Annotated in this window: 55 protein-coding genes (1 of these 55 cut by a window edge); 19 read left to right on the forward strand and 36 right to left on the reverse strand. The window is 64.1% G+C overall.

Features of this window, described 5'->3' with window-relative positions:
- Nucleotides 1-113: 113 nt before the first annotated feature.
- Nucleotides 114-1,652, reverse strand: coding sequence for an N-acetylmuramoyl-L-alanine amidase (locus RCH10_RS20110; RefSeq protein WP_323501892.1), 1,539 nt, complete (start codon nt 1,650-1,652; stop codon nt 114-116).
- Nucleotides 1,649-2,218 (reverse strand): tRNA (adenosine(37)-N6)-threonylcarbamoyltransferase complex ATPase subunit type 1 TsaE, encoded by a 570-nt coding sequence (tsaE, locus tag RCH10_RS20115; protein WP_409053759.1) that lies wholly within the window; start codon nt 2,216-2,218, stop codon nt 1,649-1,651. The genes RCH10_RS20110 and tsaE overlap by 4 nt, the downstream gene beginning before the upstream one ends.
- Before the next feature lie 42 nt (nt 2,219-2,260).
- Between tsaE and queG the strand changes: the two genes are divergently transcribed.
- From queG to RCH10_RS20135, 4 genes are all read left to right on the forward strand, one after another.
- Nucleotides 2,261-3,307: a tRNA epoxyqueuosine(34) reductase QueG gene (gene queG / locus RCH10_RS20120; RefSeq protein WP_323496285.1), complete on the forward strand. Its 1,047-nt coding sequence runs from the start codon at nt 2,261-2,263 to the stop codon at nt 3,305-3,307.
- A 110-nt stretch (nt 3,308-3,417) separates the two neighbouring features.
- Entirely contained in the window at nt 3,418-4,413 is a 996-nt protein-coding gene (locus RCH10_RS20125) for a tripartite tricarboxylate transporter substrate binding protein BugE (protein ID WP_409053760.1), read from the forward strand.
- 35 nt (nt 4,414-4,448) lie between these two features.
- On the forward strand, nt 4,449-5,366 hold the full coding sequence (gene xerD, locus RCH10_RS20130; protein WP_409053761.1) for a site-specific tyrosine recombinase XerD: 918 nt from the start codon (nt 4,449-4,451) through the stop codon (nt 5,364-5,366).
- 33 nt (nt 5,367-5,399) lie between these two features.
- A complete protein-coding gene (locus RCH10_RS20135; protein ID WP_409053762.1) occupies nt 5,400-6,413 on the forward strand; it encodes a Bug family tripartite tricarboxylate transporter substrate binding protein in 1,014 nt (337 codons plus the stop codon).
- 30 nt (nt 6,414-6,443) lie between these two features.
- Here the strand turns inward: RCH10_RS20135 and RCH10_RS20140 are convergent, their stop codons facing one another.
- Entirely contained in the window at nt 6,444-7,274 is an 831-nt protein-coding gene (locus RCH10_RS20140; RefSeq protein ID WP_409053763.1) for a ferritin-like domain-containing protein, read from the reverse strand.
- A 37-nt stretch (nt 7,275-7,311) separates the two neighbouring features.
- Here RCH10_RS20140 and RCH10_RS20145 point away from each other — a divergent pair, with 37 nt between their 5' ends.
- Together RCH10_RS20145 and RCH10_RS20150 are read left to right on the forward strand one after the other, a co-directional pair.
- Entirely contained in the window at nt 7,312-7,836 is a 525-nt protein-coding gene (locus tag RCH10_RS20145; protein WP_323496166.1) for a gamma carbonic anhydrase family protein, read from the forward strand.
- Nucleotides 7,837-7,858: 22 nt separating this feature from the next.
- Nucleotides 7,859-8,857, forward strand: coding sequence for an Hsp33 family molecular chaperone HslO (locus tag RCH10_RS20150; protein ID WP_409053764.1), 999 nt, complete (start codon nt 7,859-7,861; stop codon nt 8,855-8,857).
- A gap of 31 nt (nt 8,858-8,888) precedes the next feature.
- Here the strand turns inward: RCH10_RS20150 and RCH10_RS20155 are convergent, their stop codons facing one another.
- The 9 genes from RCH10_RS20155 to RCH10_RS20195 are packed head-to-tail and all read right to left on the reverse strand — an operon-like array spanning nt 8,889 to nt 16,659.
- A complete protein-coding gene (locus RCH10_RS20155; RefSeq protein ID WP_409053765.1) occupies nt 8,889-9,896 on the reverse strand; it encodes a hypothetical protein in 1,008 nt (335 codons plus the stop codon).
- Entirely contained in the window at nt 9,893-10,642 is a 750-nt protein-coding gene (locus tag RCH10_RS20160) for an AAA family ATPase (RefSeq protein WP_409053766.1), read from the reverse strand. The genes RCH10_RS20155 and RCH10_RS20160 overlap by 4 nt, the downstream gene beginning before the upstream one ends.
- Nucleotides 10,639-11,280, reverse strand: a complete 642-nt coding sequence (gene pnuC, locus RCH10_RS20165; RefSeq protein WP_409053767.1) for a nicotinamide riboside transporter PnuC — start codon at nt 11,278-11,280, stop codon at nt 10,639-10,641. The genes RCH10_RS20160 and pnuC overlap by 4 nt, the downstream gene beginning before the upstream one ends.
- Nucleotides 11,281-11,315: 35 nt before the next feature.
- Nucleotides 11,316-11,591 (reverse strand): cell division protein FtsB, encoded by a 276-nt coding sequence (gene ftsB / locus RCH10_RS20170; protein ID WP_323496161.1) that lies wholly within the window; start codon nt 11,589-11,591, stop codon nt 11,316-11,318.
- A 27-nt stretch (nt 11,592-11,618) separates the two neighbouring features.
- Nucleotides 11,619-12,902: a phosphopyruvate hydratase gene (gene eno / locus RCH10_RS20175; protein ID WP_187051394.1), complete on the reverse strand. Its 1,284-nt coding sequence runs from the start codon at nt 12,900-12,902 to the stop codon at nt 11,619-11,621.
- 39 nt (nt 12,903-12,941) lie between these two features.
- Nucleotides 12,942-13,808: an FkbM family methyltransferase gene (locus RCH10_RS20180; protein WP_409053768.1), complete on the reverse strand. Its 867-nt coding sequence runs from the start codon at nt 13,806-13,808 to the stop codon at nt 12,942-12,944.
- Between the two features lie 19 nt (nt 13,809-13,827).
- Nucleotides 13,828-14,115, reverse strand: coding sequence for a DUF1330 domain-containing protein (locus tag RCH10_RS20185; RefSeq protein WP_409053769.1), 288 nt, complete (start codon nt 14,113-14,115; stop codon nt 13,828-13,830).
- Nucleotides 14,112-14,969: a 3-deoxy-8-phosphooctulonate synthase gene (gene kdsA, locus RCH10_RS20190; protein ID WP_323496159.1), complete on the reverse strand. Its 858-nt coding sequence runs from the start codon at nt 14,967-14,969 to the stop codon at nt 14,112-14,114. Before kdsA ends, RCH10_RS20185 begins: the two co-directional genes overlap by 4 nt.
- A 10-nt stretch (nt 14,970-14,979) precedes the next feature.
- Complete coding sequence (locus tag RCH10_RS20195; RefSeq protein WP_187051397.1) at nt 14,980-16,659, reverse strand: CTP synthase; 1,680 nt, start codon at nt 16,657-16,659, stop codon at nt 14,980-14,982.
- A gap of 91 nt (nt 16,660-16,750) precedes the next feature.
- Between RCH10_RS20195 and coaBC the strand changes: the two genes are divergently transcribed.
- The 4 genes from coaBC to RCH10_RS20215 all read left to right on the forward strand — a co-directional run bounded on the left by coaBC (nt 16,751) and on the right by RCH10_RS20215 (nt 19,635).
- Nucleotides 16,751-17,989, forward strand: a complete 1,239-nt coding sequence (coaBC, locus tag RCH10_RS20200; protein ID WP_409053770.1) for a bifunctional phosphopantothenoylcysteine decarboxylase/phosphopantothenate--cysteine ligase CoaBC — start codon at nt 16,751-16,753, stop codon at nt 17,987-17,989.
- Nucleotides 17,986-18,480, forward strand: a complete 495-nt coding sequence (locus RCH10_RS20205; protein ID WP_409053771.1) for a hypothetical protein — start codon at nt 17,986-17,988, stop codon at nt 18,478-18,480. Before coaBC ends, RCH10_RS20205 begins: the two co-directional genes overlap by 4 nt.
- On the forward strand, nt 18,477-18,923 hold the full coding sequence (dut, locus tag RCH10_RS20210; RefSeq protein WP_323496156.1) for a dUTP diphosphatase: 447 nt from the start codon (nt 18,477-18,479) through the stop codon (nt 18,921-18,923). The genes RCH10_RS20205 and dut overlap by 4 nt, the downstream gene beginning before the upstream one ends.
- 211 nt (nt 18,924-19,134) lie before the next feature.
- Entirely contained in the window at nt 19,135-19,635 is a 501-nt protein-coding gene (locus RCH10_RS20215) for a glycine zipper 2TM domain-containing protein (RefSeq protein ID WP_409053772.1), read from the forward strand.
- A 72-nt stretch (nt 19,636-19,707) separates the two neighbouring features.
- Here RCH10_RS20215 and RCH10_RS20220 read toward each other — a convergent pair whose 3' ends face one another.
- Complete coding sequence (locus tag RCH10_RS20220; protein ID WP_409053773.1) at nt 19,708-20,232, reverse strand: peptidylprolyl isomerase; 525 nt, start codon at nt 20,230-20,232, stop codon at nt 19,708-19,710.
- A 14-nt stretch (nt 20,233-20,246) separates the two neighbouring features.
- Here RCH10_RS20220 and RCH10_RS20225 point away from each other — a divergent pair, with 14 nt between their 5' ends.
- The 3 genes from RCH10_RS20225 to RCH10_RS20235 all read left to right on the forward strand — a co-directional run bounded on the left by RCH10_RS20225 (nt 20,247) and on the right by RCH10_RS20235 (nt 22,256).
- Nucleotides 20,247-21,386 carry a JmjC domain-containing protein gene (locus RCH10_RS20225; RefSeq protein WP_409053774.1) on the forward strand — a complete coding sequence of 380 codons (1,140 nt, stop codon included), beginning with the start codon at nt 20,247-20,249 and terminating at the stop codon, nt 21,384-21,386.
- Nucleotides 21,376-21,891, forward strand: coding sequence for a hypothetical protein (locus tag RCH10_RS20230; protein WP_409053775.1), 516 nt, complete (start codon nt 21,376-21,378; stop codon nt 21,889-21,891). Before RCH10_RS20225 ends, RCH10_RS20230 begins: the two co-directional genes overlap by 11 nt.
- Before the next feature lie 104 nt (nt 21,892-21,995).
- Complete coding sequence (locus RCH10_RS20235) at nt 21,996-22,256, forward strand: hypothetical protein (RefSeq protein WP_409053776.1); 261 nt, start codon at nt 21,996-21,998, stop codon at nt 22,254-22,256.
- A 90-nt stretch (nt 22,257-22,346) separates the two neighbouring features.
- Here RCH10_RS20235 and RCH10_RS20240 read toward each other — a convergent pair whose 3' ends face one another.
- The 6 genes from RCH10_RS20240 to RCH10_RS20265 all read right to left on the reverse strand — a co-directional run bounded on the left by RCH10_RS20240 (nt 22,347) and on the right by RCH10_RS20265 (nt 27,206).
- The gene (locus RCH10_RS20240) at nt 22,347-23,123 is read right to left on the reverse strand and encodes an MBL fold metallo-hydrolase (protein ID WP_409053777.1); all 777 of its coding nucleotides are present in this window, start codon (nt 23,121-23,123) and stop codon (nt 22,347-22,349) included.
- A gap of 11 nt (nt 23,124-23,134) precedes the next feature.
- Entirely contained in the window at nt 23,135-24,220 is a 1,086-nt protein-coding gene (gene bamC, locus RCH10_RS20245; RefSeq protein ID WP_323496150.1) for an outer membrane protein assembly factor BamC, read from the reverse strand.
- A gap of 119 nt (nt 24,221-24,339) precedes the next feature.
- Nucleotides 24,340-25,230, reverse strand: coding sequence for a 4-hydroxy-tetrahydrodipicolinate synthase (gene dapA / locus RCH10_RS20250; protein WP_323496149.1), 891 nt, complete (start codon nt 25,228-25,230; stop codon nt 24,340-24,342).
- 40 nt (nt 25,231-25,270) lie between these two features.
- Entirely contained in the window at nt 25,271-25,816 is a 546-nt protein-coding gene (locus RCH10_RS20255; protein WP_409053778.1) for a class I SAM-dependent methyltransferase, read from the reverse strand.
- 29 nt (nt 25,817-25,845) lie between these two features.
- On the reverse strand, nt 25,846-25,986 hold the full coding sequence (locus tag RCH10_RS20260; protein ID WP_323496147.1) for a hypothetical protein: 141 nt from the start codon (nt 25,984-25,986) through the stop codon (nt 25,846-25,848).
- Nucleotides 25,987-25,991: 5 nt separating this feature from the next.
- Complete coding sequence (locus tag RCH10_RS20265) at nt 25,992-27,206, reverse strand: MFS transporter (protein ID WP_409053779.1); 1,215 nt, start codon at nt 27,204-27,206, stop codon at nt 25,992-25,994.
- Between the two features lie 83 nt (nt 27,207-27,289).
- Here RCH10_RS20265 and RCH10_RS20270 point away from each other — a divergent pair, with 83 nt between their 5' ends.
- Genes RCH10_RS20270 through RCH10_RS20285 form a run of 4 tightly spaced genes read left to right on the forward strand, consistent with a single transcriptional unit; the run spans nt 27,290 to nt 32,890 of the window.
- Nucleotides 27,290-29,287, forward strand: a complete 1,998-nt coding sequence (locus RCH10_RS20270) for a DNA topoisomerase IV subunit B (RefSeq protein WP_409053780.1) — start codon at nt 27,290-27,292, stop codon at nt 29,285-29,287.
- On the forward strand, nt 29,265-30,251 hold the full coding sequence (locus RCH10_RS20275; RefSeq protein WP_409053781.1) for a lytic transglycosylase domain-containing protein: 987 nt from the start codon (nt 29,265-29,267) through the stop codon (nt 30,249-30,251). The genes RCH10_RS20270 and RCH10_RS20275 overlap by 23 nt, the downstream gene beginning before the upstream one ends.
- Nucleotides 30,252-30,279: 28 nt before the next feature.
- Nucleotides 30,280-32,691 carry a DNA topoisomerase IV subunit A gene (gene parC / locus RCH10_RS20280; protein ID WP_409053782.1) on the forward strand — a complete coding sequence of 804 codons (2,412 nt, stop codon included), beginning with the start codon at nt 30,280-30,282 and terminating at the stop codon, nt 32,689-32,691.
- A gap of 22 nt (nt 32,692-32,713) precedes the next feature.
- Nucleotides 32,714-32,890, forward strand: a complete 177-nt coding sequence (locus RCH10_RS20285) for a hypothetical protein (RefSeq protein ID WP_323496142.1) — start codon at nt 32,714-32,716, stop codon at nt 32,888-32,890.
- Between the two features lie 68 nt (nt 32,891-32,958).
- Here the strand turns inward: RCH10_RS20285 and RCH10_RS20290 are convergent, their stop codons facing one another.
- Genes RCH10_RS20290 through RCH10_RS20305 form a run of 4 tightly spaced genes read right to left on the reverse strand, consistent with a single transcriptional unit; the run spans nt 32,959 to nt 36,117 of the window.
- Complete coding sequence (locus tag RCH10_RS20290; protein WP_409053783.1) at nt 32,959-33,690, reverse strand: glycosyltransferase; 732 nt, start codon at nt 33,688-33,690, stop codon at nt 32,959-32,961.
- On the reverse strand, nt 33,687-34,289 hold the full coding sequence (locus RCH10_RS20295; RefSeq protein ID WP_323501872.1) for a class I SAM-dependent methyltransferase: 603 nt from the start codon (nt 34,287-34,289) through the stop codon (nt 33,687-33,689). The genes RCH10_RS20290 and RCH10_RS20295 overlap by 4 nt, the downstream gene beginning before the upstream one ends.
- A gap of 14 nt (nt 34,290-34,303) precedes the next feature.
- Nucleotides 34,304-35,074 carry a PIG-L deacetylase family protein gene (locus RCH10_RS20300; RefSeq protein WP_409053784.1) on the reverse strand — a complete coding sequence of 257 codons (771 nt, stop codon included), beginning with the start codon at nt 35,072-35,074 and terminating at the stop codon, nt 34,304-34,306.
- On the reverse strand, nt 35,062-36,117 hold the full coding sequence (locus RCH10_RS20305; RefSeq protein ID WP_409053785.1) for an acyl-CoA dehydrogenase: 1,056 nt from the start codon (nt 36,115-36,117) through the stop codon (nt 35,062-35,064). The genes RCH10_RS20300 and RCH10_RS20305 overlap by 13 nt, the downstream gene beginning before the upstream one ends.
- A 301-nt stretch (nt 36,118-36,418) precedes the next feature.
- On the opposite strand from RCH10_RS20305, the gene RCH10_RS20310 reads away from it, so the two are divergent.
- Complete coding sequence (locus tag RCH10_RS20310) at nt 36,419-40,045, forward strand: patatin-like phospholipase family protein (RefSeq protein WP_409053786.1); 3,627 nt, start codon at nt 36,419-36,421, stop codon at nt 40,043-40,045.
- 139 nt (nt 40,046-40,184) lie between these two features.
- On the opposite strand, the gene arsH is transcribed toward RCH10_RS20310, so the two are convergent.
- The 13 genes from arsH to RCH10_RS20375 form a co-directional block, all read right to left on the reverse strand.
- Complete coding sequence (gene arsH / locus RCH10_RS20315) at nt 40,185-40,904, reverse strand: arsenical resistance protein ArsH (RefSeq protein WP_409053787.1); 720 nt, start codon at nt 40,902-40,904, stop codon at nt 40,185-40,187.
- Entirely contained in the window at nt 40,888-41,319 is a 432-nt protein-coding gene (arsC, locus tag RCH10_RS20320; RefSeq protein ID WP_409053788.1) for an arsenate reductase (glutaredoxin), read from the reverse strand. Before arsC ends, arsH begins: the two co-directional genes overlap by 17 nt.
- Before the next feature lie 30 nt (nt 41,320-41,349).
- Nucleotides 41,350-42,630 carry an arsenic transporter gene (locus RCH10_RS20325; RefSeq protein ID WP_409053789.1) on the reverse strand — a complete coding sequence of 427 codons (1,281 nt, stop codon included), beginning with the start codon at nt 42,628-42,630 and terminating at the stop codon, nt 41,350-41,352.
- Nucleotides 42,624-42,947, reverse strand: a complete 324-nt coding sequence (locus RCH10_RS20330; RefSeq protein WP_409053790.1) for an ArsR/SmtB family transcription factor — start codon at nt 42,945-42,947, stop codon at nt 42,624-42,626. The genes RCH10_RS20325 and RCH10_RS20330 overlap by 7 nt, the downstream gene beginning before the upstream one ends.
- Nucleotides 42,948-43,017: 70 nt before the next feature.
- Nucleotides 43,018-43,407 carry a hypothetical protein gene (locus tag RCH10_RS20335; RefSeq protein WP_409053791.1) on the reverse strand — a complete coding sequence of 130 codons (390 nt, stop codon included), beginning with the start codon at nt 43,405-43,407 and terminating at the stop codon, nt 43,018-43,020.
- Nucleotides 43,404-43,865 carry a hypothetical protein gene (locus tag RCH10_RS20340; protein WP_409053792.1) on the reverse strand — a complete coding sequence of 154 codons (462 nt, stop codon included), beginning with the start codon at nt 43,863-43,865 and terminating at the stop codon, nt 43,404-43,406. The genes RCH10_RS20335 and RCH10_RS20340 overlap by 4 nt, the downstream gene beginning before the upstream one ends.
- A 48-nt stretch (nt 43,866-43,913) precedes the next feature.
- On the reverse strand, nt 43,914-47,174 hold the full coding sequence (locus tag RCH10_RS20345; protein WP_409053793.1) for a filamentous hemagglutinin N-terminal domain-containing protein: 3,261 nt from the start codon (nt 47,172-47,174) through the stop codon (nt 43,914-43,916).
- 15 nt (nt 47,175-47,189) lie between these two features.
- Entirely contained in the window at nt 47,190-48,866 is a 1,677-nt protein-coding gene (locus tag RCH10_RS20350; RefSeq protein ID WP_409053794.1) for a ShlB/FhaC/HecB family hemolysin secretion/activation protein, read from the reverse strand.
- 380 nt (nt 48,867-49,246) lie between these two features.
- Nucleotides 49,247-49,726, reverse strand: a complete 480-nt coding sequence (locus RCH10_RS20355) for a GNAT family N-acetyltransferase (RefSeq protein WP_409053795.1) — start codon at nt 49,724-49,726, stop codon at nt 49,247-49,249.
- 173 nt (nt 49,727-49,899) lie between these two features.
- Nucleotides 49,900-51,882, reverse strand: coding sequence for a tetratricopeptide repeat protein (locus tag RCH10_RS20360; protein ID WP_409053796.1), 1,983 nt, complete (start codon nt 51,880-51,882; stop codon nt 49,900-49,902).
- Between the two features lie 274 nt (nt 51,883-52,156).
- On the reverse strand, nt 52,157-52,747 hold the full coding sequence (locus RCH10_RS20365; RefSeq protein WP_323501809.1) for a hypothetical protein: 591 nt from the start codon (nt 52,745-52,747) through the stop codon (nt 52,157-52,159).
- 24 nt (nt 52,748-52,771) lie between these two features.
- Nucleotides 52,772-53,341 (reverse strand): hypothetical protein, encoded by a 570-nt coding sequence (locus RCH10_RS20370; RefSeq protein ID WP_323496122.1) that lies wholly within the window; start codon nt 53,339-53,341, stop codon nt 52,772-52,774.
- Between the two features lie 85 nt (nt 53,342-53,426).
- On the reverse strand, nt 53,427-54,422 hold the full coding sequence (locus RCH10_RS20375) for a LysR family transcriptional regulator (RefSeq protein WP_323496121.1): 996 nt from the start codon (nt 54,420-54,422) through the stop codon (nt 53,427-53,429).
- A gap of 132 nt (nt 54,423-54,554) precedes the next feature.
- Between RCH10_RS20375 and RCH10_RS20380 the strand changes: the two genes are divergently transcribed.
- A protein-coding gene (locus tag RCH10_RS20380) for an aspartate aminotransferase family protein (protein ID WP_409053846.1) crosses the window boundary here: on the forward strand, nt 54,555-55,801 show its 5' portion. It continues 115 nt past the right edge of the window; only the first 1,247 of its 1,362 coding nucleotides appear in the window; the start codon lies at nt 54,555-54,557; its stop codon lies off the right edge, out of view.

A 55,801-nucleotide genomic window follows, 5' to 3' on the forward strand; every position in this document is an offset into this window, starting at 1 on the left:
GCGCAAAACTCGGCACGCATGCGTCAATCGTTTCATATCGACATCAACTCGTGTCCGAACTTCGCCTCGCGACGGGTTGTGCAGACCATCCCTAGCGCTGACTGTGCGAAAAATTACAGCTGCCGGCTGCGTGCCAACGGCGGGTTTTGCGCGAAGTAGCGCTGAATGCCGCGCATCAGGGCCTCCGCCAAGCTGTCCTGGTATGCAACGCTGCGGAGGTTCGCTTCTTCTTCAGGGTTGCTGATGAAGGCGGTTTCGACCAGCACGCTCGGGATATCCGGCGCCTTCAGCACCGCGAAGCCTGCCTGTTCGACTTCGCCCTTATGCAGCCGCGCACCGACGTTCTTGATCTCGCCCAGCATCGCGCTGCCGAGCTTCAGGCTGTCGTTGATCTGCGCCGTCGTACTCATGTCGAGCAAGGCGCGTTGAACCTGGATCTCATGGTCGCCGACGTTGATGCCGCCGACCTTGTCGGATTCGTTTTCCTTGTTGGCCATGTAGCGCGCCGCGCTGCTGGATGCGCCATGCTGGCTCAGTGCAAACACACTGGCTCCGCGGGCTGCCGGCGTCGTGAACGCGTCGGCATGAATGCTCACGAACAGGTCGGCCTGAACACGACGCGCCTTCTGAACGCGCGTGCCTAGGGGCACGAAGAAGTCGGCATCGCGCGTCAAAAACGCGCGCATCGGATTGCCGTTGACGCTGCTGGCGTTAATGCGGTCGCGCAGCTTGAAAGCGACCTGCAGCACGATATCTTTTTCGCGCGTGCCGGCCGGTCCGGTGGCGCCCGGATCTTCGCCGCCGTGCCCCGGATCGAGGGCGACGATGATGAGGCGGTCGGTGCGGTTGGCAGTGGCTGTGCCGCTGCGCGCGACCACCGATGGCGGCGCTGCGGGCACTGGTTTGAGCGGGATCGAGCCGACCAAGGGCGGTAGCGTGGGCGGCAGGGGCGATGGCGCGCCCGGAGAGCGACCGGGCGCGGCCGGCGGCGCAGAGACGGCAGGCCCAGGTCGCCCGGCTTGCTGAGCCATGAGTTCGCCGAGCGGATCGACCGCGGCCGTGCCGGGCCTTACAGGCGCCGGCGGCACCGGCGCGCCGGGTGCAGTCGGCAAATGCGGCGGAAAACGCGATGGCTCATGCGGCGAGAAACCGGCGACGTTGGTATCGGCATCGCCCTTGGCAGTGGAAGAAGGCGCGTCGCGCAGGCGCTCGGCAATCAGCGCTTCCATCGGGTCGAGCGGCTCCTGGGGATGCAGGTCGAGCACCAGCCGGTCGCGATAGGCCGCCACCGGCGCCAGCGAAAACACCTGGGGGATCACCGCCTGCTTCAGGTCGAACACGATGCGCACGACGTTGGGAGCGAACTGCCCGACGCGCAAACCGTTGATGTACGGATCACCCGGCTTGATCTTGCCGACCAGCTCGCGCAGTTGCGGATTGAGCTCGATGCCGGTGATGTCGACCGCCAGCCGCGGCGGGCTGCCCACGGTGAGCTGCTGCGTTTGCAGGCGCGCATCGGATTCGATCGTGACGCGGGTGTAGTCGGCGGCGGGCCAGACGCGCACCGCCACGATGGTCGCCCCACGTGCGATTTGCTGCACGCCGAGCAGCAGGGCCAGGGTGCCGCCTTGAAGAAGATCGCGGCGCTTCATGCGGCGATGGGTCCTGAGTTTGGCCTGGCGCTGTCGAGATGCGCCAACAAGGCGAAACCGCGGGCCGTGCCCGCGAGCAGTGTCACGGTACGTGAGTCGTCTGTCATTGCTTCCATTTTAAGAGCGAGGTCTGCAACCGGAATGCGGCCTGCAGCGTTGTCGGGCCATTCGGCGAGCTTCAGTCCGGGGCCCGCGAAGATGTCTCTGAATCCGGCATCGTCCCATTCGCGAGGGTCGTTGAAACGGTAGAAGTCGAAGTGATAGATCGACAGCCCATCGGGTGCTTCGTGCGGCTCGACGACGGCGTAGGTCGGGCTCTTGATGCGGCCTTCGATGCCGAGCGCACGCAGCAGGTGCCGGACGAAGGTCGTCTTGCCCGCGCCGAGCTCGCCATGCAGCGCGATGAAGGCATCCCGCAACATTGGTGCCGTGGCCATGCAGCGCGCAAAGGCGTCGGTATCGGCCTCGGTGTGCCATTGCAGCACCGCTGGCAGTTCCGTTGCCAGCGATGGCAACGGTGCCGCCTGCAAGGGCGTTTCTACAATCGGCGTGTGGTCGGTACTCAACTCGTGGCTCGTGATTTGGTGACGCTGGATGTCGTGGCGCGCATACAAGAGTGGGCGCGTGAGTTGGGATTCTCCCAAATCGGTATTGCGGGCATCGACCTCGCCGATGCCGAGGCCGGACTCGGGCACTGGCTTCACAACGGCTTTCACGGCGAAATGGCCTACATGGCCGCGCACGGATTGCGTCGGGCGCGGCCTGCGGAGTTGGTGCCCGGCACGGTGAGCGTGATCACCGCGCGCATGGACTACTTGCCCCGGGCGACGCCGGAAGGCTGGCAGGGCATCGAATTCGAACGGCTCGAACGGACCGGCGAAGGCATTGTCTCGGTCTACGCAAGGGGCAGGGACTATCACAAAGTGCTTCGCTCACGCCTGCAGAAACTGGCCGACCGCATCGCCGAAACGCTGGGACCTTTCGGGCACCGCGTCTTCACCGATTCAGCGCCGGTGCTCGAGGCCGAGCTGGCTTCACGCAGCGGCCAGGGCTGGCGCGGCAAGCACACGCTGGTGCTCGACCGCGATGCGGGCTCGATGTTTTTTCTCGGCGAGATCTACGTCGACATCGCGCTGCCGCCGAGCGAACCCGTTACCGCGCATTGCGGCAGTTGCAGCGCCTGCATCGACATCTGCCCGACGCAGGCGATCATCGCGCCGCATCGGCTCGACGCGCGGCGCTGCATCTCGTATCTGACGATCGAGCATGCGGGCCCGATTCCGGTCGAACTGCGCGCGGCCATCGGCAACCGCATCTACGGCTGCGACGATTGCCAGCTGATCTGCCCATGGAACAAGTTCGCGAAGAAAAGTGCGCTGCCCGACTTCGATGAACGCGACGGCTTGAGCGGACAGCATCTCGCCGAACTCTTCGCGTGGACGGAAGAAGCGTTTCTCCGCTTTACCGAAGGCAGCCCTATTCGCCGTATCGGCCATGAGCGCTGGCTGCGCAACGTGGCGGTCGGTTTGGGCAACGCCCTGCGTGCGGGCGATACGCGGGCCGCGGCCGCGCTCGCGACGCGTGCATTGCACCCGAGTGCGCTGGTGCGCGAGCACGTCGAGTGGGCGTTGGCGCAAAGCGCACCTTTCGTCTGAATCCCGTGTTTGAGGGGTATTCCACAGCACTGTGGGCGCCGGCATGCCGGTAGCATTTCGGCTTCCCGTTTCGTTCGATCGTTTTGTTGACGACTACCAGGAGTTCGCTGATGCCACGCCGCCCATTGAGCACTTTTGTCCGTCTCGCTGAAGTCACCGGGCTTGCCGTGCTCGCCGCCGTGCTCGCTTCGCCCGCCTCAGCGCAGGGCTACCCGACCAAGCCGATCGAGTTGAGCGTGCCGTTCGCACCCGGTGGCACGACCGACATCGTGGCGCGCGTGATCTCCGAGCCGCTGGGCAAGGCATTGGGTCAGCCGGTGATCGTCATCAACCGCGCGGGCGGCGGCGGCATCGTGGGTGCAGCCGAAACCGCACGCGCGGCGCCCGACGGCTACAAACTGGGCGTCGCCACCGTGTCGAGCACGGCGGCCAACCCGGCGATCAACCCCAAGACGCCGTACGACCCGATCAACGACTTCACGCCGATCACCAACATCGCCGCGACGCCCAACATCATCGCGGTCAACCCGAAGTTCCCGGCAAAGAACTACGCCGAATTCGTGGCCGAGCTCAAGAAGAATCCAGGCAAGTATTCGTATGCATCGTCGGGCACCGGCGGCATCGGGCATCTGCTGATGGAGCTGTACAAGAGCTTGACGAATACCTTCGTCACGCACATCCCTTACCGCGGCGCCGGCCCGGCGCTGAACGACGTGGTGGCGGGCCAGGTGGCGATCATGTTCGATAACATTCCTTCAGCATTGCCCTTCATCAAGAGCGGCCAGCTGGTGCCGATCGTGGTGTCGGCGCCGCAGCGGTTGAAGGACTTGCCGAACGTTCCGACCTTCAAGGAGGTCGGGCTGGAGCCGGTCAACCGCATGGCGTACTACGGCATCCTCGGCCCGAAGAACCTGCCGAAAGAAGTGGTCGACAAGGTGGCGGCTGCGGTGAAAAAGTCGGTCGAGGATCCGGTGGTGCGAAAGCGCATCGAAGACACTGGCTCGCTCATCGTCGCGAACACGCCCGAACAGTTCGCCGCGCAGATCAAGGCCGAGTTCGAGGTCTACAAGCAGGTCGTGATCAAGCAGAAGCTCACGCTCGATTGATCGAACGCAGCGCGCGGTTTGTTATCTTGCAGGCCATGACAGCGCTGCAAGAAGAAACCCCTGACGTCGATACGCCCGAGATCGACGAGTTCATCGATGCGCTCTGGCTGGAGCACGGGCTCGCCAAGAACACGCTCGCGGCTTACCGGCAGGATCTCGAGTTGTTCGCGCGCTGGCTCGCCACGCGCAGCAACGCACTCGACACCGTGCAGGAGCACGATCTGCAGGCCTACATGGGAGCCAAGCTGGCCGACAAAGGCAAGGCGACGTCCGCCAATCGTCGCCTGACGGTCTTCAAGCGCTACTACCGCTGGGCCTTGCGCGAACGTCGCATCGCCGCCGACCCGACGCTGCGACTGGTGCCGGCGCGGCAGGCCATGCGCGTGCCCAAGACGCTTTCCGAAAAGCAGGTCGACGACCTGCTCGGTGCGCCCGATGTCGACACGCCGCTCGGCCTGCGCGATCGCGCCATGCTCGAATTGATGTACGCCAGCGGCCTGCGGGTGAGCGAGTTGGTGACGCTGAAGGCGATCGACATGAGCCTGAACGACGGCGTGCTGCGGGTGCTCGGCAAGGGCAACAAGGAGCGGCTGGTGCCGTTCGGCGGAGAAGCGCGCCGCTGGATCGAGCGGTATCTGAAAGAGTCGCGGCCTGCGATCCTCGACGGGCAACAGACGCCGGACCTGTTCGTGACGGCGCGCGGTGCCGGGATGACGCGCGTGATGTTCTGGATCATCGTCAAGAAGCAGGCGACCGCCGCCGGCATACATGTGCCGCTGTCGCCGCACACGTTACGTCATGCATTTGCCACCCACCTGCTCAACCACGGCGCGGACCTGAGGGCGGTGCAACTGCTGCTCGGTCATGCGGACATCTCGACCACCACGATCTACACGCACGTGGCTCGCGAGCGCCTGAAGCAATTGCACGGGCAGCACCATCCACGCGGCTGATTGACACGACTTCAGAACGATGAAAGTTTCAGTATGAAGGCGCAAAGCGACTCGAACTCGCAGATCCACCTCTCGCGCAGGCACGTGCTCGGCGTCGGGGCAGTTGCGATGCTTCTCGCCAGTCTTGGCGCCGGCAATGCCCACGCTCAGGTGTTGCCGCGCACGCTGCGCATCGTGGTCGCCTATCCGGCTGGCGGCGTCGGCGATGTCGTGGCGCGCGCACTGGCCGACAAGCTCGCAGTGCAACTCGGCTGCGCCGTGATCGTCGAGAACCGGGCCGGCGCGAGCGGCACCATCGGCATGGACGCCGTCGCCAAGGCGGTGCCCGATGGCGCCACGCTTGGCTTTTCGGCCATCAGCCCACTGGTGCTGAGCCCGCATCTCGGCAAGGTGCCCTACGACCCACGCAAGGACGTGATCGCCGTGGCCAGCGTGATGATCTCGCCGGTGGTGCTGCTGGCAACCTCCGCGACCGCGACGCGGAATTTCCAGACTTTGCTCGAAGACGCGCGGGCCCGGCCGGGCGCCGTGCGCTGGGCCACGTCAGGCCAGGCATCGCTTGGCCACATCATGCTGGAGCAGCTTCGCGCCGACGGCAAGTTCGACGTGACGCACGTTCCGTACAAGGGCGGTGGCCAGCAGATCAACGACGCCATCAGCGGGCAATTCGAGGTGCTGTCGATCAACGCGGGGCCTTTGATGACGCCTTTTATCCAGTCGGGCAAGCTGCGGCCCTTGGCGGTCGGCGCGCCCGCGCGGCTGGAGTCGCTGCCGCAAATACCGACGCTGGCCGAACTGGGTTTCCCAGCGGCGAACATGTCATCGCGCTTCGGCTTCTTCGCACCCGCCGGCACGCCCGACTTGCTGGTGACGCGCTACAACATCGAGATCAACAAGGCGCTTGCCAGCCCCGACGTGCGCGCCAGGCTCGTCGGCACGGGCAATGTGCCGACGGGTGGCAGCGCATCGGACTTTGCCGACGCCATCGCGGCGGAGTACGAAGCCGATGGTCGGATCATCCGGGCGGCGGCGATCAAGGCCGACTGACGCACCGGTCGCCCGGGGCGCTGCAGCGCATCAGCTTCGTGCCAGCGCATCGGGCTCATCGAGCGCCTTCAGCTCTTCGTCTGTGAAGCCGGCGAGCGCTCGCGCTTCGAGGTTGAACGGCGCTCGAAGCCGCGGTGCCTCGTGCTTGCGATAAAGCACGCGGTAATGCGCGATCGGGTCGAGGCCGTCACGCTCGCACAGCCACCGGTACCAGTGGTTGCCGATGGCGACATGGCCGACTTCGTCGCGCAGGATGATGTCGAGGATGGCGATCGCGCCGAGCGCATCGGGGGTATTCACTCTGCGCAACTTGGCCTGGATCAGCGGGGTCGCGTCGAGCCCGCGTGCCTCGAGCGTTCGCGGTACCAGCGCCATGCGCCCGACAACGTCGTCCTTCGTTTTCTCGCACATCGCCCAGAGGCCGTCGTGGCCGGTGAAGTCGCCATAGCGCCAGCCCATCGTCTGCAAATGCGCATGCAGCAGCGTGAAGTGCTGCGCCTCTTCATCGGCCACGCGCAGCCAGTCGCGGTAGTAGGCCTCGGGCATGCCGTCGAAGCGCCACACGGCATCGAGCGCGAGGTTGATCGCGTTGAACTCGATATGGCAGATCGAGTGGATGAGCGCAGCGCGTCCTTCGGTGGTGAAGGGCGAGCGTCTTCCAACATCCATCGCGGAAACGCGAAGCGGGCGGTCGGGCCGGCCCGGAACGCCGGTTTCCGCATTCGTCATGCTGCGATCGAAATCGAGTGAAAGCGATTCCGGGTTGCCCGCGACAAGCGCTGCCAGCGCGCGCGTCGCCGCCACCTTTTGCTTAGGGTCGGCAAGGCGCAGCGCGGCCAGCGCGGTCGATCGGATGTGCATCCCTACAATTCTAGTTTTTGACCCCTGGAGACCCGCGATGGCCCTCTATGAACTCGACGGCGAAGCGCCGAAACTGGCACCTGGTGCCTGGGTGGCCGACAGTGCCGAGGTGATCGGCAAGGTGGTGCTGGGTGAAGATGCCAGCATCTGGTTCGGCGCGGTGCTGCGTGGCGACAACGAGACGCTGACCATCGGGCGCAACAGCAACGTGCAGGATCTGTCGGTGGTGCACAGCGACCATGGTTCGCCCACGACGATCGGCGACAACGTGACGATCGGTCATCAGGTCATGCTGCATGGCTGCACCATCGGAGACAACTCGCTGATCGGCATCCAGGCGGTGATCTTGAATAACGCGAAGATCGGCCGCAACTCGATCGTTGGTGCCGGCAGCGTGGTGACCGAGGGCAAGGAATTTCCGGACAACTCGCTCATCATCGGTTCGCCGGCCAAGGTAGTTCGTACGCTCGACGATGCGGCTGCCGCCAAGCTCCGCCAAAGTGCCGAGCACTATGTAGACAACGCCCGTCGCTATGCGAAGGGCCTCAAGAAGATCGCCTGAGGGCGGCGGAAAGAAGAGCGTTTTGAGCGAGTTGCACAAGTTCCTGTTCGACGGCATGCCGGTGCGCGGCATGATCGTCCGCCTGACCGATTCATGGCAGGAAATCCTGGCGCGACGGGCCGGCAACAGCGCGACCGGCGCCTATCCGCCACCCGCGGCGGAGTTGCTCGGTGAAATGACTGCGGCGGCGACCTTGATGCAGTCGAACATCAAGTTCAACGGCGCGTTGATCCTGCAAATCTTCGGTGACGGGCCGGTCAAGATCGCGGTGGCCGAGGTCATGCCCGACCTGAGCCTGCGCGCCACCGCCAAGGTGGTGGGCGAGCTGGCCGCCGACGCGCGCTTGCCCGACATGGTCAACGTCACCAACAAAGGCCGCTGCGCCATCACGCTCGACCCCAAGAGCCGCGTACCGGGACAGCAGCCGTATCAGGGCGTGGTGCCGCTCTTCGGAGATCAGTACGAAAAGCTCGACAAGCTGAGCGACGTGTTGCAGCACTACATGCTGCAGAGCGAACAGCTCGACACCACGCTGGTGCTGGCGGCCGACGACAAGGTGGCGGCAGGCCTGTTGATCCAGCGCTTGCCGGTGAAGGGGGAGGGCAATCTGGAGGGAACGTCGCAGCGTGACCACGACCAGACCAATGAAGACCAGATCGGTTTGAACGAAGACTACAACCGCATCTCGATTCTCGCGTCGAGTCTGACGCGCGATGAGTTGCTGACGCTCGATATCGACACCATCCTGCGCCGCCTGTTCTGGGAAGAGAAGCTGTTGCGCTTCGAGCCGCAGGCCGGCTTGCTCGGCCCGCACTTCGCGTGCACCTGCGGGCGCGAGCGGGTGGCCAACATGATCCGCAGCCTCGGCGTCGAAGAGGCCGACAGCATCCTGGCCGAGCGCGGCGACATCGAGGTGGGATGCGACTTTTGCGGCAAGCAATATCGCTTCGATGCGGTCGATGCAGCGCAGATTTTTCGGGAGCCGGGGGATCAGTTGCCGGCCAGCTCGGTGGTGCAGTAGGTCGCTCTCGCGGTGTGCTGCAAAGGGCGCTTCAGTTTCTGAAGTTGCTGAAGCGCAGGTCAGGTGCGCTGCTGTTGTGGCGCGACGGCACGCTTCGGCCGAAGCGCACTTGCCTGGCCTGAAGCGCGGTTACGTTCGGCAGTGCTTCGGTACGCGGCGATGTGTCCCCCGGTGCCCTCCATGTCACTTCGCTCACGTCGGCGTTGTCGGGCGCGACATACATCGAGCGCAGCATGGCGAACGGCCGACGGTCGCGCCTCGATGAAGTGAGCGATGTGAGGGGCGACAGTCTCACGTCGAGCGCGGTGCGGAGCGTGCTGACCTCGCCGAGGGTGACCGTTGCGGAGCCGCCCGCCTTGAACTTCAGATGCAACGACAGAGGCAATGTGGTGACGACGATCGACGAGATATCGACCACCGGCCGCTGATGAGTCTCGATCGGCCCGATGAGCATCGACGAACCGTACGCGCCGTCGCCGAAGCGCGCCTCCGGCAACGGCTTGATCCGCCAATTGCCATCGGATGGATACATCACAGCCACTTCGCGCGGCCTGCCGTCGACTTTCTTGAACACCTGCAGCAGGTGGATACCGCGAAAGGTGCGCGACCCGAGTGTCACCGGCACGCTCTGAGACCGCCAGAAGCTCGACTGCGTGATGCCGACGATGCGCCACTGCGCGCCATCGAACAGCACGCGGGTCGCGGCTTTGGATGCATGGCGCGGATCGGTCGGGTGCACGCCGCCGTTGAAGCTGCATCCTGAAAGGTCGGACGCAGAACGATCGGCTTGCAGCGATGCGAGATACGGTGGCGGCAGCGCTTCGACGGCAAAGCGCGCAACGTCGGTGCCGCTCAGCTTCAGGGAGACGTTGTCTTCCTCTGCGCAGGTGGTCGGCGTCAGGTTGTTCTCGACGTCGATTGCGATCAGGTTGCCGGCAGCGAATGCTGGCCGTGCCATGCCGGCGAGCAAACACGTCAGCGTCATCACGGCGGCCGCAGCGCATGCGCCGATCAAGCGGTGGCGTCCGGTGCGTGTCATCGAGCCTTCGGAATAGAAGTCGAGACTGGCGTCGGCAAAGGCGCCGCCCGCTCCGCCAGCAGATCCGTGAACAACCGATGCTCGCAAGCTGGATCGGAGCATTTTTCGCACGGCCACGTCCAGGTCGATGCCGTGGGGCGGCCGCGAGCTTCGCTGCTGCCGCCGCGTACGTTGCGACCATCTCTGCCTTCGTCGCCTGCACGCTCCGCGACCGAATTGATCGCGTTCCAGGCATTCGCGATCCGTTCGGCTCCGCGACCATGCACGACGGTGTACGGCAGATTTGCACCGGCCAGCGCCGCACGCACGCGTGTGTCCACCGGCTCGCGAACATGGGGGCCGTCCCGTTGCAGGCCATCGGCCACCCACGGCAGATCAAGTGCGGTGAGCAAGGTGATCGCGCAGCGGCGTTGTGCCGCCAATGCCGATGCAAAGAGCGAAGCGTCGTCGAACAGCATGTCGCTGTACACCGCGGTCATCACGGCCGTGGTGTCGGTCACGACGACGCTGCGTGAGGCAGCGTCGTCAATGCGGCGCGTCTGCTCGTCGCCGATGGCGGCCTGCTCGTCGGGCCGTGGCGTGCGACCTTCGCGGTCGCACCACTCGCGCAGGTATTCGCCGACCAGCGTGGTCGCGATGCCGCGATCGTTGAGTCGTTGGGCAAGGGCGTGCGCCAGCTCGGTCTTGCCGGTGCTTTCGGCACCGAGCACGGCGATCACGCAGCCGATGGGCAACGAAGGAGTCATGCGTGTTCCAGCGCCGATGCCGCGGCTGCGGTTGGGCGCAATCGATGGCGCCATGCGAAGTAGCCGGCGATGCTGAGCACCGCGAAGACCGCGTAGAGGCCGACCGTGAGCCACAGGCCCTTGTGGATGAACAGGCCGATACTGACCACGTTGACGGCCAGCCAGACGATCCAGTTTTCGATGAACTTGCGGCCGAGCAGGAACTGCCCGACCAGGCTGAGTCCGGTCGCGAATCCGTCGAACCAGGGCACGTCGGTGTCGGTGAATCGAATCAGAAAAAGTGCGACGAGCGGCCACGCGACTGCGCAGGCGACCAGCGACCACAACGCGCCGCGCATCGTGAGGCGGCTTACGTGCAGCTCGATGCCGTCGGCCCGGTGCCCACGCAGCCATTGAAACCAGCCCCAGAGCGCGACGATGGCGAAAAAGATCTGCAGCGTAGCGTCGCCGTAGATGCGTGCTTCGGCAAAGACGAAGACGTAGAGCAACGAGCTCACGATGGCGAGCGGCCAGCCCCAGTGGATCTCGCGCATGTTGCAGCCGACCATGACCAGCGCTATGGCCGCGGCGACCACTTCGAGCCAACTGGTCGGTGCGCCCCACAACACGAAGGCGGGGGCCGAGAAGAACTCCGGCATCGGTGGTTTGGTGGTTCCGCGGGCAGGGCCGAGTGTCAGTGCGTCATCTGCACGAACACCTCGTTCGGCTTCACCATGCCGAGCTCGGCGCGGGCACGCTCTTCGACCATTTCGAGGCCTTCCTTCAGGTCGTTGACCTCGGAAGACAGCCTCTCGTTGGCCAATGACGCACGCGCGTTGGCCTCTTGCTGCGTCATGAGCTTGTCGCGCAGCTGCGCCACGTCGCGCACGCTCCCGCGACCGGTCCACAGCTGCCACTGAAGAACGGCGAGCAGCAAGACCAACACGATGGGAACAATGCGTGAGCGCATGCCTTCGGGCACCCGGTTCCTGGCCGTTTACTTCAGGTTGTAGAACGCGGCGCGGCCGGGGTAGCTGGCAACGTCGCCCAGGTCTTCTTCGATGCGCAGCAGCTGGTTGTACTTGGCGGTGCGGTCGGAGCGCGACAGCGAACCCGTCTTGATCTGGCCGGCGTTGGTGCCGACCGCGATATCGGCGATGGTCGAGTCTTCGGTCTCGCCCGAACGGTGCGAAATGACGGCGGTGTAGCCAGCGCGTTTTGCCATTTCGATGGCGGCGAAGGTCTCGGTCAGCGTGCCGATCTGATTGATCTTGATCAGAATCGAATTGGCGATGCCCTTGTCGATGCCTTCTTGAAGGATCTTGGTGTTGGTGACGAACAAATCGTCGCCCACCAGTTGCACGCGTTTGCCGAGACGTTCGGTCAGGTGCTTCCAGCCATCCCAGTCGCCTTCGTGCATGCCGTCTTCGATGCTGATGATCGGGTATTTGTCGACCCAGGTCGCAAGCATGTCGGTCCAGTTTTCGGGCGACAGCGTGAGGTTCTCTGCGCCGAGGACGTACTTGCCATCTTTGTAGAACTCGCTGGCAGCGCAGTCCAGGCCGAGCGCGATTTGTTCGCCGGCCACATAGCCCGCCTTGTCTATCGCTTCGAGGATGAGCAGGATGGCTTCTTCATGACTCGCGACGCTCGGTGCGAAGCCGCCTTCGTCGCCGACAGCCGTGCTGATGCCGCGGTCGCTCAGGATCTTTTTCAACGCGTGAAAGGTTTCGGCACCATAGCGGACCGCTTCGCGGAAGCTCTTGGCGCCGACCGGAATGATCATGAACTCCTGGATGTCCAGGCTGTTGTTGGCGTGCGCCCCACCGTTGATGACGTTCATCATCGGCACGGGCAATTGCATGCCGCCCATGCCGCCGAAGTAGCGGTACAGCGGCAAGCCCGATTCTTCGGCAGCAGCGCGGGCCACGGCCATCGACACGGCCAACGTGGCGTTGGCGCCCAGGCGTGCCTTGTTGTCGGTGCCGTCCAGGTCGTTCAGCGTGCGGTCGAGAAAGGCCTGCTCGGTGGCGTCGAGACCGAGCACGGCTTCGGAGATTTCGGTGTTGATGTTTTCTACCGCTTTCAACACGCCCTTGCCGCCGTAACGAGCCTTGTCGTTGTCGCGCAGTTCGATCGCTTCGCGCGAGCCGGTCGACGCACCCGACGGCACGGCCGCACGACCCATGGTGCCGCTTTCCAGCAGCACGTCGCATTCGACTGTGGGATTGCCGCGGCTGTCGAGAATTTCGCGGCCGACGATGTCAACGATTGCACTCATGATTTTTATTGAAGGATGAAGTTGAAAAGGTTTGCGGTGTCAGAGTCGTGCGAATCGGGCATTGTCCCAAGTCGAAGCGTTGAAGTTGAGCCGGCCCGGCGCGATGCTGATTGCATCGTCGCCGGCTCGGGCCTGTGTCAGTCCCTGCATGGATGCCTGCTCGACGGGCACGCACACCAGGTCGAGCGATACCGCTCCCAAGACGTCTTCGGCGACGCCGCGGAAGTTGGCAGGATTGAACATCGGTGCAATGTAGTAAAACGCCGCGTATCCCAGCGGTTCCAGAAAACCGACCAGCTCGTCGCGGTTGCCTGTGGGCTTGCCGTTGGCGCAGTCGATCTCGAGATAGACGATCGGCCGCAGGCGGCGCAAGGTGTCGATGGCGCCTTCGAGCAAGGCCAGCTCATGGCCTTCGATGTCGGCCTTGATGAAGTCCAGCCGCTGCAGCGCTAACGCATCGATCGATTGCATGTCGACGCTCTCGGTGGAAGCTGCAGTCGATGCGCCGCGCAACGAGGCCTCGCCGAAATTGCCGGGCTGCGACGGATCCATCAACGGGAACAAGGCACTGCCGTTGGCGCCACCGATGGCTTTTTGAATCGCGTGCACATTCAGGCATTCGTTGAGCGCCATGTTCGCGCACAGCAACTGGTGCGTGTGGCGCGAGGCCTCGAATGCCAGTACTTTGCCGGACGCGCCCACGGCACGCGACAAAAACACCGTGTGCGTGCCGATGTTGGCGCCGGCCTCGATCACCGTGTCGCCTTTTCGGACGATCTGCCGGAACAAACTGATTTCTGCTTCGGACCACTCGCCGTAAATGGCGAGGCTGCGACCGACGAATTTGTCGTTGGTGTTGTAGACGAACCGGCCGTGCCGTGCGTCTGTCAGTTCGTAGATGCTCATGCTTTACCCCGGTGCCCGATCAGAGACCTTCGACCGCGATCATGCGCATCACCGCAGCACCGGCGCGGGCTTCACGGGCCTTCAGATATTCAGGCGTGTCGTAGAAAGCTTTGGCTTGCTCGAAAGTCGGAAACTTCAGCAGCACCACGCGGGTCGGTGCCCAGTCGCCTTCGAGTATCGCGATCTGACCACCGCGAATGCACACCTCGGCACCGCTCGCCTGCATGGCGGCGCTCGACCACTTTTTATACTCTTCGTATTGCGTCGGGTTCGTGACTTCGACGTGTGCAATGACGTAACCACTCATGCTTGAAACCTGTCTTCCAGATAGCCGTTTTTCTTGGTGACCGCATCGAGCGCCAGCAGCGTCTCGAGCAGCGCTTTCATGTGCTTCAAAGGCACCGCATTGGGACCATCGCTCAGCGCCTTGGCCGGGTCGGGGTGCGTTTCCATGAACACGCCGGCAACGCCGACCGCAATGGCCGCACGCGCCAGCACCGGGACCATCTCGCGCTGGCCGCCCGAGCTCGTGCCCTGGCCACCCGGCAACTGTACCGAGTGCGTGGCGTCGAACACCACAGGCGCCAGGGTCTCGCGCATGATCGCCAGCGATCGCATGTCCGACACCAGATTGTTGTAGCCGAAACTGGCGCCGCGTTCGCAAGCCATGAAGCTGTCTTCGTCGAGACCGATTTCTTTGGCCGCGGCGCGCGCCTTGTCGATGACGTTCTTCATGTCGTGCGGCGCGAGGAACTGACCCTTCTTGATGTTCACCGGCTTGCCCGACTGGGCGACTGCACGGATGAAGTCGGTCTGGCGGCACAGGAAGGCGGGCGTCTGCAACACGTCGACCACCTTGGCCGCTTCTACGATGTCTTCGTTGGTGTGCACGTCGGTCAGCACCGGCACGCCGAGGTCGCGCCTGACCTTGGCCAGAATTTCCAGCCCCTTGTCACGCCCCGGGCCGCGAAAGGTGGTGCCCGACGAACGGTTGGCCTTGTCGAAGCTGCTCTTGAAAATGAACGGAATACCGAGCGCCTGCGTGATTTCCTTCAGCGTCCCGGCGGTGTCCATCTGCAGCTGTTCCGACTCGATCACGCACGGACCCGCGATGAGAAAGAACGGCTTGTCGAGTCCGATGTCGAATCCGCAAAGCTTCATGACTGCACTTTCATGCGACGACCTTCATCAGCGGCTTGGTTCCCTGGCCCGCTGCCTGATGTTCCAGCGCTGCTTTGATGAACGCGTTGAACAGCGGATGGCCGCCCCACGGCGTCGATTTGAACTCGGGATGAAATTGCACGCCGATGAACCAGGGATGCACGTCTTGCGGCAACTCCACAATTTCGGTCAGGTGTTCGCGTTGCGTCAACGCAGAAATCACCAGCCCGGCGCGGCGCAGGTCGTCCAGGAAGTTGACGTTGGCTTCGTAGCGGTGCCGGTGGCGCTCGGTGACGACGTCGCCGTAGATGCTGTGGGCCAGTGTGTTCGGTGCGACGTCGGAGCTTTGCGCGCCCAGCCGCATCGTGCCGCCGAGATCGGATTTTTCATCGCGCGTCTTGACGGTACCGTCAGTGTCTTTCCACTCGGTGATGAGCGCGATGACGGGGCAGGGCGTACCGGGATCGAACTCGGTGCTGTTGGCGTTTTTGAGGCCGGCGACGTTGCGTGCGTATTCGATGGTCGCAACCTGCATGCCGAGGCAGATGCCGAGGTACGGCACCTTGGTTTCGCGGGCGAAGCGGGCCGCTGAAATCTTGCCCTCGACGCCGCGTTGACCGAAACCGCCTGGCACCAGGATGGCATCGTATTTGGCGAGGCGGGCGACGTCTTGCGGCGTGATGGTTTCGGAATCGATGTAGTCGATCTTCACGCGCGCATGGTTCTTCATGCCGGCATGCCGCAGCGCTTCGTTGAGCGATTTATAGCTGTCGGACAGTTCAACGTATTTGCCCACCATGGCAATGGTCACTTCGTGCTGCGGATGCTCGACTTCATAGACCAGATCGTCCCAACGTTTGAGCTTGGCAGGCGGCGTATTCAGGCGCAGCTTGTCGCAGATCAGGCCGTCCAGCCCTTGTTCGTGCAGCATGCGCGGCACCTTGTAGATGGTGTCGACGTCCCACATCGAAATGACACCCCACTCGGCGACGTTGGAGAACAGCGAGATCTTGGCGCGCTCGTCGTTGGGAATGGGCCGGTCGGCGCGGCAAATGAGCGCGTCGGCCTGGATGCCGATGGCGCGCAGTTCCTTGGCGGTGTGCTGCGTCGGCTTGGTCTTGAGTTCGCCGGCCGCGGCGATCCACGGCACATACGACAGATGAACGAAGGCTGTGTTGTTCGGACCCATGCGCAGACTCATCTGGCGCACCGCTTCGAGAAACGGCAGCGATTCGATGTCTCCCACGGTGCCGCCGATTTCGACGATGGCCACGTCGACTTCATGGGCGGTGCCGATGCCGGCGCCGCGTTTCACGTATTCCTGGATTTCGTTGGTGATGTGCGGGATCACCTGCACCGTTTTGCCGAGATAGTCGCCGCGGCGTTCTTTTTCAAGCACGCTCTTGTAGATCTGGCCCGTGGTGAAGTTATTGGCCTTGCGCATCCGCGTGTTGATGAAGCGCTCGTAGTGGCCGAGGTCGAGGTCGGTTTCGGCCCCGTCGTCGGTAACGAACACTTCGCCATGCTGAAAAGGCGACATCGTGCCGGGGTCGACATTGATGTACGGATCGAGCTTGATGAGGGTGACTTTAAGACCCCGCGATTCGAGAATCGCGGCGAGCGAGGCGGAGGCGATTCCCTTGCCGAGGGAAGACACCACACCACCAGTGACGAAGACAAATTTGGTCATGCCATTACCGGGCTTTGCGCCCGGGCAGTGGGAAATCGGAATTATAGGTGCGACCACTTGAGCAGCCACTTAAACTTCCCCGATGCACCCTATGCAGCACGTTACGCAAGATCTCTCCGGCAAGCACATCCTCCTTGGGCTCACGGGGGGTATCGCCTGCTATAAGTCGGCCGAACTCTGTCGTCTTTTCATCAAGGCCGGCGCCACGGTGCAGGTCGTCATGACCGAGGCCGCGGAGCAGTTCATTACGCCGGTCACGATGCAGGCGCTGTCGGGGCGCCCGGTTTACGGCTCGCAGTGGGACGCTCGCGAGCCCAACGCCATGCCGCACATCAACCTGAGCCGCGAGGCCGACGCCATCGTGCTGGCGCCGGCCAGCGCCGATTTCATCGCGCGGCTGGTGCAAGGCCGCTCGGACGAACTGCTGAGCTTGCTGTGCCTCGCGCGCCCGGCCGAGCGCGTTCCCTTGCTTCTGGCGCCCGCCATGAATCGGGAGATGTGGTCGCATCCGGCCACGCAGCGCAACCTGATGCAGGTGGCAGCCGACGGCGCGCATGTGCTCGGCGTGGGCAGCGGCTGGCAGGCATGCGGCGAAACCGGTGATGGCCGCATGCTGGAGTCGGCGCAATTGCTCGACGACGTCACCGCATTCTTCCAGCCGAAGTTGCTTGCGGGTCAGCATGTACTGGTGACGGCCGGGCCGACTTTCGAAGCGCTCGACCCCATCCGCGGCATCACCAACCATTCGTCCGGGAAGATGGGTTTCTCCATTGCCCGTGCGGCACGCGACGCCGGGGCGGAGGTCACGCTTGTGGCAGGCCCGGTCCACTTGCCGACGCCGCGTGGCGTCGCCCGCATCGACGTCACTTCGGCTGCTGAAATGCTGGATGCAACCTTGATGGCGGCACCGCGTGCCACGGTATTCATCGCGACCGCCGCAGTGGCCGATTGGCGCCCTGCAGCCCACAGCGCGCACAAGATCAAGAAGGACGGCTCCGGCCAGCCGCCGGTGCTGCATTTCGTCGAGAACACCGACATCCTGCTGACCGTTGCACAGAGCGCAAGAGCGCAAAGCGGCAAGTTGTTTTGCGTCGGCTTTGCGGCCGAAAGCGAGAACCTGGTGGAACATGCCAAGGCCAAGCGGGAGCGCAAGGGCATTCCACTGCTGGTCGGCAATATCGGACCGTTGACTTTTGGGCAAGACGACAACGCCTTGCTGCTGGTCGACGCCAATGGCCTGCGCGAACTGCCGCGCGCACCCAAGCTCGCGTTGGCGCGTGAGCTCGTGACTGAAATAGCCGCGCGCCTGCCGGGCTGGAGTGCACCATGAATCCTGAATGGAACACGCCGCCGAATGGCGACTTCGCGAGCTATGTGGAGCGGCTCACGGCCCAATCCGCCCTGCCCAAGCGGCAACACCAGGAGGGCGAGCACGGGCTCGATGTCGGCATGACGCCGCACTCCGAGCCGCATGGCGCCGGGGCGGCGGGAAGCGCCGCAGCGACGGCCGCCGCGGCAGCGCAGCGGCGCATGTCATCGAACGCCGATGTGCCGGCTGGCGTCGGCACATCGCCAACCGGCGCGATGGTGGCCAAGATCGCGAGCGCTGTCGGCTTCTTCGCGTTGTTGCTGATGTGGCAGGCAGGCGTGCCGATCCCGTTGCTGTTGGCGCTGCTTGCAGGCGCCCTCTGGATCGCCTTCAAGCTGCGTGGTCTCAAGCTGCCGCAGAACGCGGCGCAGTGGCAAAAGATGCTGCAGGACGCGGCGCTCAAGCAGCAGCAGGCGGGCAAGCAAAGCCAGCAACAGGGGAACAGCAAGTGAAGGTCGATGTTCGCATTCTCGATTCGCGCATGGCCGATGCGCTGCCCACTTACGCCACGCCCGGCAGTGCGGGACTCGACCTTCGGGCCTGCCTCGATGAGCCCATCACGCTGGAACCCAACGCCTGGCAACTTGTCGGGACGGGCATTGCTATCCACTTGGCCGACGCGGGTTACGCGGCGCTGATTCTTCCGCGCTCCGGGCTCGGTCACAAACATGGCATCGTGCTCGGCAACCTTGTCGGCTTGATCGACAGCGACTACCAGGGTGAGCTGAAAATCAGCGCCTGGAACCGAAGCGAAACACCGTTCGTATTGCAGCCGATGGAGCGCCTGGCGCAGCTGGTGATCGTGCCGGTGATACAGGCGCAATTCAACGTCGTCGCCGACTTCACTGCAACGCAGCGAGGTGTAGGTGGTTACGGCTCGACGGGCAAGCACTGACCGCCAGCTGACGTTTAGTGGGCTGCGGCGCGGGTGTAGGCGCGGTCCTGCGAGACCGCGCTTCGCGCGCTCACACGTAAAGACTGGAACCGCGGTCGCGTTGTGCGCTCTGAAGTTTCAAGATGTATTCGGAGGTCAGCGCGGTACGTCGCTGACGCGTTGAATATCTGTCAAGTTGTCGCGCCACAGCGCGTTTTTGAGGAGTCAGACCATGAAAACCAATTTACGTTTCCTGTCGGTGGGTGCTTCGGTGCTTGCATTGGCCACGCTCACTGCTTGCGTAGCACCTGCGCCGGTCTACCAGACCAATCGCTATCCGTACCAAGCGCCGCCGCAGCCCTATGCGGCAGTGCCAGCGCCTTACGTAGAGTACGGCCGTGTTGCCAACATCGAAGTGCTGCGCAGCCAGACCAGTGGCACCGGGACCAGTGGCGGCGGTGCAGTAGCCGGTGGTGTCGTAGGTGGTGTCCTGGGCAACCAGATCGGGCGCGGTAATGGGCGCACTGCAGCAACGGTCCTGGGCGTCGTTGGCGGCGCCCTGCTGGGCAACGGCATAGAGGCCAATAACAATGGCCCGCGTGCTTACGAAAGCTACCGCGTGTCGGTCCAGACCGAAAATGGCGGCTACCGTGCTTTCGATGTGAGCAGTCCGGGCGACCTGCGTATCGGCGACCGCGTGCGCATCGACAATGGGCAGATATCGCGCTACTGATTCAGAACGCCTTTCGCCACTGGCGAATCGAAAAAGCCGGGCATGCCCGGCTTTTTTGCGGATGAAGATTCGTCAGTGCAGCAAGTCGCTGCCTGGCGCCGTGGGAGACAGCTTGAAAAAGCTTGTGCCGGCCGTACCTCGGCCGACCTCGTCTTCCGTCGCCTCGCGCACCGATCGCACGGAGATGTCGAGCCTGAGCGCGATGCCGGCAAGGGGGTGGTTGCCGTCTAGCACCACATGCTCCGGATACACCTCGGTGACGACGTAGATCGCAGCCTTCGGAATCCCATCGCTCACGCCCGCCGGCAGGGCGGCGCCGTCGAAGGTCATGCCTTCTTCGATTTCCTTGGGGAACAGCGCACGCGGCTCCAGAAAAAGAAGCTGGTCGTTGAAGTCGCCGAAAGCCTGTTCAGGCTCCAGCTGAAGTTGCACCTTGGCGCCGGGCTCATGGCCCTGCAGCGCCTGCTCGATGGCGTCGAACAGATCGTCGCCACCCACCAAAAACTCCACCGGATCGTCGAGCACGTCGAGCACTTCACCCAGCGTGTCTTTCATGGTCCAGGTAAGCCCGACCACACATTGTTCAGAGATTTCCATTGCAGAATTCTCCCATGGAGACAACACAACCCTTGCCGCTGCTCGGCGGACTCACCGCGCAGCAATTCATGCGACGCCACTGGCAGAAGAAGCCGCTGCTCGTGCGCCAGGCCATTCCCGGCTTTCATCCCCCGGTCGATCGCGATGCGCTCTTTGCGCTGGCGAGCCAGGACGACGTCGAATCGCGCCTCATTCGGCATGCGGCCGGTGGTTGGAAACTGCGCCACGGTCCCTTCGGCAAACGCAGTCTGCCTCCGCGCGCGCAGCCGGGCTGGACGCTCCTGGTGCAAGGCGTCGACCTGCACCGCGACGCTGCTCATGAGTTGATGCAGTCGTTCCGTTTCCTGCCCGATGCGAGGCTCGACGACTTGATGATCAGCTATGCCAGCGACACCGGTGGCGTCGGCGCGCATTTCGACAGTTACGACGTGTTTTTGCTGCAGGCGAGCGGCCAGCGGCGCTGGTCGATAGGACGCCAGCGCGATCTCTCGCTGCAAGAAAACGTGCCGCTCAAGATCCTGCAGAACTTCGAGCCCGAGACAACGTTCGTGCTGGACGCCGGCGACATGCTGTATCTGCCGCCGCGCTATGCGCACGATGGCGTGGCGGTTGGCGGCGATTGCATGACCTACTCGATCGGCCTCAGGGCGCCTGCTGCGGCTGGCCTCGGTGCCGACCTGCTGGCGCGCATCGCCGAGGCCAGCGCCGACGAACTGGAAGACGCGCCGGCCCACTCGCAAATCCACTATCGCGATCCGTCGCAGTCTGCAGTCGATACGCCTGCTGCCGTGCCTGCCGCGCTTCAGGCTTTTGCGCGCGCGGCAGTGCAACGCGCACTTCTCGATGTCGACGCCATCGACCGCGCGCTCGGCGAATCGATGACCGAGCCGAAGGCCAACGTGTGGTTCGACGCGGGTGCGGTGCCGAGCGATATGCAATCGGTGGCGCTCGACCGTCGCACGCGCATGCTTTACGACGCGCGGCATCTCTACATCAACGGCGAGAGCTTCCGCGCAGGTGGCCGCGACGCGACCTTGATGCGTCGGCTGGCCGATCGACGCACGCTCGAAACCAGAGACCTGGCGCGTGCCAGTGACGATGCCTTGGCGCTCCTCGGCGACTGGTGCGAAGCGGGGTGGTTGCATGCCAGCTGATCTGGCTGATTCGCCTAAGTTGCCTCCGTTGCCTGAGGGCGCCTTCGACGGCCGCGAAGCCTTCGAGTCCAGCCTGCGTCTTGCGCTCGACGCCGCGGCCGCGCAGGGCTGGCGTGAGATCGTGTTGAGCGATCCCGATTTCAGCGATTGGCCACTGGGCGATCGATCGACCGTCGCGGCGCTACAGGCGTGGTCGGCTTCCGGCCGAAGCTGCGTGGTACTTGCCAAAAACTTCGACGTGTTCGCGCGCCATCACGCGCGTTTTGTGCAATGGCGCCAGACCTGGAGCCACATCATCGAATGCCGTATTTGCAATGCGGCGGGCGCGCCGGCGGTACCCAGTGCCATCTGGACGCCGACGTGGTTTCTGCAACGTATCGACATCGACAAGGGGCGGGGAGTGTGCGGTCGGGATCGCGAGCGACGCGGCGGCTTAAGAGAACTTTTGGACGAATGTTTACGTCAGGGCAGGCCCGGCTTTCCGGCATCGGCGCTGGGCCTGTAAGGCAATGGCCTGAATTGGTGCATCGACATCTTTTCGAAAGGTTGCGGCACTAGAATTTTATCTTAGACAATTGCTTCCATCGTCGCTTTAAAAAAAGGAATCTCATGAATAAGTCAGTTCTGATCGCCGCCTTGATGGCCGCCGCCGCTCTCACCGCCTGCAGTAAAAAAGAAGATGCTGCTCCCGTAGTCGTGATCCCCGCACCGGTCGTGGTGACCCCACCTGCGGCACCTGCGGCACCTGCGGCGACGCCGGCACCCGACGCGACCGCGACACCTGCACCGGCTGCTTCGGCACCTGCGGACACGTCCACGATGACGCCCGCCGATCCAACCAAGCCGACTGATCCTGCCGCACCTAAGTGATGCATTCATGTGGCACCACGTTGCCGCCTGAATAAAAAAGCCGCCTTCGAAGGCGGCTTTTTTTATGGTTGAAGGGGCGTAGCCGCTCCGTCAGACGTCGAGCCAGCCACTGCCCTCAACCGCAGTCGCCGTGAGCATCTCGTGCTCTTGGGCGCCGAGCGCTTCGGCCAGCACACGTCGCACGATGTCGGGCCGGTTGTTCTGCTCGCTCAGATGCGCCGCCAAGACATGACGCAAGCCATCGTGATGAACAGCGCGTGCGATGGCGGCCGCTGCGGCGTTCGAAAGGTGGCCGTAGTTGCCGCCCACGCGATGCTTCAGAAACGGCGGATAGGCCGAGCCCGCCAGCAAGTCGCTGTCGTGATTGAACTCGAGCAGCATTGCATGCAGACCGATGAGCCGCTGCATCACATGCGGCGTTGCATGGCCCAGATCAGTCAGCACGCCAAGGTGCCGGGCGCCATCGCTGCAGCGCAATTGGAGCGGTTCCTTGGCATCGTGCGGCACGGTGAACGGCTGCACATGGATCTCGCCGATCGCGATGTCGTTGCCATCCAGCGCGAAGTGCAGGCGACCTTCGAAATCGCGCGCGCCGGTGGCGAGCCATGTGCCTTCGCTCATCCAGACGGGGATGCGGTTGCGCCGCGACAATGCATGAGCGCAACCGATATGGTCGCCATGCTCGTGCGTGATGAACACGCCGTCGATGTCGGCAGCAGCGAGACCGGCGCGGGCCAGCCGTGCGTCGAGGTGCCTCAGCGCAAAGCCGCAGTCGACGAGCAGACGAGAGGTCCGCCCCGCACTGGTCGCCTCGACCAGCGTGGCGTTGCCGGTGCTCCCGCTGCCGAGACTGCGGAAACGCAGCATCGCCTCGCGCCTTACTTCAAATCGTCGGCAATAACCTGAACGATGCGTTGCGCATTCGCCGAGGTTTCAGGCGCACCGGCGTCGTTCATGACCGACACCGTGCTGGCTTCGCCCTGGCCCTTGACCAGAATGCGGAACTTGAGCGGTGCGTCGGCCTTGCCTGCCTGGCCGAAAGTAATGATCTTTGCGAAGAAGCCGGGTTCTTTGTTGGCGTTCGGTGGCACGTAGCGCACGAAGTAGATACCGGCGCTGCGATCCCGGTCTTCCACGGTGAAGCCGGTGCGATCGAGCGCCAGGCCGACACGACGCCATGCGCGCTCGAAGCCTTCGTTGATCTGGACCGTCGGTTGACCCGCGACCGACACGATGCGTGCGGTTTGTGCCGGCGCAGCCGTCGCGGCGAGCAGCTTCGATTGCTCTTGTGTCACACCGAGCTTCACCATCAGGCGTCGCAGGAATTCGGTTTCGAGTTCAGGATCGACCGGGCGTGTCTGCCACACAGTCTGGTCCTGGCGCTGGTTGTTATAGACCTCGACCATGCCGCGGTGCGAGACAAAGATTTCGGTGCCGGTGGGGGTGCGCTCCAGGCGCGTGCGGAAGCGATCGAGTTCGCCGGTCGAGTAGACCGAATCGACCAGCTTGCCGAGGGCGCCACGGATGATGTCCTGCGGCAGCTTGGCGCGGTTTTCTGCCCAGTCGGTTTCCATGATGCCGACGTTGCGCTGCTCAGTGGTCAGCAAAAATCCGCTCTCCTGCCAGAAGTCCTTGACCGGGTCCCAAAGCTGTTCAGGCGTGCGGTTGACTACGATCCAGCGCTGCGTGCCCGAGCGCTCCATGCGCACGTCGCCGATGGCGTTGACCGAAGTCGGCAGGCCCGGTGCGTTGGCCATGCCGGTCTGATACGAGTTGGCAGAAACCGCGCCGCCTGGAACCGCGTAGCGGTTTTCGCGCGAGAGCTGTGACAGGTCGGGCGGCACCGAGAGGCTGGGCGCCTTGCCGGCGCTCTTGTAGTCGATCTTGTCGCTTTCGAGCACGGAGCAGGCCGCGAGACTGGCCACCAGGGCCAGCAGTGCAAAGCGCGTAAAAAAGTTCTTCAACGTGGTCTTCCTTGTTGGAATGTTTCGATCAAATCGATGGGTCGCAGCGACCACAGCTTCAGAGCAGGTTCCGGCCAAAAGGTTGCCGGCGACTTCGATCTGCGGGAGTAAAGATGAATTCAGTCCTTGAGCAGGCCGGTCGCGCGCAATGCGCTTTCGACTGCCGGGCGACTGGCCTCGTCGAGCTCGGTCAGCGGCAGACGCAGCGCGCCACCACACAAACCGAGTCGCGCCATCGCCCACTTCACAGGAATCGGATTGGGCTCGACGAACAGGTTGCGATGCAGCGGCATCAGCTCGAATTGCAGCTGCATCGCACGCTTGACGTCGCCGGCGATCGCCGCCACGCAAAGCTCGTGCATCTTGCGCGGTGCCAGGTTGGCAGTGACGCTGATGTTGCCTTGACCGCCGCACAGCATGAGTGCCACTGCGGTCGGGTCGTCGCCGGAATACACGGCAAAGCTTTTTGGCAGATCGCGAATCAGCCACTGGGCGCGCTCGATGTTGCCGGTGGCTTCCTTGATGCCGATGATGCCCGGCACCTGAGCGAGCCGAAGCACGGTGTCGTGCGCCATATCGGCGACGGAGCGGCCAGGTACGTTGTAGAGCACAACGGGCAAATCGCCGACGGCTTCGGCGATGGCCCTGAAATGCCGGTACTGGCCTTCTTGTGTCGGCTTGTTGTAGTAAGGAACGACCTGCAGTTGCGAATCGGCGCCAACGCCTCGGGCGAACTTGGCGAGCTCGATGGCTTCTTTGGTCGAATTGGCGCCGCAGCCAGCCATGACAGGCACGCGGCCTTTGGCTTGCTCGACCGATACACGAATGATTTCGCAGTGCTCTTCGACGTCGACCGTCGGCGATTCGCCGGTGGTGCCGACCACGCCGAGGCAATCCGTGCCTTCGTCGATGTGCCAGTCGATGATGCGACGCAGTGCGGGGTAATCGACACTGCCGTCGTCGTGCATCGGCGTAACGAGCGCGACGATGCTGCCTGTCAGTTGCTCCAAGGGGCTCTCTTTGTCGGTTGGACGAAAACCGGCATTCTACTTAAGGCCTAGCCGGTTCCCCGAGCAGGTGCCGTAGTGGGATTCCCGACCCGTCCAGCCGCACGGCCGCGATGCGTTGAACAAATCGCGGCGGCGTCGACTCGTAGCCATGCTCGTAGGCCACGACGCGCAGTCCGGCGCAGGCCGCGATCAGTTCGCCCGGCTGCAGCAAAAAGTCGGGCCGCGACGGCTTGCCGATCGTTTCGTTGCCGGCCGCGAAGGTCTCGTACAGAAGCACGCCGCCGGGAGCGACAGCCGCAACGATGTCGGGCAGCCGGGGTCGCCAGAGGTAGTTGGTGACGACGACCACGTCGAAGTTTTCTCCGGCGAAGGGCCACGGTCCGGCTTCGATGTCTGCCTGCAGGGCGCGGCCCCAGCGTGCTGCCGATGCGACGGCGTCGGGTGCGCGGTCCACGCCTGTCACTGCATGGCCGCGATCCGCAAACCACCGCAGATGCCGGCCCGCGCCGCATGCCACGTCCAACACGCGGCCGCCTGCAGGGACAAGGTGCGACCAACGCACGATCCACGCGGACGGCTGTGACATCGCGCTATCGATGGCGTTCGGCGCCGTGCTCAAAAGCATGCCCAAAGCTGATCGATCAACGTCACCATGAACGCCGGCCGTGCATAGAGCATGAACACGGCGCCCAGCGCGACCAGTGCGATCGCCCAGGCCAGAGCGGTAATGAGACGAGGATGCTGCAAGCGTTTCATGCAGTTCAGGCGAGCTGCGGCATCGGCCGCGCGATGGCGTTTTCCTTGACCGGCAAATTGATCAGCGCAGCGAACACCCCCAGCGCGATCGCGATGTACCAGACGACGTCGTAGCTGCCGGTGCGGTCGTACAGAAAACCACCCAGCCAGACGCCGAGGAACGAGCCGACCTGATGGCCCAGAAACACGAAGCCGCTCAGCATCGACAAGTGCGTCACGCCAAAGATTTGCGCCACCAGCGCATTGGTCACCGGCACCGTCGACAGCCACAAAAAGCCGATGACGGCAGCGAAGACGTAGACAGACAGTGGTGACACCGGCACGAGCAAGAACAGCGTTATCGCGATGGCCCTGCCGAAGTAGATGGCCGCCAGGATCTTCCGCTTGGCCAGCTTCTGGCCGAGCGAACCGGCGACGTAAGTGCCAAACACATTGAAGAGCCCGATGAGAGCGAGCGAATAACTTGCTACCTCGGGCGACAGACCTTTGTCGCGCAGATAGCTCGGCATGTGCACGCCGATGAACACCACCTGGAAGCCGCACACGAAGTACCCCGCCATCAGCAGGCCGAAGCTCGGATAACGAAAAGCTTCCATCACCGCCTGCGCGATGGTTTGCTCCCGGTGTCCGGCGACAACCATGCGTGCCGGTTCGCGCAAGCCGAAGGCCAGCGGCACGACCAGCAGCACCAGCGCGGCCAGCACCAGCAGCGCCGTATGCCAGCCGAGTTGCGCGATGAGTTGCCCTTCGATCGGCACCATCAAAAACTGTCCGAACGAACCGGCCGCTGCGGCTACGCCCATCGCCCAGGAGCGGCGCTCGGCCGGAATCTGCCGCCCGATGACGCCGTAGATCACCGCGTAGGTGGTGCCGGCCTGCGCTGCGCCGATCAGCACCCCGGCGGTCATCGCGAACAGCAGCGGCGTGGGCGAGAGCGCCATACCGGCCAGCCCGGCCGCGTAGAGGACCGCGCCGATCAGCAGCACCCTGAAGGCGCCCAGCTTGTCGGCCAGCATGCCGGCGAAAACACCGATCACGCCCCACGAGAGGTTCTGGATCGCGATGGCGAGCGAAAAGGTCTGGCGCGTCCATCCCTGTTCCTGAGTGATCGGCTGCAACCAAAGGCCGAAGCCGTGGCGAATGCCCATGGAGAGCGTGACGATCATGGCGCCGCACAACAGGACCTGGAACATCGAGAGGGGGCGGGCGGTGGCATTCATCCGGAAAATGTAGCCGCAAGCGCAAGGTCGACATCTGTATGTCCATCCAGCTTTACGTGAGTGGACGCATACAATCCGCGGCCATGGCTACCCCAGTTTCATCCGCTTCCTCCAGCAAGTCCACGCCGCCCGCCTACTCAGAAGGCTCCATCCGCGTCCTGAAAGGCCTCGAGCCCGTCAAGCAGCGGCCGGGCATGTACACCCGCACCGACAACCCGCTGCACATCATTCAGGAAGTGCTCGACAACGCAGCCGACGAGGCACTCGCGGGCCATGGCAAGAAGATCAAGGTCACGATGCACGCCGATGGCTCGGTCGGCATCGAAGACGATGGCCGCGGCATTCCGTTCGGCATGCACCCGGAAGAAAAAGCGCCGGTGGTCGAGCTGGTGTTCACGCGGCTGCATGCCGGCGGCAAGTTCGACAAGGGATCGGGCGGCGCTTACAGCTTTTCCGGTGGCCTGCACGGCGTGGGCGTGTCGGTGACCAATGCCCTGTCGACGCGGCTCGAAGTGAGCTCGCATCGCGAAGGCTCGTCGGCGCGGCTGACCTTCAGCGCCGGCGACGTGATCGAGCCGCTGGTCATCCGTCCGCTCGAGGCCGGCGAGCGCCGCCAGGGAACCAGCGTGCGCGCGTGGCCCGACGCCAAGTATTTCGAGACAGCTGTGCTGCCGATGGCCGAGCTGACGCACCTGTTGCGCAGCAAGGCGGTGCTGATGCCGGGCGTCACCGTGACGCTGGTCATCGAAAAGACCAAGGAGACCCAGCAGTGGCTCTACAAGGGCGGCCTGCGCGACTACCTGATGCAGAGCCTGCACGGCGACCCGGTCATTCCGTTGTTCGAAGGCGCCGGTCATGCCGACAAAAACGCCGATAACTTCGCCGAAGGCGAGGGGGCCGAATGGTGCGTGGCCTTCACCGAAGACGGCGCTCCGGTGCGCGAGAGCTACGTCAACCTGATTCCCACCAGCGCCGGCGGCACGCATGAAAGCGGACTGCGCGACGGGCTGTTCACCGCGGTGAAGGGATTCATCGAGCTGCATTCGCTGCTGCCAAAGGGCGTCAAGCTGCTGCCCGAAGACGTGTTCGCGCGTGCCTCCTATGTGCTGAGCGCCAAGGTGCTCGATCCGCAATTCCAGGGTCAGATCAAGGAACGGCTCAACTCGCGTGACGCGGTGCGGCTGGTGTCGAGCTTCGTGCGGCCCGCGCTGGAACTGTGGCTCAACCAGCATGTCGACTATGGCAAAAGATTGGCCGAATTGGCGATCAAGGCCGCGCAGTCGCGCCAGAAGGCGGGCCAGAAAGTCGAGAAGCGCAAGGGCTCCGGCGTCGCGGTTCTGCCCGGCAAGCTGACCGATTGCGAGAGCAAGGACATCAGCCACAACGAAGTTTTTCTGGTCGAGGGCGACTCGGCCGGTGGCAGCGCCAAGATGGGCCGCGACAAGGAATCGCAAGCCATCCTGCCGTTGCGCGGCAAGGTGTTGAACACCTGGGAAGTGGAGCGCGACCGGCTCTTCGCCAACAACGAAATTCACGATATCTCGGTCGCCATCGGCGTCGATCCGCACGGACCCGACGACACGCCGGACATGAGCGGCCTGCGCTACGGCAAGGTTTGCATCCTGAGCGATGCCGACGTCGATGGTTCGCACATTCAGGTGCTGCTGCTGACGCTTTTCTTTCGTCATTTTCCGAAGCTCATCGACGCCGGTCACGTGTACGTCGCCAAGCCGCCGCTGTTTCGCGTCGATGCGCCGGCGCGTTCCAAGAAGCCGGCTTCGAAGGTCTATGCGCTGGACGAAGGCGAGTTGGTTGCCATCCTCGACAAGCTGCGCAAGGACGGCGTGCGCGAAGGCGCCTGGAGCATCAGCCGCTTCAAGGGGCTGGGCGAAATGAACGCCGAACAGCTATGGGAAACCACGCTCAACCCGGACACGCGGCGCCTGATGCAGGTGCGGCTGGGGCGGCTCAGCTTCGCCGACACACAGGGCGAGATCACCAAGCTGATGGGCAAGGGCGAGGCCGCCGCCAGACGCGAGCTGATGGAGTTGCGGGCCGATGACGTCGAGATCGACGTTTAGCTTTCGGACCGCGGCAGTCGCTCTGCTGTTGGCGCTGGGCCAGCACGCCGCGATGGCGGCCGACATCTTCGGCTACATCGACGAAAAGGGCGTGGCGCATTTCGCGGCCGAGAAGCTCGACTCGCGCTACCAGATCTTCTTCAAGGGCGGCCAGAGTTTCGACACGGCCAATGGCCTGGGCCGGCGCGGCAGGCCGGATGCGTCGAGCGGCATGGTGCCTCCCGCTTCGCAAACGTTGATCGCGCTGTTCGAGGCATCGCCGACTTACAAGACCGCGAAGACCGCCTTGCGCGACGCGTCGCAGCGCCACGCAATCGACTACGAGCTGCTGCAGGCGTTGATCGCGGCCGAGTCGGGTTTCGATGCGCAAGCGGTCTCGCCGAAGGGCGCCATCGGCCTCATGCAATTGATGCCCGCGACCGCGCAGCGGTACGGTGTGCAATCCGACAAGAAGAGCAGCGTCGAGACCAAGCTGTTCGATCCGCGGGTGAACATCGCGGCCGGCTCGCGTTATCTGCGCGATTTGATCTCGATGTTCCCGGGCGAGCTCGACCTGGCCATCGCGGCCTACAACGCGGGCGAGGGCGCGGTGCAGCGTGCCGGCAACAAGATTCCCAATTACAAGGAGACGCAGAATTACGTGAAGACGGTGCTGCAGCTCTATGCTTATCTGAAGCCGGATGCCGGCGCCACGTACGGCGCTCGTGGCGGCAAAGTGCCCGGTCGGGTGCGCATGGAAATCGGCGGGGCGCTGGGACGCGGCAACATGCCGCCCTCGCAACGCGCGCAGATGCCGACCATGCCCTACGCGCCGCAAACGTCGGCCGAGCCTTCGACGTCTTTGGCTTTGCCTTCGTCTGTCCCTTCGCCTTCTCTGCCCCGTGCGGCCTTGCCCATGACCCTGCCGCCGACCTCGCCCTACATGCCCGAGGTGCCCGTGACGGCACCGCCGGCCACCCAGTAACCTTTTTTTCTTCGAACCGACTGTGACGATGGACTCCCAACCTCCGCTCGACCTCACGAGCCCGCCTGATAGCGATGGCGACGGCACCACGCTGACCCTGGCCGACTACGCCCAGACCGCCTACCTCGAATACGCGCTCAGCGTGGTCAAGGGCCGCGCGCTGCCCGATGTGTCCGATGGCCAGAAGCCGGTGCAGCGGCGCATCCTCTATTCGATGTCCCGCATGGGGCTCGGTTTCGGCGGCACGAATGGGGCAGTGGGCGCAAAACCGGTCAAGTGCGCGCGTGTGGTGGGCGACGTGCTCGGCCGCTTTCATCCGCACAGCGACCAGGCCGCCTACGACGCGCTGGTGCGCATGGCGCAAAATTTCTCGCAGCGCTATCCGCTGGTCGACGGCCAGGGCAACTTCGGCAGCCGCGACGGCGACGGCGCCGCGGCCATGCGCTACACCGAGGCACGGTTGGCGCGCATCACCAGCCTGTTGCTCGACGAGATCGACGAAGGCACGGTCGACTTCATCCCCAACTACGACGGCAGCACGGAAGAGCCGCGCCTGCTGCCCGCACGCCTGCCGTTCACGCTGCTCAACGGAGCGAGCGGCATCGCGGTCGGCCTGGCCACCGAGATCCCGAGCCACAACCTGCGCGAGATCGCCGACGCCTGCGTGGCGCTCATCAAGACGAACGGCAAGCTGAGCGAAGAAGAGTTGCTGGCGATCGTGCCTGGCCCCGACTACCCAGGTGGCGCGCAGATCATCAGCCCCGCCAGCGACATCGCCGAGGCGTACCGCACCGGCCGCGGCTCGCTCAAGGTCCGCGCGCGCTGGAAGATCGAAGAGCTGGCGCGCGGCCAGTGGCAGCTGGTCGTCAATGAGCTGCCGCCCGGCGTCAGTACGCAGAAGGTGCTCGAGGAAATCGAGGAGCTCACCAATCCGAAGATCAAGGCCGGCAAGAAAGCGCTGAGCGCCGACCAGACGCAGCTCAAGGCCGCGTTGCTGTCGGTGCTGGACGTGGTGCGCGACGAGTCGAACAAGGACGCGGCGGTCCGACTGGTGTTCGAGCCCAAGACGTCACGCATCAGCCAGGAAGATTTCGTGACCACGCTGCTGGCGCAGACGTCGCTGGAAACCTCGTCGTCGATCAACATGACGATGGTCGGCATCGATGGCAAGCCGACGCAGAAGTCGCTCAGGCAGATGCTCAACGAGTGGATCGCCTTCCGCGAGATCACCGTCGAGAAGCGCTCGCGCCATCGCCTGAGCAAGGTACTGGACCGCATCCACATTCTCGAAGGCCGGCAGCTGGTGCTGCTGAACATCGACGAAGTGATCGCGATCATTCGCGCAGCCGACGACCCGAAAGCGGCGTTGATCGCGCGCTTCGCCCTGAGCGAGCGTCAGGCCGAGGACATCCTCGAAATCCGCTTGCGTCAGCTGGCGCGGCTCGAAGCGATAAAGATCGAGCAGGAGCTCAAGGGCCTGAAGGAAGAGCAGAAAAAGCTCGACGACATTCTTGGCAGCCCGACTGCATTGCGTCGCTTGCTGGTGAAAGAAATCGAAGCCGACGCCAAGCTATTCGAAGACCCGCGCCGCACTTTGATCCAGGCCGAAAAACGTGCCATTGCCGAGGTGAAGGTGATCGATGAGCCGGTTACCGTGATCGTGTCGCAGAAGGGCTGGGTCCGCGCGCAGAAGGGCTGGGCCAGCGAGAAGGTGGTCGCGGGCACGACGCCTGCGGAGTACGCATTCAAGTCCGGTGATGCGCTCTACGCCGTCTTCGAATGCCGAACGGTCGACACGCTGCTCGTGTTCGGCACGGCCAAGGAGAAAGGCGTCCGCGTCTACACCGTGGCGGTGGCATCGCTGCCCGGCGGCCGCGGCGACGGACAACCCGTGACGACGCTGATCGAGCTCGACAGCGGCACCCAGGTCGCGCACTATTTCGCGGGCCCGGCCAGCGCCAGCCTGTTGCTCGCCAACACCGGCGGCTATGGCTTCATCGCGACGGTGGACAACATGATGTCGCGCCAGCGCGGCGGCAAGGCCTTCTTCGACGTCGGCGAGGGTGAGCAGCTCTGCCGTCCTTCGCTGGTGCACATCGGCGAAAAAAGCGCCCTTGGGGGCGAAGCGATACCCGCCGCCACGCACGTGGCCTGCGCATCGACCGGCGGACGCATCCTGACCTTCGAGATCGCCGAGATGAAAAGCCTGCCGAAGGGCGGCCGCGGACTGACCCTCATCGACCTCGAAGCCAAAGACACGCTGGCCGGTGCGGCCGCCTACACGCGCAGCGTAAAAATCGAAGGCATCGGCCGCGGCGGCAAGGAACGCGACGAGACCCTGGAGATTCGTACCCTCAACAATGCGCGCAGCAGCCGTGGCCGCAAGGGCAAGGCGGCGGACCTCGGCTTCAAGCCGACCAGCGTCGTCCGCGTCTTATAAGCACGGCAAGAAAGAAACGGCCATGGAATTCGGCGTCGTCGGCATCTCGTTTTTTCTGGTGGCGTGCATCGGCAGCTTCGCGCTGTCGCGTTGGCTCAGCAAGCGCCGTCGTGCAGACCGGCGCAACCGCGAGCGCCTCGCCAGCGAGGCGGTGCAGAGTCGCCAGGTTCGTCGCGCGCGGCAACGGCGCGGCGGCTAGCAACCGCGCGGTTGGCTGGCAAAGTCGCAGTCGGCAGAGCCGCCGACATGTCAGGCGTCTGAGGCGTCTCAGGCGGACATCAGCGGTCCGTTGCCGCCGGTCATAGGTGCGTCTACCGCCGACATGCCAGCCGCGATCACAGCCATCAGCGTGTCGCCGAAGCCGCCGCGCGCGCGGGCATTCCGACGCGCACTGGTGCTCACGCGCGGGGCCGCGCTCCACGCGATGCGGGCACCCGCAGCCTGTAGCGCTTCGACCAGCGCCACGTCTTCGCTGCACGCCAGCGGCCTGAAGCCACCCACGCGGCGGTACGCTTCGGCCGACACGCCCAGGTTGGCCCCGTGAATATGGCGGTGCCCGTCGGCGTCCGTGTAGGTGCGGGCGAAATGGTCGCGAATGAACTCACTGTGAGCGCCGTGTGCGCTCCAGTCGTCGATGCCGATCGAGCCGCACACTGCGTCCGCCTCCTGCGCCAGTTGCTTCACCAGCCAGTCGGGCGAAACGATGGTGTCTGCATCGGTAAAAGCGAGCCATCGCGCGCCGTCCTCCATCATCCGGCTGGCACCGGCCGCGCGTGCCATGCCGACGTTGCGGACAGACAGCGGCAAGGTCGTGACATCGTGCGCTGCGCCGTAGGTTTCGACGATGGCGCCGGTGGCGTCGTCGCAGCTGTCGAGCACCACCATCACGCGCACCGGCTCGCAGTTCAGTGCCGGATGAGTGGCCGCCTGCGTCACGGCGGCCAGCGTGGCGCCGATGTGCTCGGCCTCGTTGTGTGCGGGGATGACGATACCAATCATCGAATGCCTTCCAGTTGTGCCACCGAACGGCTGTCGCGGGACCACACCCGCAACAGGAAATCGTCTTCGTCGTGGCGCACGCATTGCGGGAGGCCGATGTCGGCCAGCGCGGCGTGCACCGCTTCCGTGGAAAGAGCGCGCTCCGAAAAGTCGGGCCGCCAATCGCACGCGACAAGCACCCCTTCTGCAGAGAGCGATGCGGCGCAGCAACGCGCCACACGGTGCATGGCCGCGGCGTCGAGAAAGTAGCCGACTTCGCTCAACACGATGAGGTCGAAGGGCGCGTCGGCAGCAGGCCAGTCGCGCGGCAGCACGTGTTTGTCGACGCGCACGTTGTCGAGCGCTTCGGTGCGCTCGCGTGCGGCTGTCACGGCGTTGTCGGAGAAGTCGCTTGCCAGCACATGGTCGCAGCGCGAGGCGAGTTCGACCGTCAGCTCGGCCGCCCCGCAGCCAGGCTCGTAGGCGAGGCCGTAGCGTGGGTGCGGCAACGCGGCCATCAGCACGGCCCGCTTGCGCTGCTCGTACCAGCGCGTGCGCAACGCGTACGGGTCGGCGCTGTGGCCGTACATCGCGTCGAAGTACGCGGTCTTGTCGGTCATGGGGGCAGGCGCGGTCATTCGAAGACCACCTCGAACGGGCGCGCCGCGCGTGCGACCGTCGTGCTGCGAAGGATCGGTCCGGCTCCGGTCGACGCGTCGGGCAAGAGCTGGCTGCTGAAGGCCTGCACGGCATGGCGCTTGCGCTCGGCAGCGTCGGCATCGAGCACGATGCGGCGCGCCCGACTCCAGGGGAGACGCGTGTCGGCGGGCTTGGCCCAATGCCACGCCCACACCGGCACTTCGATGAGGCGTGCACCGCTGTGCAGCGATGCCACGGAACAGGCATCGCCGGTGGCTTCATGGTCCGGATGGCCGTCGCGGCGCCAGGTGGTGAAGAGCACGTCGTCGGCCGTGAGCAGCGGCGCAAGCCGTTCAGCGAGCAAATCGCGATAGCCCTCGATCTGGCCATCGGGCAGGCCGAGTCGCACGGGCTCGGTAGCGATGCCGAGCCGATGCAATGCGATTCGGCTTTCATGCGGCCGTTCGCGCACCAGCCGTTCTACCGGCCATTCGGTAGAGCCGACATGGCTCGCAGTGCCGTCGGTGACGGCGACGATCAACACGGGTGTGCCGAGCCGGGCGAGCTGCGCGAGCAGCCCGCCGACCGCCAGGATTTCGTCGTCCGGATGCGGCGCCACCACCACTGCACGTGCGCCGTGCGGCACCATCTCGCTGGCCGTCAGGGCGGGCAGTTGCGTCAGGCGCGGCCAGCCCAGCCACTCGGCTTCAGTGGTGCCGACGCCTTCGATGGCGCGGTCGTTTGGCACGGAGATCAGAGCATCCATGACGCGGCTTTCGATTCCAGCGCCAGCGCGCCGAGCGAGGCCAGATCGCGCTCAGCGTGGCTTTGTCGCAGGAACACCGGCAAGTCGGCCATGGCGCGGGCGAAGCGAGCGTCGCGGCACAGCGGCCCGGCGCCGAGTGCGCGGCCCGCGTGGTGGATCACTTCTTCGGCGGCATGCTCGACCACCAGCCGCGCACGCATGGCGACGGCCTGTGCATCGGCATCGCGATGCGTGTCGATCCACTCCGCCGATTCCCGCAGTACCGCCGCGGCACCTGCCAGCGCCACATCGATGGCGCCGAGGTGCGCCAGCTGGTGCGGTGCCTTGCTGCCACCTGAACGCTCGTGCACGGTTCGGGCAATGCCCCAGGCGCCGCCGTACCAGCACGCAGCGATGCCGGCGCCGCCATGCCAAAAGCCGGTACGTCGCGTGTAGTCACCGGGCTGGCCGAGTTGCGTGGCATGCGCGCCATCGAAGCGGACATCGACGCTCGCGCTGCCCGCCATGCCGACGGCGTGCCAGCCTTGTTCTGTCACCGTGACGCCCGGTTGCTGCAGGGACACCGCAGCGAGGCAGGGCTCGCCGGCAGCGTTCCATCCGCTGACGACGGCGTGCGTGACGCTTGCCGCACCGGAGCACCACGCCTTGGTTCCGTGAAGGCGCAGAGTCGGAGAAGCGGCATCCGTCGGGGACAGCGACGAAGCCGAAGTCGCGGGGGATCGTGAAGAGCTACCGTGCGCTTCGAAAGCGACGCGAGCGTCCGGTGGCTCGGCACACCAGGTCGCCCACAGTGAGCCGTCCGGCGCGTCGCCTCCGAGTTCCGCCAGGATGGCGAGCGCATCGGTGTGACCTTCGAACAGCTTGACCAGAGAGAGATCGTGCGCCGCGACCGCCGCGAGTGCTCGCCACCGCTTCAACGTTTCGCCCGCGCCCGGCAGGGGCAGCCGATCTGCGCCAGCTTCGACCAGCGCTGCCAGCGTCAGATCGTGGCCATATTGCTTTTGCAGGCGCTCGAATAGATCGTCGGTCACGGGAGCAAGCATGGGGTGGTCCCTCGGTCTCTTTGTTGTCTGGTTGTCGTGTTGCGCAGCGGAGTGAGCTTTGAGTTGCCCGCGAAGTGGGAGGACCGTACGTGTGCGTTCGAACGCGTCCCGTCGGCGCAGCGCGCCGCCGTTTGTAGGGCGGCGCATCGGCCATGTCGTAGGTCCTTAGCCCATGCGATGCGCCTGGCGCCGACGGCTGTAGATACGTTGCCGAATCTCCCACATTGGTCATAGACCGTCCGACGCATTGCCGCTTGGAGCGGCCCATGAAAACATCCCGCGCTGGACAACGAGGACCCGGATGGACGACACCATCAAGCAGTTGGTCGCGGAGCGCCGCGTCGCACTCGAAGGCACCGACGACGGGCGCCGGCCGTGGGGTCTTGCCTTGTCGGGCGGCGGCATCCGGAGCGCTACCTTCTGCCTGGGCATGCTGAAGGCGCTTGCGCAGCGAAGACAACTCCTCAGGTTCGATTTGCTTTCGACGGTTTCTGGCGGCGGCTACATCGGCTCGACCTTCGGCCGCCTGTGCACGCGCGCCACCACGCCGGACGAAGTGCGCGCGGTAGAAGGCGCCTTTGCCGAAGTCGACAACGTGCGCTTCGGCTGGTGGCTGCGCAGCAATGGGCGCTACCTGATCCCGGGCGGCATGCGCGACACGCTCTTCGCTGTCGCGCTGTACCTGCGCAACCTGCTCGGCACGCACATCGAGATCGCGATTGCGGCGTGCCTCATCGGCTTGGGGCTCGCCTGTGTCGACCTGGGCCTGTGGGAAGCGGTGGCACGCACCGTCGATCTCGACAACGCCGAGACGGTCATCGCGCCGGTGCGCTGGGCCACGCAACTGCCCACGCTTTGGCTGATGATGCTGGTGCCCTGGGCGCTGTCGATCGTGCTGGCCGATGCGTACTGGTCGGTGCGCGACCGGCCGTCTGTTTGGGCCATTGTCGGCATGATGGCGCTGTGGTGCGCGCTCTTTGGCGCCGCGTTCTATGTCGGCCCGACGCTGGAGCTGCAATACAGCGCGCCGGTGTGGCTGGTGCCAGCTTTCGGCGGCTTCGCGGCAACCTGGGTGATCGCGCTCGGATGGGTGCTCTATCGCACCCTGCGCGGATGCGTGGCGGCTGCGATGCGCAATGAACTCACCGACACGCTGGCCTCGATGCTGTACCTGATGCTGGTGCTCGGATTGCTCGGCGCACTCGATCGCAGTGCTTGGTGGCTGGCCGCGGAAACGCGCGAAACGCGGGCCTCTTATGGCGGCGTGCTGCTGATCGGCGCGGCCGCGCTGCGCGGTGTGTTGCCCTTGCTCTACAGCGGCAAGAGCGAGCTGCCCGGCGTTGGCCGTCAGCTGCTGATGACGGTCGGAAGCTTGTTCGGATTGATCGTCGCTTTCTGCCTCGCCGCATGGTGGATCGCGGTGCTCTACGCGGGCGTGCTGCTCCCCGTGTTCACTGAAGATGGGCTGGAGTTTTCGCGGGGCTGGGTCTGGCTTGCGACGATATTCGTCGTCGTCTTCGGCTATGCGTGGATGACGGGGCGCAACTTCGCGTTTCTCAATTTGTCGTCGCTGCACATGTTCTACAAGGCGCGCATCGTGCGCGGCTATCTGGGTGCGGCCAACAAGCATCGGCTGGGCGCCAATCCGCTCGACGGGCTGTCGGCGTTGTCGCCGCCGGAGGTGCCGGTCGGCTCGGTCGACGACGAGGACGATCTGGCGCAACTCAAGTACGCGCCGCACCGCTTCGGCGGACCTGTGCACTTCATCAACGTGTGCATCAACCAGACGCACGACCCCAAGCAGAAGCTCTTCAACCGCGATCGCAAGAGCCTGCCGTTGACCATTGGCCCGCTGGGCTGGATGCAGGCGGTCGGCGCGCCCTGGGCCAAGGCGCGGGGCGAGGCAGCGCTCACGGTAGGCGCCTGGACTGCCATCTCCGGCGCGGCGTTTGCACCCGGACTGGGTCGCATGACCAAGCGCGGCATTGCGGCACTGTCGGTGTTCGCGGGACTGCGGCTGGGCTATTGGTGGAACAGCGCGCAGGCCGGCATTCTGCAGGTTGGTGCGGCGCGGCATGCGACGACCTTCCTGATGAAGACGCGCTTCATGCTGTTCGAATGCTTCGGTGCTTTTCCGGGCAGCGGATCGGCCAACTGGTATCTGAGCGACGGCGGTCATTTCGAGAATACCGGCGTGTATGCGCTGCTGCGGCAGGAGGCCGAACTTATCGTCGTGGCCGACTGCGGCGCCGACCCCAACTACCGCTTCAACGATCTTGAAAATCTCATCCGCCGCGCCCGCATCGACCTCAGCGCCGACATCGTTCTGTTGAAGCCGTGCGTCGATGCCGACTGGCCCTACGTCGGCGTCTTCGGCTCGCTCAATGACCTGGCATCGACCAACAGCCAAGCGTGCCTGGCGCTGGCGCGCATCGACTATGAGAGCGGCCTGCGCGGCCACATGGTTCTGGTCAAACCCAACATGTCGGCCGAGCTGCCGGTCGACCTCGTCAACTTCAAGGCGGCGAATCCGCTCTTTCCGCAACAGCCCACAACCGATCAGTTCTTCGACGAAGCGCAGTGGGAAAGCTACTTCAGGCTCGGTGCTGAAATCGGCAACAGGCTCGATGGCGAGATGCTGTCGCGCATCGCTCACGGCACGCACGACCTGTTCAAGATCGACGACGGGCAGATCGGGCCGGCGCTGGCACATGCGAACGCCGTCAGCGCGGTGAACGCGGCCAATGCGGCCGCAGCGACCGGCGCCGGTGGCGCGAATGGCGCCGTCGCCACCGTCAGCCGGCTGCAGGCGCGCGTGCTCAAAGCAGGTGCGGTGACGGCATCGATCGGTATCGGCACTGCCGCCACCTTCGGCGTCGCGGCATGGCAGGGCATCGACAGCTGGCGCACGCAGGCCGCGCAAAAGCAAAGCGCAGAGGCAGCCGCGTTCAAGGACCTGACCGACCGCTGGGCCAAGCTTCGAATCAACGCTTCGCCGGGCGAAGCGCCTTCGTCGTTGGCCGGCGAACTGCTGCGCACGGGCGACCTGTTGTGCCGATCGGGCAGCGACAACTTTCTGGCGAAATTCAGGTTGTCGGTGCACATCGTCGACGATGCAAAGAAGGCCTGCGCACAAGAACTGGAGAACGCGGGCGTCGGCATCGGTACACCTGTCGATCCAGACAAAGTGAGCGTCAGCCCGGCGTGCGCGCGATTGCTCAGCCCCGACAACGACATCGGTTGCCTGCAACCCGCGCCGTCGACGGCCTGCGCACCGCGCTACTGGGCGCGCGACTACACCGGCGTGACGCCGGCGCAGTCGAACTGCAGCGGCCTGGGCGCAGGGGCGGGTTCTTTTGCCGAGGCGTTATGGACCCGGCTTCGGGCGCCGTTCGATGCGCGGCGCGTGGCGTTTCGGGGGGCGGGTGCGGCGCCTGAGCCGCTACCTTTGCCTTCGCGGATGCCGACCCCGTCGGCGACTGGGCCTGAGCCGGTCGGCTCGGCGACGCCACCCATCACCGCTGCCGTACGAGAGACGCAACGCCCACCGCCGTCATCGACCGCGTGCAGCGGCGCGCTGGTCTACATCCAGATCTTCGGTCCTGAATCGCGCGATGCTGCCCGTGCTTTCCGACCTGCGTGGCGCGCGTTGGGTGCTTCGGTGCCGCCGATCGAAGACGTGCTCGCCAGCGCACGCACCGCTGGCCGCTCGCCCCCCGAAGGCCATCCTGTCCCGACCATCCTGTATCACGACGCCAGTCTGCGCGCGTGTGCAGATGCGTTGGCGCAAACCGCCAAGCCGCCGTCGGGCAAGTGGCGCGTGGCGGCGTTGCCGAGTCGACTGAATGGCGCACCGGGGACGATCGAGGTCTGGTTGCCACGGCCGGCGTTGTATTCGCAGACGGGTGGGAGCGGGGCAGGGCGTTGACGCTTCTTCGAGGCGTCTGCCATCGCCGCTTGCGCAAGCTGTGTTCCTCGCCGTCATCAAGGGCCGGGATCGCTCCACGGTGGCATATGGTGTTTAGCTGAGCAAGCAACAGCGACGGAAGAGCCGCTGGACAGAGGCATCAGATCGATCGCTGGTTGACCCGCTTGGAAAGTCGCTCGGCGCTCTCCCTTCGTTCGCTGTAGCGGTCCACCAGATAGGCAGCCGAGTCGCGCGTGAGCAAGGTGAACTTCACCAATTCTTCCATTACGTCGACGACTCGCTCGTAGTACGAAGAGGGCTTCATGCGGCCCGCATCGTCAAACTCCATGAACGCCTTCGCGACTGACGACTGGTTCGGGATGGTGATCATGCGCATCCAGCGCCCCAGCACCCGCAGCTGGTTGACGGCATTGAAGGACTGTGATCCGCCCGATACCTCCATCACCGCGAGCGTCTTGCCTTGCGTGGGCCGGACCGCGCCGATGGCCAGAGGAATCCAGTCGATCTGTGCTTTCATGATGCCGGTCATGGCACCGTGTCGCTCGGGCGAGGTCCAAACCATGCCTTCGGACCATTGCGCCAGGTCGCGCAGCTCCTGCACCTTCGGATGGTCTTCTGGCGCGTCGTCCGGCATTGGCAAGCCCCGCGGGTCGAAGATGCGTGCTTCCGCGCCGAGGGCCTGCAGCAAACGTGCAGCTTCCTCGGTCAGCAGCCGGCTGTAGGAGCGCTCGCGCAGCGATCCGTAGAGCAGAAGGATGCGCGGTGCGTGCGTGGAGCGCTCGGTCGGATGCAGCTGCTGCAGATCTGCTCTGTGGAACAGCTCGGCATCGATGTTCGGGAGGTCAGGCCTTGTCGACACGCTGCCCCTTCGCGTCGATCACCGCGGCGCCGTCTTCCTTCGCAAACGCTGCCTGCTGCGGCTGCGGCAGGATGTTGAGCACCGCTTCCGAAGGACGGCACAGCCGAGTGCCGAGTGGCGTGACCACGATGGGACGGTTGATAAGGATCGGGTGCTGCAGCATGAAGCCGACGAGCTGCGCATCAGTCCACTTCGAATCACCCAGGCCGAGGTCGTCGTAGGGCGTGCCCTTCTGCCGCAGCACGTCGCGCACTGGCATGTCCATCGCCGCCAACAATTGATCAAGCGTCGCTCGATCAGGTGGATTCGTGAGGTACTCGATCACCTCTGGCTCCTCGCCGGAGTTGCGGATGAGCGCGAGCACGTTGCGGGAAGTACCGCAATCGGGGTTGTGATAGATCGTGATGTGAGTCATTGGGTCGGGAGCAAAAGATGGGCGCATTGCTCAGCTCAGGCGCAGAGCGAGTGCGGCCAAAGTCACAAAGAGCACCGGCACGGTCAGCACGAGGCCGACCTTGAAGTAGTAGCCCCAGGAGATGGTCGTCCCCTTCTTGGCCAGCACATGCAACCAGAGCAGCGTCGCCAGGCTGCCGATGGGCGTGATCTTCGGGCCAAGGTCGCAGCCGATGACGTTGGCATAGACCATGGCTTCTTTCACCACCCCGGTAGCGGTGGAGGCCTCGATCGACAGGGCACCAATCAGCACGGTTGGCATGTTGTTCATCACCGAGGACAGCAGCGCCGTGAGGAAGCCGGTGCCGATTGCCGCGCCCCAGATGCCGCCTTGCCCAAAGATGTTCAGCAGGCCGGCGATGCGGTCGGTCAGGCCCGCGTTGCGCAGGCCGTAGACCACCAGGTACATGCCCAGCGAGAAGACCACGATCTGCCACGGCGCGTTGCGCAGGACTTTGCGCGTGCTGATCACGTGACCGCGCGCAGCCACGGCAAGCAGCAGCGCAGCAGCGACGGAGGCGACTGCGCTCACCGGCACACCCAGCGGCTCCAGGGCAAAAAACCCGACCAGCAGGAGAACGAGCACCACCCAGCCAGCGCCGAAAGTTGCCCGGTCCTTGATCGCGGCTGAGGGCGTCTTGAGCTGCACCACGTCGTAGGTCGCGGGGATGTCACCGCGGAAGTACAGCAGCAGCACGACCAGGCTTGCCAGCACCGAGGCCACGTTGACCGGGACCATCACCGCAGCGTATTCGTCAAAGCCGATCTTGAAGAAATCGGCCGAGACGATGTTCACCAAGTTCGAGACGATCAGCGGCAGGCTGGCGGTGTCGGCGATGAAGCCTGCGGCCATCACGAAGGCAAGCGTCGCGGCCGGCGTGAAGCCGAGGGCGATGAGCATGGCCATGACGATCGGCGTCAGGATCAGCGCGGCGCCGTCGTTGGCGAACAGTGCCGACACAGCCGCGCCGAGCAAGACGATCAAGGCGAAGAGAAGGCGCCCTCGGCCGCCTCCCCAGCGCGCGACGTGCAACGCCGCCCATTCGAAGAAGCCGGCTTCGTCGAGTAGCAGGCTGATGATGATCACAGCCACGAAGGTGGCGGTGGCGTTCCAGACGATGCTCCATACGACGGCGATGTCGCTGAGGTGAACAACACCCAGAACCAGGGCGATCACAGCCCCGAGCGAAGCGCTCCAACCGATGCCCAAGCCCCTCGGCTGCCAGATGACCAGGGTGAGAGTGCAAACGAACAGAAGAACCGCTGTCAGCATGCGCAGAAAGCCGTGCTCGATGGAAGGCAGGGTTCGCCTTCACAGCAGTTATCGGTCAGGTAGCCGAGCAGTGCGCTCATCTGATCGAAGGCCGCGCGGTAGATCAGGTTGCGGCCCTGACGTTCTTGGGAAACCAGCCCGGCATGCGTCAGCTCCTTGAGGTGAAACGACAGGCCGGTTGCCGGAACTCCGATGGCCTCTACGAGCGCCCCCGGCGTCAATCCTCCGGGACCAGCGACGACCAGGCAACGAAAAACTTGCAACCGCACGGGTTGGGCCAAGGCGGCAAGAGAGCGAACAACGGCTTCTGAATTCATTATTCAATGATAGTTGAACCATTGAATCGTTTTATGAAGGTTACGCGACGCGGCGCGAGCCCGCTCAAATTCAACGGACTTCGCAATCGACACTGCTGCTTTTTACAGCGGCGGGGGTCGAGGGCCCCGTAGAACTATTGAACGCCGGTGGCGGCGTGAACTGCATGCCGGGATTGCGGGGGAGAACGACGGGTGGTTGCTGGAAGCTCGAGGTGTAGCCGAACTGCCCTGCGGAAAATGACTGCAAACCGGCAGGGTTCGTCACATTGATGAGCCCGTCCAACACTTGGACGTAAAGACCGGGCGGAAGAGTGGCAGCGCCCGGCGCTCCTGGTGACGGAGCCGTAGTCCTGCCTGTGCCCGTGGGTGGCGCGTCCTGGGCTATGAACGTGGTGGCCATGGCCGGCGCGGCGGCACCCAAGGTCGATAGCAGTGCCATCAGGATGAGAGATTTTTTCATGGCTGCAGGATCAGGTTGAGGGTTCCGGCGCCTTGCAGGTCGCCCTTGGAAGTTTTGATCACCGTCGAGCCGGGGCTGCGTTTGCCCAGTGCCCCTGGCGTGCTGATAAAGCCGCCCTGCACCAGTTCGACGATCGAGCGGTCCAGCTGCGGCTGCGCCGGGTCGTAGGCGAAGCGGTTGAGCGAGATCACGGTGTCCGGCTTCATCAGGATCTCGGCGCCGTCGGTGAACTTCACCAGCGCGTACCCCTTGGATTCCGTCGTGAGGGTTTCGCCCTCGCGCACCGTCGAGCCAAGGGCCAGCATCTTGGTCGAGCCCTGGGTGCCGCGCGCGACCACCAGACCGGACAGCGTGGTGATGCTGGCGACGATCGGCGCGCTGTCGGCGGTTTGAACGGACTGGGCTTGGGACGGTTGGGCCATGCTCGCTTGCGAGCAGACCGCGGCCAGGATAGACATGGCTGTTAAGCGTGCAGCGAAAAATTTGGCGGTGTTTTTCATGGGGCTTCAGTTGCAGTACATCTTTTTGACGGGCTCGTTTTTCGTGCCAGTTTTGTCGTTTGCGGCTGCAACTTCCTGGGCGACGCTTGTGGAAATGCCCTGGGCGGTTTGTGGCTCGAGGTTGGCGTAAGCGTTCGGTGCGACGGTCTTGATCACCTCGTTCATACCCTGCAGGACCGGCACGAGCGGCTTTGACGGCGACTGCGGCGACAGCACGATGCAGAGCGCCGAATCAGGGGCGATCGAACAGATGCTGACCGGCTGTTCAACAACTGGCGTCACAGGTGTCGTGACCACCGGCGTTGTGACCACCGGCGTTGTCGGTGCTGTCGTCGCCTTCACCTGCGCCACCGTACTTCCGGATGCGGAGTAGGTCACCGACAGCGTGCCGGTCGTCTCCGGGGTGACTACCGGTGTCGTGTTGACTTGCGAAAACGTGCCGGTGCGGCCTGAGCTGGCGACCAGGAAGTCGGCCACAGCGCCGTTGGTCGGCATGCCGCCACTCAGGGTCGAGACATTCACCGCGCCCGCGAGTTGCACAGCACCGTTCACATTGAATTGATCGGACGTGGCGTTGGCCAGGCGGATGTTCAACGCACCCATCGGGCCCTGCGTGTATTGGCCGTTGAGGGTCAGCGTGCCGATCTGGTCGGAACCGCCAGGCGCAACGACGCCGTTGTTGACCAGCTTGCCGCCTTCGCCGTTGATGTTGATCGTGCCGGTGCCACGGATCGTTCCTGCGTTGTAGAGGTCCACGCCATTTGTGCTGAGCAGCGTCGCGCTCGAGGCGATCTCGACGGTGCCGGCGTTGGCGTTGGCTTGAGTGAACGCGACGCCGAAAGAGCCGCCTTCGATCTTCAGCACGCCGCCGGCGAGGTTGGTGAGCGGCGCCGGCGTCGTGCCGTTGCCGGTCTTGATGAGCGTGCCCGCGTTGAGCAACTGGCCTTGGTTTCCACCGCTGAACGCACTGGTGCCGGTAGAGTCGACCTTCAGCAACGCGCCGGCTTCGTTGTTGATCACCGTCGTGGTTGCGAGCTCGAGGCGCGAGCCGTCCCGCACGTCCACGACGCCGCCCGACTTGTTGTTGAAGACCGCGCTCAGATTGAAGGCCAGCACGCTTGGCGAAGCTGGGCCGACGTTGACCGTGCCAAAGTTTTCCCAGGTCGCGCCACTGTCAAGCACCAGGTTCTTGACGACGTTCACCAGGCCGTACGTCGTGAGCTTGTAGCCCGAGCCCCGGATGAACGTGAAAAAGCGACCGGGGTCGTCGCTCAACGTCGGCGCGGTCGCGCCCAGCGTCACGTCGCCCAGCAGGGTCACGTTGCCCGACCACACCATGGCGCCCGCGCCAATGATGTCGACACCGCTGGCCACATTCGAGTCGCTCAGCACCAGCGTGGAGGACGGCGCCACGGTGGCGTGGCCACCCAGGGTGCTTTGGTCAAGAGTGAGCTTGCCGGCGTCGACGATGAGGCGGCCTGTCGGGCCGTTGGTCAACCCCGTGATCTGCTGGGCGCCGGTCGACGTTTTGACGATGTCGCCGTTGTTGATCAGGTTCACCCCATCGGTGGCGCCGATCAATGCGAAACCGTTGCTGCCCGACAGGGTGATGCGGCCGGTGTTCGTGAGGCTCGTGGCTGGCTCCATCGGGTTGACCAGGTTGATTGAGCCGTTGTTCACGATGTCAATCTGACCGGCATTGTTCCAGGCGCCCTTGAGGGTCTGCTCGGAATCGATCGACACTCGGCCACCCGTTTGCACATTCACCGACGCGGCGTTGATGGACGAACCCGCGCCCAGCGTCGTGGTGCCGCCGGTGATGTTCAGCGTGCCGTTGCCCAGGGCCTCACCTTGCGAGACGTCGAGGCGACCACCATTCAGGTTCACATTGGCGTTGACTGTGGCCACGTGGCCGCCCTCGCTGGCGACGCCGAAAAAATTGTTCTTTAGATCAAGGTCGAGCGCGCCCGAAGTGCTGGTGATGGGCGCGTTGACGGTGACGTCGTTGTGCGCCCTCAGCGTCAACCGGGCGTAGTCGCCCGCGGTCTTGGCGATAGCGGCGCTGACCACGATGTTGCCCACGCCCGCGCCACCGGCACCGGTTACCAGCGACACGCTCGTGCCCTGGTTGAGTTGCGCCGTGATCACGTCGGCCCCGACCGTCGTCCCCGTCTCGGTCGACGTGACGACACCACCGTTGTTCAGGTCCGCCCCACCGCCGCCGGCCACGACCACCAGGTTGCTAGGGTCGATCAGCCATTCGCCGCCCTTGCCCACGATCGGCGCGTGCTTGACGTTCAGGCTGACGTGGCCAGACGTGTCCACAAATCCACCGGGGCCGTTGATGCCCGTGGCCGAGACGCGCCCGTCGATGTTGGTGTTGTCCGCGGACAGGACCACATTGCCCCCGGAGGTTCCGTTGGCGCTGATGTCCGACGTCGAGGTTGTCTTCAGGTCGGTGGCGCGCAGGAACACGCGGCCGCCCACGCTTTCGGCGCTGCTCGCGCTGACCGTGCCTGCGTTGGTCACCAGTCCCGCGGCCAGGCCGATGCGGCCGGCGTCGGCGACGATGCGTCCGAGGTTATTCACGTCGCCCTTGGTGCCGGTGAGTTCCACGGTGACACCGGGATGGCCGGTGTCGATCAGCTGCACGTTCTGCGCGGCCGCGAGGATCACTTCCCCCTTGGGCGCGTTCAGCATGCCGCTGTTCTCTACCTTTGGCGCGACCAGGTAGATGCTGCCGCCGCTGGCGGCGTTGATGGTGCCGGCGTTGCGCACTGCGCCGGCCACGCCACCATTTGCTGGCGACGTGAAGTTGAGGCGTCCGGCCAGGAAATCCGTGTCGCTCACGCCCAGCGTGCTGGCAATGAAGCTGCCCACGTCGATGCGCGCGCCTTGCCCCACCAGGATGCCCGACGGGTTGATCAGCCAGAGCGCGCCATTCGCCCGGATCTGCCCGTAGATCTGTGACGGGTCACCGCCGGTCACCCGCGCCAGCAGCGCTGCTGCGGCGCCCGGCTGGCGAATGTCGACCAGCGCGCCCGAGCCGACGTTGAAGGTCGAGAAATTGACCAGCGCCTGGTTGGTCGTCTGGTTGATGTTGAGCGTCGTGCCGTTCTGCACGATGGAGGCCTGGCCGCCAACGACGGTGCCGCCCGTGGGCAGTGCGCCCGCTGCGATCTGGGCCAGCGCACAGCCGGCCCCGCCGGCACAGATGGCCGCGACCACCAGCGGCAGGAAGCGGAGCTTGAAGGATTCGGTATTCATTGGCTGTCTTCCTTTTCAGAACGCGAACATCGCACTCAGATGGGCGCGCCAGTCGCCGCGCTTCTCGATCAAAGAACTGCCCGACTCAAGCACGCGGGCCACGTCCAGCCGGACGCTGAAGTCGCGGCTCGGGCTGTAGCGCGTGCCTACGCCGGCGCTGGCCACGTTCGTGCTGCCCGGCAAATAGGTGCCCGCGGCCTTGTGGTTGGCGCCGTACCCGGCATCCACGAACACCAGGCCGCGGAGGTTGCCTGGCAGGCCAAGTCGAGGGCTCAGTTCGGGTGTGTAGAGCTCGGCGCTGAGCACCAGGCCACTGTCGGCAACCACCGCGCGCTCGTCGAAGCCCCGCACCGCGTTCGCGCCGGTGAGGCCGAATTGTTCGCTGGCCACCAGCGGCGTGTCGGTCAGCTGGGCGTTGCCGGCCAGACGCACTTGCCACCCGCCTGGCAAGGCTTGCAGGAAGTTGACGGCGCCGTGCGCGACCACGAAGCCGTCGCGCGTGTCGCGGTTGCCCGGCGTCAGGTACGAGTAGCGGTCGGTGCCGCCGTCCAGGTTGGTGAAGCGCTGGCCGCTGGCCATGTTGCGCGACAGGCCGATGTTGTAGTTGATCGACTGGTCCACGCCCTCGCGCTGAGAGATGTACGTGACGCTGAGCGGTGTCGTCGTGTACGGCACGCACGAGGCCACCGGCGGCGTCGGACCGGTGATGCTGATCGGCTGGCCGTTGACGTCGCAGCGCGAGTCGATGCTCCTGCGGTCGAAGCCGAAGACGATCTTGGCGGTGCTTTCTCCGGTGCGCCCGAGAAAATGGTTGTAGCGGATGCCGACGATCTCGCCCTTTCCGGTGAGGCCCAGCACGCCGCCGAGCGTGGGCGAGCTCGATGGCGAATTGACGCTCGACCGGCCGTAAACCAGGTCCAGGCTGTCGCCCAGGTTGTACAGCGGGATCCGGTAGCCCACCGAATACACGCCCAGTTTCTGGCCGGACGGGCCGTCGGGCGAGGTCGTGTAGGCCAGCGTGCCCACATGGTCAAGGCCGAACAGGTTGGCATGCTGGATCGCGACGCCGGTGCGCCACTGGCCGCTGCTGGCCGTGCCCGTGTTGTCCACCGTGGCGATGATGCGCAGCGGGTTGTAGTCGACCACGGACACCTTCGCGTCGATCGTGCCGGGCAACGCGCCTTCCGCCATCGACACCGAGAGCTGCTTGGCCGGGTTGTCGTTGGCCAACTGGATCGATTCCGAGAGCTCGCCCAGGCGCGGCGGCGCGCCGGTGTTCAGCTTTATGCTCGCGCGGATGTTTTCGGTCGTGAAGTGCTCGTTGCCGACGACGGTGACCGAGGTCACCACGGCCTCGACGACGCTGATCCTGACGGTTCCGTCGACGAGTTCCTGCTCGGGGACAGTCACCTTCACGGCGGTGTAGCCGGCCTGGATGTACACGCCCTCGATGGCGTCCACGGCACGCTGCACGTCGCTGAATTCACGTTGCGCGCCGGTCAGGGGCGCCAGCGCGCGAGCGATTGACTCGCTGGAGACCAGCGTGTTGCCCTCGACCAGATAGCGCGAGATCTCGAATCTTGGTACCGAAGTGGAAGGCGCCGGGTCGGCCGCTTGGACCGCAGAACAGGCAAGCGCGCAAAGGGCCAGCGTCGTCAGTCGCGACGCCAACGGGAAACTGCATGAAGTCATCGCATCTTTTACGGATGGCGGCGTGAACGACGGCCGCCGTGATTGTTGAAGTCGCACAAGAGCCAACGCTGGAGCAACCATGAGCCGCAACCCTGGCCCCAGCCCGTCGGCGTCTTTCCTTGCTCAATAGGAGAACGTGCGAAACCCGTTTTCAGCGCCAACCAGTGCGCCTCACAATAGTTACCAACGGTAACATGCGAGCGTTTGGTTCTGGGCGGTGAAAGCTGTGCAGTGGCTCACGCAGGCCACTTTTCTCACGCGTGTCCGGAAGTCGCCCGGTATTTGATGGGGCCGAGAGAGCCTGGGGAGATCGTGATCCGCTTCTCGTCGTGCCCTGCGAGGGCAGAAAAAACGTCTGTTTCTGGCCGATGGCCGCCTTGTCATCCAACCAAAGGTTTGCGCAAGACCATGTTGCGCCGGGTCACGCGAAAGCCACAGCTTTCATAGAGTCGTGCGGCGTCGTGTGCGTTGTCGGCGTCTACGCCCAACACGGACTCGCTCATGCCAGCATCGCGTTGTGCATGGAGTGCCTTGGCGATAAGGGCGCGCGCCAAGCCACGCCGACGCCATGGTGCGCCGACGCTGATAAATTCAGTTTCACCGCGCCGACGGTTCTGTGTCAGGTTCTGCTCTTCATTGATAAAGGGCTTGACCTGTCCGGCCACCCGCCCGCTCTCAACGTGCCATGCCACTTGCCACAGGTGCGGCTGGAAAGTCGGCAGCGTGGTCCAGCGCTCAAAGTCGCCTGGCTTTGGCGGTGCGACGCCCCAGTGTCCATGCAAAGCTTCCATGTGGGCATCGAAGATCGCGCGCAAATGCCATTGCCGGGTTTCGGGTAGTGCGTCTCGATCACGCTGCACAGACGCTCCCAGGGAACGATGCGTTCCATCGTGGAAAGGAACGCGTCGCGGTGCGTAAGTCGACGGTACTGTTCGTACTGCGCGTTCTGGTCACCGGCCATGGCGCGAGTCTGCTGCTTCATGCAATGCGTGATGCAGGCAGCGTGCCAACTCCGGACTTGATCAGCGTTGCCTTAACTCGCGACTCTCTCAAGCCATGCCTTGTACGCAGGGTGTGCGTTAGCAGACTGATTTTGCATGTGTGCCTGAAGTTCACTCGTCATGCTGAAAGCTTTCCATATGAGCGGGGCCAAGGAGGTGGCCACGCTGTTTGCCTGGATGACCTCACGGAGCAGCTGAAGACTACGTTCCTTGTACTCAGGCAGCACCTGCGACCGGTAGTCGAATGCCTTACCAAGACCGGAGATATACATGAGCTTCGGCACTTCACTCTCGGGCCAGCGCAGGGCCATGTTGAGCGGGTAGTCAAGCATGGCGCGTTCGCCCCACAACCCGGATCGCGGCGCATGATTATCGGCAACCATCGTCAGCATGAAGGCTTGGCCAAGTTCCGCCAGATACACCGGAATGACGTCGGCCGTAGGACGCGGATAGAAAGTATCCAGAGGCTGCTCGCGCTTCAAACCAATGCTGTTCAATAGCCGCGCTTCCAGTGCGAGCACAAGGGCCCCAAGGTCCTCCTGGGACGCATTCCCGTCCTCGCTTGCCTGTTCGGTTCGCGTGCGGCAATTCCAAAGACTCAAGGTTATCTTCCATTGGCCGTCTGCGCTTTCGCCCGTGCAACCGATCTCCCCCGTGACGAAAAACTCCATACCGCTCGGCACGATGTCGAAGAGGGCGTCGCCATCGGACTTGCCTCCTGCTAGGACTGGACCACCGCCTTCCACGATTAGAAAATAGCCGCGCGCGGCATAGTCGCTCCAATAGTGCGCGGCTTCAGCCAAATAGAGCGGAATGGCGCGAGAAAGGCGTCCTAGATCATCTTCACGTTGTGACTCAGCGTGTTGGGTGCCGTCCGTGATCTTTGAAAACGCGAAGAATCCGACCTCTGGCGAGCCGCCGGCCTTCTGGGTGAAGAGCCATTCGGCATCTCGCAACCCGTAATGCCAGATGGGCCGGTCCAAGGTGATGGTTGTGATTTCCAGAGTGCGCTGGTCGACCGGACTACCCGTTGCCGCCTGCTTTCGCATCTCTTGGAAAGCCTGAGCGAACTCATCGAGGTGATGCTTGATGGGCGGGATACCAAGCGCGTACATCCGGGCGAGTAACGCCTCGCCTTCATCGACTTTACTGAGATCCTGGCAGGCGCGCAGCATATTCAGGCCGGTCATCGGGTGGTGCTTGTGTTCGTCGAAGACCGGGCCGATCAGTTCAAAAATCAGTGAAGGCTGGCCGTTATTTCCCAGGTCGCCAGAGACCATCATCAATGCATCGCTGTCGAACAGACCTCCCTCCAGCACTTGGACGTACAAAGCGCGTGCGGCCACGAAGTTGGTGTGCTCCAAATGGTGGCGCGCAAGCCAAAGTTGAGCCAGCCAGCTTCCCGGAAGAGCGGCGGCTGTAGACAGAGCCCGCAGGTAACCAGCTTCGCCATCGCGTTCCCTCTGGATCACCGCCCACCACCCAAGACCATTTCGCTGATTGGGATCGGCTTGAACCGCTTGCCAAAGCGTTTTATCCGCCTGTGCCTGTTCTCCCCGTTCGGCGAAAACCTTGGCCAAATTCGTCAGCAGCGTACCGGTCGCTCCGGCCTTCGCGATACCGGCACGAAGCGTTGCCTCCGCGGCATCCAGTTGACCGTTCTTCATAAGAACGATGCCCAGAACAGAGTGGCTGCGCTCAGGGATTGAGTCGATCTCCACCAGGCGTTCGGCGGCAGGCCGAAGGTCGGTCGCAAACCCATCATTGAGTCCCGAAAGGATCAGGCCATAAAGCTCGTTTGCGTCGTTCCACTTCTGCTGCAGATTCGGTAGGAAAATCTTGTCGCGCCATTCCTTGGGTGCAATCTTGACCTCGCGACCATAGGCGTCATACGCGCTAATCAGTTCTCGATTCCCAGTCGACCGCGACGCTTTCGACTCTGCAGGGCTGGCAATGGTACTGACAGACGTCTTGCCGCTCTTTCCGGAAAGAGCCGAAAAAATTCGCTTAAACATAGATGGGTTTTGGAGCGGATGTTGATTAATTGGCGGCGAGGCAAGGCATGCACTCTTGCGTTGGACTTGTACTCGAAAAGACCTCTGCAACGGCCTTAGACCGATTCTCTTGGGAGATCTTGCATTGCTGCGCTTGATTGGTCTTGAGAAAAATCGACTCCGCTGATTGCTCCAGAACCGACGATCGTGATGCAGGAAGAGTTCGAGTCTCTTTCAAAGAAAACCCTGATGCCGCCAGTGATTTTTTCAACGCATTCGACCTAAAGCCGTCCGATCACCGCAGCTTGTCGTTCTTCCAAATCGCAGTACCCAGCTTGTCGGTGACATCCGCGGCAGCACGCTTGGCGGAAAGACCGAAGTTGCCCTTGAATTCGCTGAACTCGGCAATGCCATTTCCTGTTGCCTTTACGCGCGTCACTTCGACACCGGCGGCATCGGTGACCAGGCACGAGATTTCGGTCGAGAAGACAGTGGGTGGCCATGTGAAAGGTGACGGCGAACTGGAGGTGGTCTTGATTTCAGGCGTGAACACCAGGACGGCACCTGAGTCTGCAATCGCCTTGGCATCGGTCGCGGTCTTGACTACGACGACGTCTTGGTAGACGGAACGTAGTGCATCGCGGATCGACTTTTCAAGATCACGATAGGGGTAGTAGCTCACACGATCGCCTCCGCCACCCGGCGTGATGACCTGCTTGGCTCGGTCCGCGTCGTTCATGGCGTAGGCCACCTTCTTCTGAAGCAGCTTTGACTCGATCCGCTCAGGAGCACCGTCGGTGTTCATGACGATAGGGTGCGCGCAGCCGGCCAGAACTGCGACGAATGCGAGTGCGGCGACGATGCGGCCAATTCGAATGATGGACATGATGTTGTTTCTTGCTATGCGTTATTACTTGCCAACAGCGGCGATGAAGAGCGGGTCCGAATAGATCGCGCGCAACATGGTTCTAACGAGATCAGGGTAGGCCGCTTGACCTGCAGGAATCGCGACGATGCCCGCGAAGCTGGAGTCGAAGGTGGTGTTGACCTGGTAGATCTTGTGCAGCCGTTGCTGTGCGTTGCGCGTCACGGTCAACTCGACCTCCATGACGCCGGTGCCGGTCACAAAGCCGCCAACGCTGATTTCATTTTTCAGGATGCGCGAGTCCAGGCGTGTAGCAGCGCTTGAGTCGAAGGACGAAACCTCCTTGAGGTCGCGTATGAGCGCATCTTCGAAATACTTGGCGAAGCTGCCACTCGGTGACAGCAGCGCAGCGCCGCGCAGTGACAGCTTGTTGACGGCCTGGGTGGGGTCTGTCGGCTGCGTCGTCGCTACCGCAACAGTGCCGGGCTTGCTGGCATGAAGGCGGTCAAGCGCTTCGTAGTCAGCTGCGTACGGTGGTGCTTTCAGTTGCGCACACCCCGTCGCGAAAATCGCAAGGGCGCAGATCGCCCCGCAATGTAAACGCAATGTCTTCATTGTTTCCTCCCCGGAAATCGTTATGCCGCGGAGTGTAGTGCGCTGGATGCAATAGGGGTAGTGACTGCGCCCAACTGCCTTGCGTTCAGGAACGCCCGACCCGACGCACCGCATCTTCACCGCGCAGCGCCTTGCCCGCATGCGCCACCACCAGGCACTCCGCGAACAGCTGCGTCGCCCGGGACGGTGTCGGCGACCGGCGCAACAAACTGACGAAACGGCACGCGTAGTGAAAGCGCTTAGGCGCCACTGCCTGCATCTGCCCGCGTTGCACGAATGCCTCCGCGTAGTGGTCCGGTAAAAAGCCGAGGTACTGCCCAGACAGGATGAGCGTCGCGATCGCTTCCTGGTCGAAGCCGGTGGCCTTGCGCGGCAGCCGCGCACGGTGGCTCAGTTCCATGTTGGGCGAGTGATAGCCCAGGCCGGCGAAAGCGTGGGCGCGCAGCTTTTCCCATGTCAGCCCGACGTGTGACGCGCCAAATAGCGGATGGCCAACACCGCAATAGAGCAGCATCGTTTCGCCGAAGAGGTCCGCATACGCCAGGCTGCCCGAGCTGCGGTGCGACGGAATGACGCCGATGTGAAAGCGCCCGTCGATGATGCCGCGCTCGATGGTGTTGATGTTCGCGACGTGCATGTTCAAACCCACGTCCGGTGCCTTGGCGGAGAAGAGCGCGATGGCCGCACCGATGTGCGCTTGCGGGTTGCTCGCAGTCTTGTCGAAGATCGCCACTTCGAGCTGGCCGCCCATGCGGTGGTGGATGTCGTCGATGCTGTCGCGGAAGGCGTCGACCGATGCCAGCAGCCGCAGCGTTTCGTCGTAGACGCGCTGGCCGTCGGGCGTGAGCGCGAAGCCGGCCCGGCCACGCCGGCACAGGACCATCGCCAGCCGGGTTTCAAGATCCTTGACGTGGCGGCTCACCGTCGAGGTGCCGATGTTGAGCTCCAGCTCCGCCGCCGCCATGCCGCCGCACTCGACCACGCTCTTGAACACCTTGAGCAGCCGCAGGTCGATGTCGCTCAGCTGGCCGAGCACCGCGCGGAATTTGCCGGAAGTGCCGGTCGGTTGCTTTACTTTCATGAATTGCCAAGTGAACAGTGATATCGGGCCATTTGCAAGACTAACGGCTGGCCGAACAATGCGCCATCTCCATCCACCGAGGCCGCGCCGTGCGCGGAGTTGCCAATGCCCGCATCCACCGCCGTCCCCGTGATTTCACATGTTCCGACTGCGGCTGTCGCAGCGGTCGAGAGCAGGCCGCATTCCGACTCGACCTCGCTCGACGCCTGGTGGATGCCGTACACCGGCAACCGCAACTTCAAGGCCGATCCGCGCATGATCGTGGAGGCCAAGGGCTGCTACTTCACCGATGGCGACGGGCGTAAGGTGTTCGACGGGTTGTCCGGCCTTTGGTGCACCGGGCTCGGCCACGGCCGTCCGGAAATCACCGAAGCGGTGAGCCGCCAGATCGCCAAGCTCGATTACGCGCCGCCGTTCCAGTTCGGGCATCCGCTGGCCTTCGAGCTGGCGAACAAGATCAAGGGCCTGATGCCCGCTGGCCTCGATCGCGTGTTCTTCACCAACTCGGGATCGGACGCGGCCGACACCTCGCTCAAGATGGCGCGCGCCTACTGGCGCACCAAGGGCAAGGCCAGCAAGACACGCCTGATCGGCCGCGAGAAGGGCTATCACGGCGTCAACTACGGTGGTATTTCGGTCGGCGGCATCGGCGCCAATCGCAAGCTGTTCGGACAGGGCGTCGAGGCCGACCACCTGCCGCACACGCAACTGGCTTCTAATGCCTTCAGCCGCGGCATGCCGACGCAAGGCGCCGAGCTGGCCGACCGCCTGCTCGACCTCATCACGCTGCACGACGCGTCGAACATCGCCGCCGTGATCGTCGAGCCGATGTCGGGCTCTGCCGGCGTGGTGGTGCCGCCGCAGGGCTACCTGCAGCGCCTTCGCGACATCTGCACGGCGCACGACATCCTGCTGATATTCGACGAGGTCATCACCGGCTTCGGCCGCTGCGGTGCGATGACCGGTGCCGAGGCTTTCGGCGTCGTGCCGGACATCATGAACATCGCCAAGCAGGTCACCAACGGCGCGCAACCGATGGGCGCCGTCATCGCCAAGACCGAGATCTACGACACCTTCATGGACGCCGGTGGGCTCGAGTACATGATCGAGTTCCCGCACGGCTACACCTACTCGGCGCATCCCGTGGCGTGCGCTGCCGGCATCGCCGCGCTGGACGTTTTGGTGTCCGAAGACATGGTCGGGCGCGTGCAGGCACTCGCGCCGTACTTCGAGAACGCGGTGCACAGCCTGAAGGGCAGCAAGCATGTGGTGGACATCCGCAACTACGGCTTGGCGGCCGGCTTCACGCTGGCGGCATTGCCCGGCGAGCCGGCGCGGCGGCCGTATGAAGTGGCGATGGCGTGCTGGAAAAAGGGCTT

Source organism: Variovorax sp. GrIS 2.14 (genome assembly GCF_046115955.1).
In the GTDB taxonomy this organism is placed as follows: domain Bacteria; phylum Pseudomonadota; class Gammaproteobacteria; order Burkholderiales; family Burkholderiaceae_C; genus Variovorax.

Bases quoted from the DNA above. Each gene is read 5' to 3' on its own strand.
- RCH10_RS20110 (WP_323501892.1), bottom strand. From the start codon at position 1,652: ATGAAGCGCCGCGATCTTCTTCAAGGCGGCACCCTGGCCCTGCTGCTC.
- RCH10_RS20125 (WP_409053760.1), top strand. From the start codon at position 3,418: ATGCCACGCCGCCCATTGAGCACTTTTGTCCGTCTCGCTGAAGTCACC.
- xerD (WP_409053761.1), top strand. From the start codon at position 4,449: ATGACAGCGCTGCAAGAAGAAACCCCTGACGTCGATACGCCCGAGATC.
- RCH10_RS20135 (WP_409053762.1), top strand. From the start codon at position 5,400: ATGAAGGCGCAAAGCGACTCGAACTCGCAGATCCACCTCTCGCGCAGG.
- RCH10_RS20140 (WP_409053763.1), bottom strand. From the start codon at position 7,274: ATGCACATCCGATCGACCGCGCTGGCCGCGCTGCGCCTTGCCGACCCT.
- RCH10_RS20145 (WP_323496166.1), top strand. From the start codon at position 7,312: ATGGCCCTCTATGAACTCGACGGCGAAGCGCCGAAACTGGCACCTGGT.
- RCH10_RS20155 (WP_409053765.1), bottom strand. From the start codon at position 9,896: ATGACACGCACCGGACGCCACCGCTTGATCGGCGCATGCGCTGCGGCC.
- RCH10_RS20160 (WP_409053766.1), bottom strand. From the start codon at position 10,642: ATGACTCCTTCGTTGCCCATCGGCTGCGTGATCGCCGTGCTCGGTGCC.
- pnuC (WP_409053767.1), bottom strand. From the start codon at position 11,280: ATGCCGGAGTTCTTCTCGGCCCCCGCCTTCGTGTTGTGGGGCGCACCG.
- ftsB (WP_323496161.1), bottom strand. From the start codon at position 11,591: ATGCGCTCACGCATTGTTCCCATCGTGTTGGTCTTGCTGCTCGCCGTT.
- eno (WP_187051394.1), bottom strand. From the start codon at position 12,902: ATGAGTGCAATCGTTGACATCGTCGGCCGCGAAATTCTCGACAGCCGC.
- RCH10_RS20180 (WP_409053768.1), bottom strand. From the start codon at position 13,808: ATGAGCATCTACGAACTGACAGACGCACGGCACGGCCGGTTCGTCTAC.
- RCH10_RS20185 (WP_409053769.1), bottom strand. From the start codon at position 14,115: ATGAGTGGTTACGTCATTGCACACGTCGAAGTCACGAACCCGACGCAA.
- kdsA (WP_323496159.1), bottom strand. From the start codon at position 14,969: ATGAAGCTTTGCGGATTCGACATCGGACTCGACAAGCCGTTCTTTCTC.
- RCH10_RS20195 (WP_187051397.1), bottom strand. From the start codon at position 16,659: ATGACCAAATTTGTCTTCGTCACTGGTGGTGTGGTGTCTTCCCTCGGC.
- coaBC (WP_409053770.1), top strand. From the start codon at position 16,751: ATGCAGCACGTTACGCAAGATCTCTCCGGCAAGCACATCCTCCTTGGG.
- RCH10_RS20205 (WP_409053771.1), top strand. From the start codon at position 17,986: ATGAATCCTGAATGGAACACGCCGCCGAATGGCGACTTCGCGAGCTAT.
- RCH10_RS20215 (WP_409053772.1), top strand. From the start codon at position 19,135: ATGAAAACCAATTTACGTTTCCTGTCGGTGGGTGCTTCGGTGCTTGCA.
- RCH10_RS20220 (WP_409053773.1), bottom strand. From the start codon at position 20,232: ATGGAAATCTCTGAACAATGTGTGGTCGGGCTTACCTGGACCATGAAA.
- RCH10_RS20225 (WP_409053774.1), top strand. From the start codon at position 20,247: ATGGAGACAACACAACCCTTGCCGCTGCTCGGCGGACTCACCGCGCAG.
- RCH10_RS20230 (WP_409053775.1), top strand. From the start codon at position 21,376: ATGCCAGCTGATCTGGCTGATTCGCCTAAGTTGCCTCCGTTGCCTGAG.
- RCH10_RS20235 (WP_409053776.1), top strand. From the start codon at position 21,996: ATGAATAAGTCAGTTCTGATCGCCGCCTTGATGGCCGCCGCCGCTCTC.
- RCH10_RS20240 (WP_409053777.1), bottom strand. From the start codon at position 23,123: ATGCTGCGTTTCCGCAGTCTCGGCAGCGGGAGCACCGGCAACGCCACG.
- RCH10_RS20255 (WP_409053778.1), bottom strand. From the start codon at position 25,816: ATGTCACAGCCGTCCGCGTGGATCGTGCGTTGGTCGCACCTTGTCCCT.
- RCH10_RS20260 (WP_323496147.1), bottom strand. From the start codon at position 25,986: ATGAAACGCTTGCAGCATCCTCGTCTCATTACCGCTCTGGCCTGGGCG.
- RCH10_RS20265 (WP_409053779.1), bottom strand. From the start codon at position 27,206: ATGAATGCCACCGCCCGCCCCCTCTCGATGTTCCAGGTCCTGTTGTGC.
- RCH10_RS20270 (WP_409053780.1), top strand. From the start codon at position 27,290: ATGGCTACCCCAGTTTCATCCGCTTCCTCCAGCAAGTCCACGCCGCCC.
- RCH10_RS20275 (WP_409053781.1), top strand. From the start codon at position 29,265: ATGACGTCGAGATCGACGTTTAGCTTTCGGACCGCGGCAGTCGCTCTG.
- parC (WP_409053782.1), top strand. From the start codon at position 30,280: ATGGACTCCCAACCTCCGCTCGACCTCACGAGCCCGCCTGATAGCGAT.
- RCH10_RS20285 (WP_323496142.1), top strand. From the start codon at position 32,714: ATGGAATTCGGCGTCGTCGGCATCTCGTTTTTTCTGGTGGCGTGCATC.
- RCH10_RS20290 (WP_409053783.1), bottom strand. From the start codon at position 33,690: ATGATTGGTATCGTCATCCCCGCACACAACGAGGCCGAGCACATCGGC.
- RCH10_RS20295 (WP_323501872.1), bottom strand. From the start codon at position 34,289: ATGACCGACAAGACCGCGTACTTCGACGCGATGTACGGCCACAGCGCC.
- RCH10_RS20300 (WP_409053784.1), bottom strand. From the start codon at position 35,074: ATGGATGCTCTGATCTCCGTGCCAAACGACCGCGCCATCGAAGGCGTC.
- RCH10_RS20305 (WP_409053785.1), bottom strand. From the start codon at position 36,117: ATGCTTGCTCCCGTGACCGACGATCTATTCGAGCGCCTGCAAAAGCAA.
- RCH10_RS20310 (WP_409053786.1), top strand. From the start codon at position 36,419: ATGGACGACACCATCAAGCAGTTGGTCGCGGAGCGCCGCGTCGCACTC.
- arsC (WP_409053788.1), bottom strand. From the start codon at position 41,319: ATGACTCACATCACGATCTATCACAACCCCGATTGCGGTACTTCCCGC.
- RCH10_RS20325 (WP_409053789.1), bottom strand. From the start codon at position 42,630: ATGCTGACAGCGGTTCTTCTGTTCGTTTGCACTCTCACCCTGGTCATC.
- RCH10_RS20330 (WP_409053790.1), bottom strand. From the start codon at position 42,947: ATGAATTCAGAAGCCGTTGTTCGCTCTCTTGCCGCCTTGGCCCAACCC.
- RCH10_RS20335 (WP_409053791.1), bottom strand. From the start codon at position 43,407: ATGAAAAAATCTCTCATCCTGATGGCACTGCTATCGACCTTGGGTGCC.
- RCH10_RS20340 (WP_409053792.1), bottom strand. From the start codon at position 43,865: ATGTCTATCCTGGCCGCGGTCTGCTCGCAAGCGAGCATGGCCCAACCG.
- RCH10_RS20345 (WP_409053793.1), bottom strand. From the start codon at position 47,174: ATGAATACCGAATCCTTCAAGCTCCGCTTCCTGCCGCTGGTGGTCGCG.
- RCH10_RS20350 (WP_409053794.1), bottom strand. From the start codon at position 48,866: ATGACTTCATGCAGTTTCCCGTTGGCGTCGCGACTGACGACGCTGGCC.
- RCH10_RS20360 (WP_409053796.1), bottom strand. From the start codon at position 51,882: ATGTTTAAGCGAATTTTTTCGGCTCTTTCCGGAAAGAGCGGCAAGACG.
- RCH10_RS20365 (WP_323501809.1), bottom strand. From the start codon at position 52,747: ATGTCCATCATTCGAATTGGCCGCATCGTCGCCGCACTCGCATTCGTC.
- RCH10_RS20370 (WP_323496122.1), bottom strand. From the start codon at position 53,341: ATGAAGACATTGCGTTTACATTGCGGGGCGATCTGCGCCCTTGCGATT.
- RCH10_RS20375 (WP_323496121.1), bottom strand. From the start codon at position 54,422: ATGAAAGTAAAGCAACCGACCGGCACTTCCGGCAAATTCCGCGCGGTG.